This window comes from Pseudonocardia kunmingensis, assembly GCF_006716445.1.
Lineage (GTDB): Bacteria > Actinomycetota > Actinomycetes > Mycobacteriales > Pseudonocardiaceae > Pseudonocardia > Pseudonocardia kunmingensis.
In genome coordinates this window covers 1-57,671 of sequence record NZ_VFPA01000002.1, presented here as the reverse complement: position 1 = coordinate 57,671, position 57,671 = coordinate 1, and the positions used below count along the sequence as shown (strand labels likewise).

General features: G+C 74.6%; 48 protein-coding genes and 1 pseudogene (1 of these 49 running past the window's edge). 21 read left to right on the top strand and 28 right to left on the bottom strand.

Annotated features, from left to right (window positions below):
- Window positions 1–256: the 5' portion of a hypothetical protein gene (locus FB558_RS16100; RefSeq protein WP_142054365.1), read on the bottom strand. Its footprint begins 53 nt before the window's first position; the window shows 256 of its 309 coding nt (coding positions 1–256); its start codon is at window positions 254–256; its stop codon lies off the left edge, out of view.
- 179 nt (window positions 257–435) lie between these two features.
- Between FB558_RS16100 and FB558_RS16095 the strand changes: the two genes are divergently transcribed.
- Window positions 436–1,038, top strand: a complete 603-nt coding sequence (locus tag FB558_RS16095) for a class I SAM-dependent methyltransferase (protein WP_246106546.1) — start codon at window positions 436–438, stop codon at window positions 1,036–1,038.
- Between the two features lie 207 nt (window positions 1,039–1,245).
- On the opposite strand, the gene FB558_RS16090 is transcribed toward FB558_RS16095, so the two are convergent.
- From FB558_RS16090 to FB558_RS16055, 8 genes are read right to left on the bottom strand one after another with little or no spacing between them, the layout of a single operon-like run.
- On the bottom strand, window positions 1,246–2,151 hold the full coding sequence (locus FB558_RS16090) for a sugar phosphate isomerase/epimerase family protein (RefSeq protein ID WP_142054363.1): 906 nt from the start codon (window positions 2,149–2,151) through the stop codon (window positions 1,246–1,248).
- Window positions 2,148–3,317 (bottom strand): dihydrodipicolinate synthase family protein, encoded by a 1,170-nt coding sequence (locus FB558_RS16085; RefSeq protein WP_142054362.1) that lies wholly within the window; start codon window positions 3,315–3,317, stop codon window positions 2,148–2,150. Before FB558_RS16085 ends, FB558_RS16090 begins: the two co-directional genes overlap by 4 nt.
- A gap of 40 nt (window positions 3,318–3,357) precedes the next feature.
- Complete coding sequence (locus FB558_RS16080) at window positions 3,358–4,494, bottom strand: Gfo/Idh/MocA family protein (protein ID WP_246106545.1); 1,137 nt, start codon at window positions 4,492–4,494, stop codon at window positions 3,358–3,360.
- Between the two features lie 5 nt (window positions 4,495–4,499).
- The gene (locus tag FB558_RS16075; RefSeq protein ID WP_246106544.1) at window positions 4,500–5,252 is read right to left on the bottom strand and encodes an ABC transporter ATP-binding protein; all 753 of its coding nucleotides are present in this window, start codon (window positions 5,250–5,252) and stop codon (window positions 4,500–4,502) included.
- Complete coding sequence (locus tag FB558_RS16070) at window positions 5,245–5,994, bottom strand: ABC transporter ATP-binding protein (RefSeq protein ID WP_142054360.1); 750 nt, start codon at window positions 5,992–5,994, stop codon at window positions 5,245–5,247. Before FB558_RS16070 ends, FB558_RS16075 begins: the two co-directional genes overlap by 8 nt.
- Window positions 5,991–7,061 carry a branched-chain amino acid ABC transporter permease gene (locus tag FB558_RS16065; RefSeq protein WP_142054358.1) on the bottom strand — a complete coding sequence of 357 codons (1,071 nt, stop codon included), beginning with the start codon at window positions 7,059–7,061 and terminating at the stop codon, window positions 5,991–5,993. Before FB558_RS16065 ends, FB558_RS16070 begins: the two co-directional genes overlap by 4 nt.
- Entirely contained in the window at window positions 7,045–7,929 is an 885-nt protein-coding gene (locus FB558_RS16060) for a branched-chain amino acid ABC transporter permease (RefSeq protein WP_142054357.1), read from the bottom strand. The genes FB558_RS16065 and FB558_RS16060 overlap by 17 nt, the downstream gene beginning before the upstream one ends.
- Window positions 7,930–7,945: 16 nt before the next feature.
- The gene (locus FB558_RS16055; protein WP_142054355.1) at window positions 7,946–9,166 is read right to left on the bottom strand and encodes an amino acid ABC transporter substrate-binding protein; all 1,221 of its coding nucleotides are present in this window, start codon (window positions 9,164–9,166) and stop codon (window positions 7,946–7,948) included.
- 110 nt (window positions 9,167–9,276) lie between these two features.
- Here FB558_RS16055 and FB558_RS16050 point away from each other — a divergent pair, with 110 nt between their 5' ends.
- Together FB558_RS16050 and FB558_RS16045 are read left to right on the top strand one after the other, a co-directional pair.
- The gene (locus tag FB558_RS16050) at window positions 9,277–10,308 is read left to right on the top strand and encodes a LacI family DNA-binding transcriptional regulator (protein WP_142054352.1); all 1,032 of its coding nucleotides are present in this window, start codon (window positions 9,277–9,279) and stop codon (window positions 10,306–10,308) included.
- A gap of 129 nt (window positions 10,309–10,437) precedes the next feature.
- Window positions 10,438–10,788 carry a hypothetical protein gene (locus FB558_RS16045; protein WP_142054350.1) on the top strand — a complete coding sequence of 117 codons (351 nt, stop codon included), beginning with the start codon at window positions 10,438–10,440 and terminating at the stop codon, window positions 10,786–10,788.
- A 79-nt stretch (window positions 10,789–10,867) separates the two neighbouring features.
- Here FB558_RS16045 and FB558_RS44520 read toward each other — a convergent pair whose 3' ends face one another.
- Entirely contained in the window at window positions 10,868–11,038 is a 171-nt protein-coding gene (locus FB558_RS44520; protein ID WP_246106543.1) for an excalibur calcium-binding domain-containing protein, read from the bottom strand.
- A gap of 278 nt (window positions 11,039–11,316) precedes the next feature.
- On the opposite strand from FB558_RS44520, the gene FB558_RS16035 reads away from it, so the two are divergent.
- The 3 genes from FB558_RS16035 (at window position 11,317) to FB558_RS16025 (ending at window position 13,847) form a co-directional block, all read left to right on the top strand.
- Window positions 11,317–13,005: a hypothetical protein gene (locus tag FB558_RS16035; protein ID WP_142054347.1), complete on the top strand. Its 1,689-nt coding sequence runs from the start codon at window positions 11,317–11,319 to the stop codon at window positions 13,003–13,005.
- A 132-nt stretch (window positions 13,006–13,137) separates the two neighbouring features.
- Window positions 13,138–13,416 (top strand): hypothetical protein, encoded by a 279-nt coding sequence (locus FB558_RS16030; protein WP_142054345.1) that lies wholly within the window; start codon window positions 13,138–13,140, stop codon window positions 13,414–13,416.
- A gap of 98 nt (window positions 13,417–13,514) precedes the next feature.
- Window positions 13,515–13,847: a hypothetical protein gene (locus FB558_RS16025; RefSeq protein ID WP_142054343.1), complete on the top strand. Its 333-nt coding sequence runs from the start codon at window positions 13,515–13,517 to the stop codon at window positions 13,845–13,847.
- A 69-nt stretch (window positions 13,848–13,916) separates the two neighbouring features.
- On the opposite strand, the gene arfA is transcribed toward FB558_RS16025, so the two are convergent.
- The 4 genes from arfA to FB558_RS16005 all read right to left on the bottom strand — a co-directional run bounded on the left by arfA (window position 13,917) and on the right by FB558_RS16005 (window position 18,793).
- Complete coding sequence (gene arfA / locus FB558_RS16020) at window positions 13,917–15,440, bottom strand: arabinosylfuranosidase ArfA (RefSeq protein WP_142054341.1); 1,524 nt, start codon at window positions 15,438–15,440, stop codon at window positions 13,917–13,919.
- 178 nt (window positions 15,441–15,618) lie between these two features.
- Window positions 15,619–16,542, bottom strand: a complete 924-nt coding sequence (locus FB558_RS16015) for a carbohydrate ABC transporter permease (protein ID WP_211366634.1) — start codon at window positions 16,540–16,542, stop codon at window positions 15,619–15,621.
- Window positions 16,539–17,492, bottom strand: a complete 954-nt coding sequence (locus FB558_RS16010) for a carbohydrate ABC transporter permease (protein ID WP_211366633.1) — start codon at window positions 17,490–17,492, stop codon at window positions 16,539–16,541. The genes FB558_RS16015 and FB558_RS16010 overlap by 4 nt, the downstream gene beginning before the upstream one ends.
- Complete coding sequence (locus FB558_RS16005) at window positions 17,489–18,793, bottom strand: extracellular solute-binding protein (RefSeq protein ID WP_142054339.1); 1,305 nt, start codon at window positions 18,791–18,793, stop codon at window positions 17,489–17,491. The genes FB558_RS16010 and FB558_RS16005 overlap by 4 nt, the downstream gene beginning before the upstream one ends.
- 120 nt (window positions 18,794–18,913) lie before the next feature.
- Here FB558_RS16005 and FB558_RS16000 point away from each other — a divergent pair, with 120 nt between their 5' ends.
- Complete coding sequence (locus FB558_RS16000) at window positions 18,914–19,903, top strand: LacI family DNA-binding transcriptional regulator (RefSeq protein ID WP_142056473.1); 990 nt, start codon at window positions 18,914–18,916, stop codon at window positions 19,901–19,903.
- Window positions 19,904–20,001: 98 nt separating this feature from the next.
- Here FB558_RS16000 and FB558_RS15995 read toward each other — a convergent pair whose 3' ends face one another.
- Window positions 20,002–21,129, bottom strand: coding sequence for a M20/M25/M40 family metallo-hydrolase (locus tag FB558_RS15995; RefSeq protein ID WP_246106542.1), 1,128 nt, complete (start codon window positions 21,127–21,129; stop codon window positions 20,002–20,004).
- Window positions 21,130–21,240: 111 nt separating this feature from the next.
- Here FB558_RS15995 and FB558_RS15990 point away from each other — a divergent pair, with 111 nt between their 5' ends.
- Genes FB558_RS15990 through FB558_RS15960 form a run of 7 tightly spaced genes read left to right on the top strand, consistent with a single transcriptional unit; the run spans window position 21,241 to window position 29,042 of the window.
- Window positions 21,241–21,996 carry a GNAT family N-acetyltransferase gene (locus FB558_RS15990; RefSeq protein WP_142054337.1) on the top strand — a complete coding sequence of 252 codons (756 nt, stop codon included), beginning with the start codon at window positions 21,241–21,243 and terminating at the stop codon, window positions 21,994–21,996.
- A complete protein-coding gene (locus tag FB558_RS15985; protein ID WP_142054335.1) occupies window positions 21,993–22,640 on the top strand; it encodes a MurR/RpiR family transcriptional regulator in 648 nt (215 codons plus the stop codon). Before FB558_RS15990 ends, FB558_RS15985 begins: the two co-directional genes overlap by 4 nt.
- 1 nt (window position 22,641) lies before the next feature.
- Window positions 22,642–23,775, top strand: coding sequence for an o-succinylbenzoate synthase (menC, locus tag FB558_RS15980; RefSeq protein WP_142054333.1), 1,134 nt, complete (start codon window positions 22,642–22,644; stop codon window positions 23,773–23,775).
- Window positions 23,772–25,220, top strand: a complete 1,449-nt coding sequence (locus FB558_RS15975) for a Na+/H+ antiporter NhaC family protein (protein ID WP_142054330.1) — start codon at window positions 23,772–23,774, stop codon at window positions 25,218–25,220. Before menC ends, FB558_RS15975 begins: the two co-directional genes overlap by 4 nt.
- Complete coding sequence (locus tag FB558_RS15970; RefSeq protein WP_142054328.1) at window positions 25,217–26,785, top strand: N-acyl-D-amino-acid deacylase family protein; 1,569 nt, start codon at window positions 25,217–25,219, stop codon at window positions 26,783–26,785. Before FB558_RS15975 ends, FB558_RS15970 begins: the two co-directional genes overlap by 4 nt.
- A 41-nt stretch (window positions 26,786–26,826) precedes the next feature.
- A complete protein-coding gene (locus FB558_RS15965; RefSeq protein ID WP_142054326.1) occupies window positions 26,827–28,248 on the top strand; it encodes a Na+/H+ antiporter NhaC family protein in 1,422 nt (473 codons plus the stop codon).
- Window positions 28,245–29,042: a serine hydrolase gene (locus tag FB558_RS15960; protein ID WP_142054324.1), complete on the top strand. Its 798-nt coding sequence runs from the start codon at window positions 28,245–28,247 to the stop codon at window positions 29,040–29,042. Before FB558_RS15965 ends, FB558_RS15960 begins: the two co-directional genes overlap by 4 nt.
- Before the next feature lie 58 nt (window positions 29,043–29,100).
- Here FB558_RS15960 and FB558_RS15955 read toward each other — a convergent pair whose 3' ends face one another.
- The 5 genes from FB558_RS15955 to FB558_RS43265 form a co-directional block, all read right to left on the bottom strand.
- Window positions 29,101–29,736: a phosphotransferase gene (locus FB558_RS15955; RefSeq protein ID WP_281288629.1), complete on the bottom strand. Its 636-nt coding sequence runs from the start codon at window positions 29,734–29,736 to the stop codon at window positions 29,101–29,103.
- A 639-nt stretch (window positions 29,737–30,375) separates the two neighbouring features.
- The gene (pgm, locus tag FB558_RS15950; protein WP_142054322.1) at window positions 30,376–32,001 is read right to left on the bottom strand and encodes a phosphoglucomutase (alpha-D-glucose-1,6-bisphosphate-dependent); all 1,626 of its coding nucleotides are present in this window, start codon (window positions 31,999–32,001) and stop codon (window positions 30,376–30,378) included.
- Between the two features lie 1,192 nt (window positions 32,002–33,193).
- Window positions 33,194–33,325 (bottom strand): hypothetical protein, encoded by a 132-nt coding sequence (locus FB558_RS45205; RefSeq protein ID WP_281288628.1) that lies wholly within the window; start codon window positions 33,323–33,325, stop codon window positions 33,194–33,196.
- Between the two features lie 79 nt (window positions 33,326–33,404).
- Window positions 33,405–33,800 carry a hypothetical protein gene (locus FB558_RS15945; protein ID WP_142054320.1) on the bottom strand — a complete coding sequence of 132 codons (396 nt, stop codon included), beginning with the start codon at window positions 33,798–33,800 and terminating at the stop codon, window positions 33,405–33,407.
- A gap of 279 nt (window positions 33,801–34,079) precedes the next feature.
- The gene (locus tag FB558_RS43265; RefSeq protein WP_170231351.1) at window positions 34,080–34,229 is read right to left on the bottom strand and encodes a hypothetical protein; all 150 of its coding nucleotides are present in this window, start codon (window positions 34,227–34,229) and stop codon (window positions 34,080–34,082) included.
- 625 nt (window positions 34,230–34,854) lie between these two features.
- On the opposite strand from FB558_RS43265, the gene recC reads away from it, so the two are divergent.
- The 4 genes from recC to FB558_RS15925 are packed head-to-tail and all read left to right on the top strand — an operon-like array spanning window position 34,855 to window position 44,399.
- A complete protein-coding gene (gene recC, locus FB558_RS15940; protein WP_142054318.1) occupies window positions 34,855–38,226 on the top strand; it encodes an exodeoxyribonuclease V subunit gamma in 3,372 nt (1,123 codons plus the stop codon).
- Window positions 38,223–41,624, top strand: coding sequence for a UvrD-helicase domain-containing protein (locus tag FB558_RS15935; protein ID WP_246106541.1), 3,402 nt, complete (start codon window positions 38,223–38,225; stop codon window positions 41,622–41,624). The genes recC and FB558_RS15935 overlap by 4 nt, the downstream gene beginning before the upstream one ends.
- Window positions 41,621–43,453 (top strand): exodeoxyribonuclease V subunit alpha, encoded by a 1,833-nt coding sequence (gene recD / locus FB558_RS15930; protein WP_142054316.1) that lies wholly within the window; start codon window positions 41,621–41,623, stop codon window positions 43,451–43,453. Before FB558_RS15935 ends, recD begins: the two co-directional genes overlap by 4 nt.
- A gap of 4 nt (window positions 43,454–43,457) precedes the next feature.
- Window positions 43,458–44,399: an ornithine cyclodeaminase family protein gene (locus FB558_RS15925; protein WP_142054314.1), complete on the top strand. Its 942-nt coding sequence runs from the start codon at window positions 43,458–43,460 to the stop codon at window positions 44,397–44,399.
- 5 nt (window positions 44,400–44,404) lie between these two features.
- On the opposite strand, the gene FB558_RS15920 is transcribed toward FB558_RS15925, so the two are convergent.
- The 5 genes from FB558_RS15920 to FB558_RS15900 form a co-directional block, all read right to left on the bottom strand.
- Window positions 44,405–44,914 carry a bifunctional nuclease family protein gene (locus FB558_RS15920; RefSeq protein WP_142056470.1) on the bottom strand — a complete coding sequence of 170 codons (510 nt, stop codon included), beginning with the start codon at window positions 44,912–44,914 and terminating at the stop codon, window positions 44,405–44,407.
- A gap of 120 nt (window positions 44,915–45,034) precedes the next feature.
- On the bottom strand, window positions 45,035–45,988 hold the full coding sequence (locus FB558_RS15915) for a hypothetical protein (RefSeq protein WP_142054312.1): 954 nt from the start codon (window positions 45,986–45,988) through the stop codon (window positions 45,035–45,037).
- Window positions 45,985–49,329: an AAA family ATPase gene (locus FB558_RS15910; protein ID WP_142054310.1), complete on the bottom strand. Its 3,345-nt coding sequence runs from the start codon at window positions 49,327–49,329 to the stop codon at window positions 45,985–45,987. Before FB558_RS15910 ends, FB558_RS15915 begins: the two co-directional genes overlap by 4 nt.
- Window positions 49,329–50,486: a metallophosphoesterase family protein gene (locus FB558_RS15905; RefSeq protein ID WP_142054308.1), complete on the bottom strand. Its 1,158-nt coding sequence runs from the start codon at window positions 50,484–50,486 to the stop codon at window positions 49,329–49,331. The genes FB558_RS15910 and FB558_RS15905 overlap by 1 nt, the downstream gene beginning before the upstream one ends.
- Window positions 50,487–50,576: 90 nt before the next feature.
- Window positions 50,577–52,184, bottom strand: coding sequence for an ATP-binding SpoIIE family protein phosphatase (locus FB558_RS15900; RefSeq protein WP_142054306.1), 1,608 nt, complete (start codon window positions 52,182–52,184; stop codon window positions 50,577–50,579).
- Between the two features lie 137 nt (window positions 52,185–52,321).
- Between FB558_RS15900 and FB558_RS15895 the strand changes: the two genes are divergently transcribed.
- Window positions 52,322–52,699: a VOC family protein gene (locus FB558_RS15895; RefSeq protein ID WP_142054304.1), complete on the top strand. Its 378-nt coding sequence runs from the start codon at window positions 52,322–52,324 to the stop codon at window positions 52,697–52,699.
- A gap of 6 nt (window positions 52,700–52,705) precedes the next feature.
- Here the strand turns inward: FB558_RS15895 and FB558_RS15890 are convergent, their stop codons facing one another.
- Window positions 52,706–54,436: an ATP-binding protein gene (locus tag FB558_RS15890; protein WP_246106540.1), complete on the bottom strand. Its 1,731-nt coding sequence runs from the start codon at window positions 54,434–54,436 to the stop codon at window positions 52,706–52,708.
- A 326-nt stretch (window positions 54,437–54,762) separates the two neighbouring features.
- Between FB558_RS15890 and FB558_RS15885 the strand changes: the two genes are divergently transcribed.
- A complete protein-coding gene (locus tag FB558_RS15885) occupies window positions 54,763–55,380 on the top strand; it encodes a carboxymuconolactone decarboxylase family protein (RefSeq protein WP_142054300.1) in 618 nt (205 codons plus the stop codon).
- Window positions 55,381–55,392: 12 nt separating this feature from the next.
- On the opposite strand, the gene FB558_RS44515 is transcribed toward FB558_RS15885, so the two are convergent.
- A complete protein-coding gene (locus FB558_RS44515) occupies window positions 55,393–55,647 on the bottom strand; it encodes a transposase (RefSeq protein ID WP_281288659.1) in 255 nt (84 codons plus the stop codon).
- 147 nt (window positions 55,648–55,794) lie between these two features.
- Window positions 55,795–56,337: pseudogene (locus FB558_RS45510) on the bottom strand (TetR/AcrR family transcriptional regulator); the annotation flags it as partial.
- 125 nt (window positions 56,338–56,462) lie between these two features.
- Here FB558_RS45510 and FB558_RS15875 point away from each other — a divergent pair.
- Window positions 56,463–57,671: DHA2 family efflux MFS transporter permease subunit (locus FB558_RS15875; RefSeq protein WP_142054297.1), on the top strand; the 1,209-nt coding region annotated here is incomplete at its 3' end.

Here is a 57,671-nt window from a genome sequence, read left to right as displayed (position 1 = left end):
CGTCCACCAGGCCGCAGAGGCCCTTGTCCATGCGCTCCTGGACGCGTTCGAGGCCGTCCAGCTCGCGGGCGAGGTCGACGGCGCGGTCGGCGGTACCGGCGCCGTCGAGGGCCTCGTCCAGCTCCGCGCGCACGCGCTCGACCCGCACCCGGCAGCGGTCGGAGGCCTGGACGTGGGCGAGCAGCCGGGCGCGCTGGTCGGCGTCGATGTTGTCCGGCACGGTCGCCACGAGTTGCTGCAGTCGGTGCGGATGCACGGCGGTCCCCCTCACGTGACGGGCATCACCGCCGACGTTACGGGCGAACCCTCGGGCGGGGGAAGGCCCGGGTTCTTCGGGATCCCCGCCTGACGAACGGCACTTTCGTCGGCTAGGTGCCGACGAAAGTGCCGTTCGTCGCATGGTTTCGCGCGTCGGGGGCCCAGTAGGCTGCCCCCGTGACGGCGTGGGTGGACACCGGCCGGTTCGTCCGCGAGTTCGTGCGCGACCCCCTGCACACCGCGTCCGTGGCGCCCAGCTCCCCCGCCCTCGCCGCGGCGATGGTGCGGCCGCTGCCCGCCGGCGCGGCGCCGGTCGTGGTGGAGCTCGGCCCGGGCACGGGCGCGTTCACCCGCGCCATCCAGGAGCACACCGGCGGCCGGGCGCGGCACGTCGCCGTCGAGCTGAACGCCCGCTGGGCCGACCTGCTGGCCGAGCGGCACCCCGAGGTCGACGTCGTGCGGGCCGACGCCCGCGAGCTGCCGCGCCTGCTGGCCGACCACGGCATCCCGGCCGCGGACGCCGTGGTCAGCGGCCTGCCGTGGGTGGCATACTCCCCCGGCCCGGACGGCCGCGGGCTGCACACCGTGATCACGCAGGTGCTCGCGCCCGACGGCGTGTTCACGCAGTTCGGCTACACCTGGACGCGCTGGGCCCCGCCGGCGCGGCGCCAGCTGGCCGACCTGCGCGCCCACTTCGCCGAGGTGACGACCAGCCGCACGGTGTGGCGCAACCTGCCGCCCGCGATCGTCCACGAGGCCCGCGGCCCGCACCGGCCCTGACCCCGCCCACCGCATGTCCGTACGCGCAACTCGCCCGGCCCGAACGGGAGACTCGCCCGGGCTGAACGGGAGACTCGCGCTGGGTTCGGCGAGTCTCCCCTCTCGACAGCGCGAGTCTCCCCTCTCGACAGCGCGAGTCTCCCCTCTCGACAGCGCGAGTCTCCCGTTTCGGCGGCGTGAGTTGCGCGTTCGGGCCGGCGCCGTGGGTCAGAGGTGGGGCTGCACCAGCTCCACGTAGCGGCGGGCCATCGTCGCGACGACCTGCTCCCCCGGCGCCGCCCAGACGTCGGCGTGGAAGATCTCCACCTCGACGTCGCCGGTGTAGCCGGTGGCGGCGACGGCGCGGGTGAAGGCCGGGAAGTCGACGTGGCCGTCGCCCATCATGCCGCGGGCGAGCAGGGAGTCGGCCGGGAGCGGCGTGATCCAGTCGCACACCTGGTAGGAGACGATCCGCTCGCCCGCCCGGTCGATCTGGGCGTGCACGCCCGGCTCCCACCACAGGTGGAAGGTGTCCACGACGACGCCGACCTCGTGCGGGGCGAAGTCCTCGGCGATGTCGAGGGCCTGCGCGAGCGTGGACACGACGCCGCGGTCGGCGGCGTATATCGGGTTCATCGGCTCGATGCCCAGCGTGACGCCGCGCTCGACGGCGGCCGGCACGAGCGCGGCGATCGCCTCGGCGGCCCGGGTGCGGGCGCCGTCGAGGTCCTTGTCCCCCGCGGGCAGCCCGCCCGGGACGAGCACGAGCGCCCGCGAGCCGAGCCCGGCGGCCTCGTCGAGGGCGCGCAGGTTGTCCTCGTGCGCCCGCGCCCGCTCGGCGGGGTCGGAGGCGGTGAAGAAGCCGCCCCGGCACAGCGACGAGACGCGCAGACCGGCGTCGTCCACCATCTGTCGCGCCGTGGCCACGCCGACCTCGGCCACCGGCTCGCGCCACAGCCCGATCGCAGGCAGTCCCGCGGCGACGGCGCCGTCGACCGCCTCCCGCAGGTTCCAGTTCGCGGTGGTGCGCTGGTTGAGCGAGAGCCGGGCGAGCCGGGGATCACCCGGCGCGGGCGTCGCCACCCGCGCCGGGGAGCCACTGGGCACGTCGAGCGCGAGGTCCGCGACGGTCATCGCACGGCTCCGGCCACGGTGAGCAGGCCGCGCAGCTTCGCGGCGGCCGCCCCCGGGTCCGGCAGCAGGCGCGCCTCGTTGGCCAGCGCGAACACCTCGGACAGGTGCACCACCGACCGCGCCGACTGCAGCCCGCCGACCATCGTGAAGCCGGGCTGGCGCCCGGCCAGCCAGGACAGGAAGGCGATACCGGTCTTGTAGTAGAACGTCGGGGCGGCGAACACCTTCCGCGACAGCTCCAGCGTCGGCGCGAACTCGGCGTCGTAGCGATCGAGGTCGTCGTCGTCGAGGGCGGCGAGCGCGGCGGAGGCCGCCGGGGCGATCGCGGCGAACGCGCCGAGCAGCGCGTCGGAGTGGTGCGTGCCGTCGCCGCGGATCAGCTCCGGGTAGTGGAAGTCGTCGCCGGTGTAGAGCCGAACTCCCTCGGGCAGCTCGGCGCGCAGCCCGACCTCGTGCTCGGCCGAGAGGAGCGAGACCTTGACGCCGTCGACCTTCGCGGCGTGCGCCTCGACGAGCGACACGAACGTGGCCGTGGCGTCCGCGACGTCCGCCGAGCCCCAGTAGCCCGCGAGCTGCGGGTCGAACGCCTCCCCGAGCCAGTGCAGGATCACCGGCTCGCGCACCTGGCGCAGCAGCGCCTCGTAGACGCGCAGGTAGTCGTCGGGCCCGGCGGCGACGGCGGCGAGCTGCCGCGACGCCATGAGGATCACCTGGGCGCCGGTGCCCTCGACGAACTCGACCTGCTCGGAGTAGGCGGCGAGCACGTCGTCGACCGACGTCAGGTCGGTGCGGTGGTCGGTCCCCGCTCCGGCGGCGATCCGGGCACCGTGCTCGCGGGCCTGGTCGGCGCTGCGGCGCACCAGCTCCTGCACGGCCGGCCAGTCCAGCCCCATGTTGCGCTGCGCGGTGTCCATGGCCTCGGCGACGCCCAGGCCGTAGGAGAACAGGTGGCGGCGGAACGCCAGCGTCGAGTCCCAGTCGACCGCCGCAGGCGCGCCGGGCACGTTCTCGCCCCACGGGTCGGCGACGACGTGGGCGGCGGCGAACGCGACGCGGGTGCGGTAGGCCTGCGGGTGCGGCGTCCACTCCCGCGGGGCGTTCAGCGCGATGGTGCGCCAGCCGCCCCCGGCGGCGGGGACCTCGAGGGACGTGTCGACGGCGGTCATCGCGGACTCCTCACGGCGACCAACGGGGCCGGGGCGACGATCACGCCGCACCGCCCGGCAGCTCCACACGGATGCCCTCGGCGTTCGACCTCAGCGCCGCGTCCACCAGCTGCAGGCCCCGCACGCCGCTGGCGAAGTCGTAGGGGTGCGGCCGTCCGGCGTCGACGTCGAGCAGGAACTGCTCCCACTGGGCGCGGAACCCGTTGCCGAACTCCTGGTTGTCCGGCACCTGCTCCCACTGCCCGCGGAAGTCCTGGTCGGTGGGCAGGTCCGGGTTCCAGACGGGCATGGGCGTGCACACCCGCGGCTGGACGCGGCAGCCGAAGAGGCCCGCGACGGCCGAGCCGTGCGTGCCGTCCACCTGGAACTCCACGAGCTCCTTGCGGTCCACCCGCACGGCCCAGGACGAGTTGATCTGCGCGATGACGCCGTCGGCCAGCTCGAAGATGCCGTAGGCGGCGTCGTCGGCGGTGGCCTCGTAGGGCTCGCCCTTCTCGTCCCACCGCTGCGGGATGTGGGTGACGGCCTTGGTCATCACGCTGCGCACCCCGCCGAACAGGTGCTCGAGCACGTAGTTCCAGTGGCAGTACATGTCCAGGACGATGCCGCCGCCGTCCTCGGCCCGGTAGTTCCAGCTGGGGCGCTGGGCGGGCAGCATGTCGCCCTCGAAGACCCAGTAGCCGAACTCGCCGCGCACCGACAGGATCCGCCCGAAGAACCCGGAGTCGATCAGCCGCTTCAGCTTGACCAGCCCCGGCAGGTAGATCTTGTCGTGCACGACGCCGTTGATGATCCCGGCCGCGCGCGCGGCGTCGACCAGCTCCTGGCCCTCGGCCACCGACTCCGCGGTCGGCTTCTCGGTGTAGACGTGCTTGCCGGCGGCGATCGCCGCCAGGATCGTCTTCTTGCGCTCGCTCGTGACGAGCGAGTCGAAGTAGACGGGCGCGTCCTCGTCGGCCAGCGCGGTGTCGAGGTCGGTGTGCACGGTCTCGATGTCGTGCTTGCGGGCGATCTCCGTGAGCTTCTCCCGGTTGCGCCCGACGATCACCGGCTCGACCTGCAGCCGGGTGCCGTCGGGACGCAGGACACCGCCGTCGTCGCGGATCGCGAGGATGGACCGCACGAGGTGCTGGCGGTAGCCCATCCTCCCGGTCACGCCGTTCATGACGATGCGCATGCGAACTACCTGCTTTCCGAAGGGGTGGTCACGGACGGGCGCCCGCCGAGGTACAGCTCGCCGAGCTGCGGGTCGGCCAGGAGCTCCGGGGCGGGGCCGCTGATGTGCACGCGGCCGAGGTCGAGGACGCAGCCGAGGTCGGCGGTCTCCAGGGCGCGGCGGGCGTTCTGCTCGACGAGCAGGATCGCGAGGCCCGCCTCCCGCATGGCGACGACCTGCTCGAACACGACGGCGGTGGCCTTGGGGTCCAGCCCCATCGACGGCTCGTCGAGCAGCAGGACCTTGGGGTCGACCATCAGCGAGCGGGCGAACTCCACCTGCTTCTGCTGGCCGCCGGACAGCAGCCCGGCCAGGGACCGCCAGCGCTCGCGCACGACCGGGAACAGGTCCTGCACGAACGCGACGCGCTCGGCCACGCGGGCCTTGTCGGTCATCGTGTACGCGCCGAGCGTGACGTTCTCGGCCACGGTCATCTCCGGGAACACGCTGTGGCCCTGCAGCACGTGCGCGAGGCCTGCGCCGAGCAGGCGCTGCGACGACCAGCCCGTCACGTCCTGCCCGTCGACGTGGACGGTGCCCGAGCGCGGCGCGAGGATCCCGCTCGCGACCTTGAGGACGGTGGACTTGCCGGCGCCGTTCGGGCCGACCAGGCAGACGACCGAGCCGGCCGGGACGGTGACCGAGAGGCCGCGCAGCACCATGGCGGCGCGCCCGTAGCCGGCCTGGATGTCCCGGAGCTCGAGAAGGGGATCAGACACCGAGGTACGCCTCCAGCACGGCCGGGTCGGTCCGGACGGTGTCCGGCGGGCCCTCCGCGATCGGCCGCCCGCGGTCGAACACGACCACGTGGTCGGACAGGCTCATGACCAGCTCCATGTTGTGCTCGACGACGATGAAGGTGCGGCCCTCGGCGTTGAGCTCGCGCACGAGCGTGGCGATCCGGTCGATCAACGCGGGGTTCACCCCGCCCGCCGGCTCGTCCAGCATGATCGTTTCGGGCTCGGCCATCAGCACGCCGGCGAGCTCGAGCAGCTTCTGCTGCCCGTAGGACAGGTCGCGGGCCTCGACGTCCTCCAGGTGGTCGATGCCCACGCGGCGCAGCCACCCGCGGGCCCGCTCGACCTCGGCCGGGTCGTGCGCCGAGCGCAGCAGGCTCGCGAGCCCGCGCGGCCGGACCGCGGCGAGCACGTTCTCCCGCACCGTCATGCGCGGGAAGATCCGGCACAGCTGGAAGCTGCGCCCGATGCCCGCCGCCGCGATGCGGTGCGGGGCCCGGCCGGTGACGTCGTGACCCCGGTAGCGCACGGTGCCGGAGTCGGGGCGGATCATCCCGGTGACGCAGTTGAAGAACGTCGTCTTGCCCGAGCCGTTCGGCCCGATCACCGCGTTGATCTTCCCGTGCCGGAACTCGACGCTCGCGTGGTCGACGGCGCACACGCCCCCGAACGTCTTGGTCAGCTCGACGGTCGTCAGACCCTGCTCGGTCGCTGTGGTGGTCATCGCCGCACCTCCGCGCGGTCCTTCGGGGCCGGGGCGGGCTCGGCGTCGCCCCGGTCCCGTTCGAGCAGCTCGGCCGCCGTCATCTCGCGGATCGAGCCCTGCTGCGGCCGGAACCGGGTGAACAGCCCGGCGACCGCGGGGATCACGCCGTCGGGCATGAACAGCACGACCACGGCCAGCAGCAGCCCGGTGGCGATCAGGTGGAACTGGGTGTCGCCGTAGGAGACCTTGAAGTACTCGATCGCGATGCCGACGACGAACGCGCCCAGCACCGGCCCGAACAGGTTGCGGACGCCGCCCAGCAGCGCCATCAGCACCATGTAGGAGCCGATCAGGATGGAGAACTGGAAGATCGGGTCGAGGTCGCCGAACCAGAGCGCGTACATGCCGCCGCCGAGCGCGGTGAACGTGGCGGAGACGACGAAGGCCACCAGCTTGTAGGCGAACGTCGGCACGCCGAGCGACTGCGCCTTGTCCTCGTCCTCGCGGATGGCCTTGAGGCCCAGCCCGAAGCGGGAGCGGTCGATCGTCCACCAGGCCAGCAGCGCGACGGCCAGCAGCACGGCGAACAGGTAGAAGAACACCACGTGGTGCTCGGGGCGCAGCAGGTCCGGGAACGGCCGGGGCACCACGAGCCCGTCCGACCCGCCGGTGAACGACCGCCAGCTCTGGAACACCAGCAGCAGCACCAGCACCAGCGCGATCGACACGATCACGAACGACGCGCCGCGCACCCGCAGCGCCGCGATGCCGATCGGCACGGCGAGCACGGCCACGATGACGGCGGCGAGGCCGAGCGCGAGGAAGCTGGGCACGCCGGCCCGTGCGATCAGCAGGCCGGTGCCGTAGGCGCCAAGGCCGAACCAGGCCGCGTGGCCCAGCGACATGTAGCCGGTGAAGCCGCCGACGAAGTTCCACGACGTCGAGAGCACCGCGTAGGACAGCACCACCACGCCGGCGGAGGTGATGTAGGGGTTCGGGCTCCAGAGCGGGAACGACAGCAGGGCGACGGCGCCGATGAGGAGCGCAGCGAGCCTGGGAGCGCGCCCGTCAAAAACGTTGCGCAAGGCGACCTCCGAAGAACCCCTGCGGGCGCACCAGCAGGGTGGCGAACAGCGCGAGGTAGAACACGGTCTGCGCCCAGGTCGTGCCCAGTGGCAGCTGCAGCAGGCTCTGCACGACGCCGAGCACCATGGCGGCGATGGCCGCGCCCGGGATGCTGCCCAGCCCACCGACCACGATGATCGCCATCAGCGGGCCGATCCAGTGCCAGTGCAGCGACGGGTAGATCGTCGAGTCCAGCGACAGCGCCGTGCCGCCGATCGCGGCGGTGGCCAGCCCCAGCCCGAAGCCGTAGCCGGCCACGCGGTCGGTGTCGATCCCGATCAGCCGGGCCGCCTGCGGGTGCTGGATCGTGGCGCGCAGCGCCTGGCCGAACCGGCTGCGCGTGAGCAGCAGGTACAGCGCGAGCAGCGACACCGCCGCCAGCCCGAACGCGATCAGCTTGACGACCGCGACCTGCGCCCCGAACACTTCGATGCTCGCCGCGCTGTAGGACAGCTGCACGCGGCGCTGGGTGCCCGAGTAGAGGAACCCGAGCAGCCCCTCGATCACCAGGGCCACCGCGAACGTCAGCAGGACCGACATCATCGTGAGCGACGCCGGGCGCAGCCGGGAGATCAGGAGTCGCTGGAACCCGACGCCGAGGGCGAAGAACAGCGGCACGGTGACCACCAGCGACAGCAGCGGGTCGACCCCGAAGCGGTTGTTGACGTCCCAGGCGAGGTAGGCGGCGAGCACGAGGAACGCGGCGTGGGCGATCATGACCACCCGCATCACGCCGAAGTACAGCGTGAGCCCGGCGGCGAGCAGCGCGTACAGCCCGCCCAGCAGCACGCCGAGCACGAGGCTCTGGAAGAGCAGGGATCCGGTCATCGGGTCACCATCGCGATCACCACGGCGCCTTCGGGTAGACCAGTTCCGCCTCGGCGGTGTCCTGCGGCAGCACGATCCGGATCTCCCCGTCCACGTACTGCTGGATCAGGTGCGCGCTCTGCGGGCGGCCCTGGGCGTCCCAGGACAGCGGGCCGACGACCGTGTCGACGGTGTTGCCGCGCAGCCAGTCGATGAGCTGCTGCTGGCAGTCGCCCTGCTCGGCGCAGCCCACGGCCTGCACCGCGGCGGCCACGACCTGCCCGGTCGTGTAGGCGTTGGCCTCGTCCTCCGAGGGCGGGTTGCCGTGCTCGGCCGTGTAGCGCTGCACGAACTCCTGGTTGGACGGGTAGGGCGCCTCCGGGGTGTACCCGGTGGGCGAGAGGATGCCCTCGGTGCGGGCCCCGATCGCCGCCGAGAACTCCGGGTTGGTCGGCGCCGTGGAGAACGCCGCCAGCTTCGGCTGGTAGCCCAGCTGCTGCAACGACACGATCAGGTTCACCGCGTCCTGGTACTGCGTGCCGCCCACCACGATGTCGGCCTGCGAGTCGGCGATCTGCGCGGCGATGGAGGAGAAGTCGGTGGTGTTGGGCGGGTAGACCTCGTCGACCAGCGTCTCGATCCCGGCCGCCTCGAGCTTCGCCTTGAGCCCGTAGGCGGTGCCCTGGGCGAAGGGGTCGTCCATCGCGGCGTACGCGGCCGTCTGCGGGCGCTCCCCCTCCGGCATCGCGATGATCGCGTCGGCGAGGTGGTTGTAGTGGTCGTCGGCGATGGCGGGCGCGGCGTAGAAGAGGTTGTCGAAGCCCTGCTCGAACACCTCGGCCGCGGCACCCGCCGGCTCGACGAACAACATGCCGTACTCCTGGGCCACGCGGGCCGACGGCACCACCAGGCGGGTGGAGAACGGCCCGAAGACCAGGTCGACCTGGTCCTGCGCGATCAGCGACTCGTAGTCCGCCACCACCCGGTCGGAGTTGGACTGGTCGTCGAGGATGCGCAGCTCGACCTGACGGCCGAGCAGCCCCCCTGAGTCGTTCACCGCGGCGGCCCACGCCTCGTAGCCGCGCTGGACGCCCTTGCCGGGCTCGGAGAAGTCGCCGGTCAGCGGCAGGGAGATCCCGATCGTGATCGGGTCGGTCGCGGAGTCGCCACCGGACCCGGCCGCACCGCCGCAGGCGGTGAGGACGAGCGCCGAGGCGCAGGCGACGCAGGCCAGTCGGAAGGCGCTGCGGGCGTTCATCTGAGGGGTCCCCTCGTCGTCGAGGTACGTAAGCGCTTCCGTAAGCGCTTGCGTAGAATAGGGTCGGCGCTCGCGGCGTGCAAGGGCCGTGGAGCAGCGAGGAGGCATCGATGCCGAAGTCCCGGTCCGCACCGCGTCTCGCGGACGTCGCCGCGCGCGCAGGCGTGTCGATCGCCACGGCGTCCCGCTCGCTGGCCGGGCGCGAGGGGGTGAGCGAGTCCGTCGCGGCGCACGTGCGCGAGGTGGCGCTCGGGATGGGCTACGTCGCCAACGTCCACGCGCGCACGCTGGCCGGCGGCGCGACGTCCACCGTCGGGCTGATCGTCCACGAGATCGGCGACCCGTACTTCGCCGAGATCGCGAGCGGTGTCATCGAGGTGGCCGCGCAGCGCGGGCTCACCGTCCAGATCTGCCACTCCGCGCGCGACCCGCGCAACGAGCTGCACCAGATCCGCACGCTCATCGCCCACCGCACCGACGCGATCGTCGTCGCCGGTTCGGGCTACACCGAGCCGGATCTGCAGGCGGAGTCGAACGCCGTCCTCTCCGCCTTCCAGGAGACCGGGGGGCGGGTGGCCGTGATCGGGCGCCACCACCTGGCCGCGGACGCCGTGCGCCCGGACAACGAGGCCGCGGGCACCGCGATCGCGGAGCACCTGCTGGAGCTCGGCCACCGCCGGATCGGCGTGCTCGCCGGACCCGCGGTCCTCACGACCGTGGCCGACCGCATCACCGGTGTCGCCGCCGCGCTCGAGGCGCGCGGGATGACGCTCGACGACGTGCCCGTGCTGCACACCGACTTCACCCGCAACGGCGGCCGCGCGGGCACCGAGCGGCTGCTGGCCGAGCACCCCGACCTCACCGCGCTCATCGCGCTCAACGACGTGATGGCCATCGGCGTGCTGTCGGAGCTGCGCTCCCGCGGCGTGGCGGTGCCGGCGCGGATCTCGGTCGCGGGCGTGGACGACGTGGCGGTCGCGGCCGACCTGTCGCCCAGCCTCACCACGGTGCGGCTGCCGATGGCGGAGATGGGTGAGATGGCGCTGACGATGGCGCTCAAGCCGCCGTCGGCGCGCAGGCGGCGCAAGAACACCGGCCACGAGCTGATCGTCCGCGACTCCACGGGACCCGCGCCCGCCTGAGCGCGCCGCGGCCGAGGCCGGGAGCGGCTGACAGGCGGTACTGGGCGCGCGGACAGCTTCCTCCCAGGTGCCGTCGAGAAGGTCACCGCCGGCCGCGGCGAACGCCCGCGCCGGAGGAGGAGATGCGAGATGTTCGTTCCACGGACCGGCCGGAGGCGGTGGCTCCCCGTCGCGCTCGCCGCGGCCGGCCTGGTCGTGCTGACCGCCTGCGGTGGCGGCGGGGGCGAGGCGGCCCCGGCGTCCGGGACGCCGGGCGACGGCGCCTTCGCGGAGTGCATGACCGAGCACGGCGTACCCGCGCCGGAACGGGAGATGAAGGTCACCGGGCCGGGTGGGGGCACGCCGGGCGCGACAGCGGCACGCGGCACTCCGCCACCGCCGCCGGAGGGAGTCGATCCCGACGCGTGGACGGCCGCGCTGGAGGCCTGCGAGGGCCTGGGGCAGCGGCGGACGGTCGGACCTGCGGACGGGGGTTCCTGACCCGCCGCAGGGCGCCGCTGATCGCCGGGAGTGGTGTGCGGGGGTGAGGGGGGTCGCCTCCGCACACCACCCGCCGCGATCATTCGCAGCCGACCCCGTCGCCGTCGCGATCCAGGCGGGAGGCGTAGCCGGGATCGCCGCGACGGACCGGTGCCGCACCCGCGGAACGGGCGGCGCTGCAGTTCTTGAAGTAGACCGACGAGCCCCCGCCGTCCTCGTCGTCGTTCACCGCGACCGCTCGCTGGGGCACCGGCTCCGGTCGGGGCCGGGGCTTCGGCTTCGGAGCCGACGTGGTCGGCGGGGTCGGGGCCGGGGCGCCGGACACGGCGCTCCCTTGGTCGTCACCTCCGCAGTGGTCGGCGAGCGCGACGACGGCGACGCCGCCGAGTGAGCCGCAGCGACCGACCGGGGTTGCGCTGCCCATTTCGCTCGCTGCGAGCGCGGCGTCACGCGACGGCATCCCCCGCGCGAGCGATCTTCACCGCCCCCCTCGATCGGGAACCGGAGGCACCTGCCAAGGTGGGCCGAGTGCGACTCGTGTTCGGCCCCGACGATCTGGAGGAGTACTCCGCCGTCCGTGACCGCCTCCGGCTGCACATCGTCGCGTGGGCCCGCAGGCGCGGCATCGCGGTGGAGCCGTCACTGGTGGCGGCGGCGCTGGACCACAAGCACGGCGTCGACGGCCGGCTCGGGCACTGGACCCGCCGGCACGTCGCCGACGCGCTGGCCGTGTGGTTCCCCCGCACCGTGGCGCTCCTCGAGGACGACCGCGAGGCCGTGCCCACCGCGCTGCACGCGCTGATCGGGTTCCTCGACGACCACGAGTGGCTGGACTCGCGGTCCGCGCCCGCCGGGGAGCTGCACGCCCAGGTCCGCGACTCCACCCCGGCCCTGCACGACGCGCTGGACGACGAGCGCAACCACGACCTCGGCACCTTCTGGGCCGTGCAGATGCTGCGCCACGGCGTCCCCACCGCCGACCCCGCCGCGGTCGCCCGCTTCCTGCAGCAGGTGCACGCCGGCGAGCTCCAGATCGACCGCGCCGCGCTCGAGGAGATCCAGCGCAGGCACGCCGACGAGCCGCAGGAGCCGCCGCAGCCGGAACTGCCGCCCGTGCTGCTGCCGGGCGCCGCGCAGATGCTGGCGTCCGCGGACTCGTCGGTGGCGCTCGCCCGGCTGCGCGCGTTCACCCGGTGGGTGCGTGCCGGGCGCGCGCTCACGCGGGAGGGCAGGCTGCTGCTCTCCGACGCGCGTGCCGTCGCCGACGCACTCGACCTCGACCACTTCTCCCGCGACCGGGCCCGCACCAGCGACGACCTCCCCGAGATCAGCCTGCTGCTGGCGTGGGCGCGGCAGGCCCGGCTGGTCCGGGTCGTCCACGGGCGGCTCGTGCAGGTCCGCAGCGCCGCGCCGCTGCTGTCGCGGCCGATCGAGCTGTGGCGGCGCGCGTTCGAGGCCGTCGGCGGCATCGGCGAGCACTTCGGCGGCAGCAACGTGTTCGGCGCGCCGTCGCTGTTCGGGATGAGCCTGGGCGAGGCGTACCCGATCCTGCTGTACCAGCTCTACGCCGCGGGCGGGGACCCGATCCCGGTCGAGCGGTTCCACCGGGCCGTGCGGGAGAGCGTCAACGAGCGGATGGGCTGCGTCGTCGACGACCTGGCGGGCGACACCGAGCACCGGCTGTGGCGTCGCGACGTCACGGCCCTGCTGGACGCCCTGGAGCTGCTCGGCGCCGTGCACCTGTCGGAGAGCATCGGCGGCGAGGACGGCGAGGACATGTCCGAGCTGATCGAGCTGGCCGGACGCGACGACCCGGACCCCACCCTGGTGGCGCTCACCCCGATCGGGATCTGGGCGGTGCACGAGATGCTCGTCGAGCAGGGCGTGCACGCACCGCTGACCGGGGAGCTCGCCGACGAGGACATCGAGTACGTCTGCGTGCGCATGGCGGGCCTGCGCCGCGAGGTGGCCGAGGCCGAGCTGGAGGCATGGGTGCGTGCCCGGTCCGGGCGCGCGGCCAGCCACGAGATCATGCGCTACCTGCAGCGGGTCGAGGACTCCACCCATCGCGAGCTGGCGTTGTTCGCGCTGTCGCGCTGCGGGGCCCCGGGCCGGGAGATGTCGCGGTGGCGCGCGCGGGTGAGCGCCGCACTGCGGGCGCCCGCGACGGGCGTGCAGCCCCGCGTCGAGTGCGACGCCCGCCTCGCCCGCCCCTGACACCCGGCCGCGGCGCACTCGTTCGTGTGATACCGGTATCACCGGCGTGACATCGCGACTCGGGAGGACGAGTACGGATGCGTGCGGCAGTCGCTGCGCATCCTGCGTCCGCACCGAGAGTGAGGAGCCCTCGTGGCCACGCCCGACCCCTGCCACCACTGGTCCGGGGCCCCGAAGCACTGGGTGGACGTCCCGGCGCAGCGGCGCCGCCCGCCCTCACCCGAGCAGCTCGACGCCGCCGCGCGGCGGTGGCCGGGCTGGGTCGACGCGAGCTCGCGCGAGGAGTGGAGCGTCGCCGCCGTCGCGCTGGCGGTGGCGGTGGCCGCGTTCATCCTCGTCGGCACGGTCAGCGCGATCACCGAGCACGACACCCCTCCCCCGGTCCGCACGAACGGCACGTCCGTCCGGTAGGGCGGCCCCGTCCGTGTAACGGGAGCGCTACGCGCGCGATGGCCTGGGTGGGGCGGCGCTCGTCCGTCCCGGGGGAACCACCAACTGGGGGGTTGGTCGTGTTGCGCAAGATCGTTCTAATTCTCGCGGGCGTCGCCGCGATGTTCCTCGTCACGGGAGTGGCCGCTGCCGACCCGGGCACCTACGAGGTCAGCGACGAGTGGGCGCTCACCTACGTGGACGGGCGGCCGACGGTCGTGCCCCGCATGGAGGACGACACGGTGGAGGTCCGCTGCCACGGCGGTGACCAGATGGCCAACTGGAAGGCCAACGACGACGAGCTGGTCGGCGGCTCCTGGCCGCGCACCGACGGCACGGGGATCTTCGTCCAGCCGCGGTTCACCGGGGAGACCGAGATCCTGAGGATCACGGTGGCCTGCGAGCGGGGCTGAGCCCCACCACACGAACGAACGGCACTTTCTTCGCTACCTAGCCGACGAAAGTGCCGTTCGTTGCGGTGGTCAGGGGCGGGCGAGCTGCACCACGGCCCAGGACAGCGGCGGCAGCGTCAGCTGCGCGACGCCGTCGGCGACCGTCACGCCGTCCAGCGGCCGCAGGCGCACGCGGTCGGGGTGCTGCTCGTCGTTCGTCGTGTGGCGGTCCTGGCCCTCCGTCGCGGCGAGCACGGCCGCGTGCTGGACGCGCAGCTCCCCGAAGCCGCGGACGCCGACCTCCACCTGCGCCGCCTCGGCCTGGTCGCGGTTGGCGAGGAACAGCGAGACCACGCCGGCCTCGGCGTCCCAGGTGCCGGAGGCGTCGACGAGGTCGACGTCGCCGAAGCGCGGCGTCTCGTAGCGGTCGCTGCGGGTCTGCACGGCGAGGATCTCCCCCGTCGCCCGGCGGCGCACCTGCTCGAACGGGTGCGCGATCGACTGCTTCCACGCCGGGCCGCCCGCCTCGCTGCGCAGCAGGCCGATCACGTTCACCAGCTGGGCCTGGCAGGCGACCGTGACGCGGTCGCCGTGGCGCAGCAGCGAGTTGAGCAGGGTGCCGACGACCACGGCGTCGGTGATCGAGTACTCGTCCTCGATCACCCGCGGCGCCACCTCCCACTCGCTCTCGCCCTTGGCGATCGCCGACTCGTGGTGGCGCGACTGGTACCAGACGTTCCACTCGTCGAACGAGATGTCGATCTTCTTGCGGTGCTTGCCGCGGGCGCGCACGGCGTCGGCCGTGGCGACGACCGACTCGATGAAGTGGTCCATGTCGCGGGCAGCCGCCAGGAAGTCGCCCGCGTGGTCGTGCTCCTGGTAGTAGGCGTGCGCGGAGATGTAGTCGACCTGGTCGTAGGTCTCCTCCAGCACCACCCGCTCCCACTCGCCGAACGTCGGCATCCGGGAGTTGGAGCTGCCGCACGCGACCAGCTCGATGCCCGGGTCGACCAGGCGCATGGCGCGCGCCGTCTCGGCGGCCAGCCGGCCGTACTCGGCGGCGGTCTTGTGCCCGACCTGCCACGGGCCGTCCATCTCGTTGCCCAGGCACCACAGCTTGATGTCGAACGGCTCGGCGCTGCCGTGGGCGCGCCGCAGGTCCGAGTACTTCGTGCCGCCCGGGTGGTTGGCGTACTCCAGGATGTCGCACGCCTCCTGGATGCCGCGGGTGCCGAGGTTGACCGCCATCATCGCCTCGGTGCCCGCCGCCTTCGCCCAGCGGGCGAACTCGCCGAGGCCGAACTCGTTGGTCTCGATCGAGCGCCATGCCCGGTCCAGCCGGCGCGGCCGCTGCTCCTTCGGGCCGACGCCGTCCTCCCAGTAGTACCCGGAGACGAAGTTGCCGCCGGGGTAGCGCACGACGGTGGGGCCGAGCTCGCGCACCAGGTCCAGCACGTCGGTGCGCAGGCCGTCGGCGTCGGCCTTCGGGTGACCGGGCTCGTAGATGCCGGTGTAGACGCAGCGGCCCATGTGCTCGACGAACGAGCCGAACAGGCGCCGCGGGACGGGGGCGATCGTGAAGTCGGGGTCGACGGTCAGGCGTGCGCGGGGCAAGGGGTTCCTCTCTCTAGTGCCCCGGACCGGGAGTCCGGTGCATGGATCGGCGGATCCAGGTTTTCGCTGGGTGTGCCGGCGGGCCGGCCTCGTACCGGGCGTACTCGGCCGGTTCGCCGGTACAGCCAGCGGGAAGCTGGGCCGTCGAGGCATGTGGTGGGCTCCCGGTCCGGGGGGACTACGTTCCGCCGAGGCCGGTGGTGGCGACACCGCGGATGATCTGGCGCTGGAACAGCATGAACACGACGATCAGCGGAAGGCCCGCGAGGATCGCCGAGGCCATGACCTGCGCGTAGCGCACCCCGAAGCTGCTCTGCACCTGCACGAGCCCCACCGGGAGCGTCATCAGGCCGGGGTCGGAGGTGATGATGAACGGCCACAGGAAGTTGTTCCAGGCGTGGATGAACACGAAGATCGAGACGGCGGCGAGGATCGAGCGCGACAGCGGCAGCACGATCTGCAGGAAGATCCGCAACGAGCCGGCGCCGTCCACGCGGGCGGCCTCCTCCAACTCGTGCGGGATGCCGTCGAAGAACTTCTTGAGGATGAACACCATCGCCGGCAGCACCAGCTGCGGGAGGATGATCCCGAGGTAGGTGTCGGCGAGGCCCAGCGCCAGCATCTGCCGGTACAGCGGCACGATGAGGATCTGCGGCGGCACCATGATCCCGGCGATCGTCAGCGCGAACAGCGCGTTGCGGCCGCGGAAGCGGGTGCGGGAGAAGCCGTACGCCGCGGCCGCCGACAACGCCACCGTCAGCACGGTGACGACGATCGTGACGACGGTGCTGTTGACGAACCAGGTGACGAGGTCCCCGTTGGCCAGCACAGACGCGTAGGCCTGCAGCGTGAACCCCCGGTCGGGGACGACCTCGAGCGGCACCGTGGTGGTGTCGGCCTCGTGCTTGAGCGAGGTGAGCACCGCCCACACCAGGGGGGCCAGCCAGAGCACCGCCACCACCGCCAGCGCGGTGATGATCCCGGCGCGCGCGAGCGGCGGGTAGCGCCGCACGTCCGCGGCGCCGTCGTCGGTGCGGGAGCGGCGGGCCCGGGGCAGGACGGGGGTCGTGGCGGGGTTCGCGGTGTCGGGCGCGGTGGTCACGGTTCGCTCCTGCGGCTGAGCCGGGCCTGGACGAGGGCGATCAGGATGATCAGCACGAAGAACATGTAGGAGATCGCCGAGGCGTAGCCCAGGCGGTAGTCGGTGAACCCGGTCTCGTAGACGTACTGCAGGATCGGCGTGGCCACGCCGCCCGGACCGCCGCTGGCGTCGTAGAGGATGTACGCCTGGTCGAACAGCTTGAGCGAGGCCAGCACCTGCAGCACGATCACCAGCCCGGTGGTGCGGTTCAGCAGCGGCAACGTGATCGAGAACAGCCGGCGCCAGCCGCCGGCACCGTCGATCTCCGCGGCCTCGTAGAGCTGGGCGGGGATCGCCTGCAGGGCGGCGAGGTAGAGCAGGAAGTTGAAGCCGACCGTCCACCAGACCGTGAGGATCACGACCGACCACAGGCCGATCGACTGGCCGGTGAGCCAGCCCACCGGGGGCAGGCCCATTCCCGTCAGGATGCCGTTGAACAGGCCGAAGTCACCGGAGAACAGCCACTCCCAGATCAGGGCGACCGTGGCGACCGGCAGCAGGAACGGCGCGAAGTAGGTGAACCGCCAGAACCACTGCCCCCGCACGCCGGTCTGCACCAGCAGCGCCATCACCAGCGCGACCGCCACCAGCGGGATCGTGCTGGCGACGGTGAACAGGATCGTGACCCAGAGCGTGCGCCACACCTCGGGGTCGGAGAACAGGCGCACGTAGTTGTCGAGCCCGACGAACTGCGACTCGTCGCGCACGAGGCTGGTGTCGAAGAAGCTCATGCCCAGGCCGTAGACCAGCGGCCACAGCACGAACGCGGCGTAGACCAGCAGGAACGGCAGGACGAACCAGATCCCGCCGCGCCCGCCGACGAGGGTGGGCCCCCGGCGGGCCTGCGGGCGCGCCTCGGCGCGCTCCGGGGTGGCGGTGGTGGTGCTCGCAGCGGTGTTCGACGCGGTCACAGCGGGCTCCCGAAGGTGAGCTGGCTGTCCAGCCAGCCGATCAGGTCGTCGGCGCCCTGCTCCGGGGTTAGGGCCCCCGAGTTGACGCCCTGCAGGCTCTGCCCGGCCCGCGACATGAGCGTGGAGCCGGATCCGGAGAAGTAGGCCTCGGGGTCGAACTCCACCACCTGCGCCGCCCCCCGGTAGTTCGCGATCGGCTGCTGGGAGAGGTACTCGGGGCTCTCCGCCACCGCGGAGAGCGCCGGGATGTGCCCTCCGCCCGAGGCCCAGTCCAGGCTGTTGCGCAGCATCGACACCGCCATGTCGTAGGCCGCGCTGCGGGCCGCGGGATCGACATGGGCCTGCGACGGCAGCACGAAGCTGTGGCTGTCGGCGCGCACGTACGGGGTGTCCCCGAGAAGGGCCGGGAACTGGGTCATCGAGAACGGGATCTCGGCCGTGCGCGCCGTGGTGACCTCCCACGGTCCGATGAGCAGGAAGCCCGCCTGCTGGCTGGCGAACGCCGCCGGCGAGGCGTCCCCCTCCAGGGTCGGCGAGGAGATGGTGCCGTCGCACATGTCGTGCATGAGCGCCATCGCCTGCACCATCGCGTCGCGGTCCACCTCGGCGGGCCCACCGTCGGGCAGCCGCATCTCGCCGCCCGCCTGGCGGAACAGCGACCAGAACAGCATCCAGCTGGCGAGGTTGTCGGCCGCGCCGAACGCGATGCCGATGGAGCCGGTGACCTCGGCGGCGCGCCGGCCGGCGTCGAGCCACTGCTCGACGCCCCTGATCGGCGCCAGCGAGCCGTCCGGGGCGAGCAGGCCGGCCCGCTCGCAGATGTCGGTGTTGTAGTAAAGCACCAGCGGGTGCGTGTCGAGCGGCAGCGCCATCACCCGCCCGTCGACCGTCACCCGCTCCCGCACCGGCGCCGGGAACTCGTCCATCGACACGCCGCGCGCGGCGAGCTCGGCCGGGTCCCACTCGTCGAGCAGGTCGCTGCCGAACGTCGGCAGCCGCGACGCGTGCAGCGTGGCCAGGTCGGGGGCCCGGCCACCGGCGCAGGCCATGGCCAGCTTCGTGTAGTACGGCGGCCCCCACATGAGCGTGGTGTCCGTGACGCGGACGTCCGGCGCCTCCGCCCGGAAGCGGTCGACGAGGCCCACCATGAGCTCGCCGTCGCTGCCGGTGAAGAAGTTCCAGTACGCCAGGTCGACCGCACTGCCCGATCCTCGCGCGCACGAGGACAGGAGGGCGGCGCCGCCGGCTGCGGCCGTCGCGCGCAGCAGGGCGCGGCGCGACAGACGGTGTGAGGTCGTCATCGACCACTCCCTTTGCGGTTTACATCGTGGTAAACCCTGTCCGGAAGGCGCTTGCCTGTCAAGGGGGAGAATGCGGACGTGGGGACGCAGCGAGAACCAGCGACGAGACGGCCGGTGACGATGCGCGACGTCGCGCTCGCGGCCGGCGTGTCGCCCAAGACCGTGTCCAACGTCGTGAACGACTACGTCCACGTGCGGCCCGAGACCCGCGCACTGGTGCAGCGGCACGTCGAGGAGCTGGGTTACCGCCCGCAGGCCGTCGGCCGGCAGCTGCGACACGGCCGCACCGGGGCGATCGCGCTGGCCGTGCCGGGCGTCGACATGCCCTACTTCGCCGACCTCGCCGCCCTGCTGGTGCGGGCGGCCCGCGACCGCGGGCTCACCGTCGTCGTCGAGCAGACCGACGGTGACGTGGAACGCGAGCGCGCGGTCGCCGCAGGCTCCCCCGTCCGCTTCGCAGACGCGCTGATCTTCAGCCCGCTCTCGATGCCGCCCTCCGAGCTGGCCGCCCCCCGCCACGACACGCCGATGGTGCTGCTCGGCGAGCACGGCGCGGCGGCCACCGCCACCGACCGCGTCACCATCGCCAGCATCGACATCGGCGTCACCGCCACCACCCACCTCATCGCCGCGGGCAGGCGGAGCATCGCGATGGTCGGGCACAAGCGCGACCGGCCGAAGTCGGCGATGGAGCAGCGGGTCCGCGGCTACACGCGGGCGTTGCAGACCGCGGGCCTGCCCGCCGACCCCACGCTGATCCGCACCGTGCCCGAGTGGGACCGCCGCGACGGCGAGGAGGCGGTCGACGCGCTGCTCGCCGAGCGCCCGGGAGTCGACGCCGTCTTCGCCGCCAACGACGTGCTCGCCATCGGTGCCCTGCGCTCGCTGCACCGCCACGGCCGCCGCGTGCCCGACGACGTCGCCGTGGTGGGGGTCGACGACGTCCCGGAGTCCCGCTTCACCACCCCGACCCTCACGACGGTGGCGATCGACCGGGCCTTCGTGGCGGAGTACGCCCTCGAGCTGGCCACCTCACGCCTGTCCGAGCCCGACCTGCCGCCCCGCGAGGTCACGGCGCCGCACCGGCTGGTGGTGCGCGAGAGCGCCTGATCCCTGCGCGGGTCCGGCGGAGCAGGCTCCCACCGGACGAACGGCACTCTCGTCGGTACCTAGCCGACGAATGTGCCGTTCGTCGTGCGGACCCGGGCTCAGAGTGTCGCCAGCACGCTCGCCAGCAGCGCTCCCCTCGCCGCCAGGCTCGCCGTCTCGATCTGCTCGTGCGCGGCGTGGGCGCCGGCGCCCAGCGGGCCGAAGCCGTCCAGGGTGGGGATGCCGGCCGCGCCCGGGGTGTTGGTGTCCGCCGCGCCGGCCGCCGGTCGCCCCTCGACCCGCTGACCGACGTCCGCGCCGGCCGCGGCCACCCGCGCGAGCAGTGCGGTGTCCGGCTCGGACCAGGCCGGCCTGCTGGTCAGCGTCCGCACGGTGACCTCGGCGCCGGGACGCACGGGCGCGAGCGCGCGCAGCGCCGCCAGCACGCGCTCCTGGGTGGCGGCGTCGGCGAAGCGCAGCCCGATGTCGGCGGTGGCGCGGTCCGGCACCACGTTGGTGCGCCCGCCCCCGCCGATCGTGCCCACGTTGCACAGGACGGTGGGCTCGCCCGCGGTGATCGCGCGGACCGCGAGCAGCTGGTCCACCAGCTCGTCGACCGCGGACACGCCCGACTCCGGGTCGAGCGCCGCGTGCGCGGCCCGCCCGCCGACCTCGATCCGCACCCGCGTGCTGCCCAGGCGCGCCGACTTCAGCGCGCCGTCGGGGTGCGGCGACTCGCACCCGAGCACGGCGACCGCACCGGCCGTCTCCGCCTCGACCACCGCGCGGGCGGTCGGGCTGCCGACCTCCTCGTCCGCGGCGACGACGAGCCGCACCGGGCGCGCGGGCGCCGTCCCGCAGTGCTGCAGGACCGCCATCGCCAGCTCGACGACGACGAGCCCGCCCTTCATGTCGTAGACCCCCGGCCCGCGCAGGACCCCGTCCTCCTCGACGACCGGCATCGCCTCGCACGTGCCGCGCGGCCAGACGGTGTCGTGGTGACCGATCAGGAGCACGTGCGGCTCACCGAGGTCCCCCCAGCGCGCGACCAGGTGGTCCCCCGTGTCCCGTCCCACCCGTTCGACGTCGGCGCCCAGCTCCCGGTAGCGCCGTTCCAGGACGTCGGCGAGGGCGTTCAACGCCGCGGCGTCACCGGTCGGCGTCTCGTGCCGGGCGTAGGTGACGAGGCGGCGCAGCGCGTCGCCTGCGAGCGCCTCAGCGGCGCGGGACAACTCGGAAGAGGCCACGGATACGAACTATATCTTTGCCGTCTCGCTCGCTCCGAACCGTTGACAAGCAGCTCGTGCGAGCGTAGGACTACCCCACCTCGAAAACATACGTTCGCTATCTGGAGCAGCATGTCTTCGCCCGCCGGGATCACCACCCGGTCCTTGTCGACCACGGCCGAGCGGCTCGCCGCCGTGCGGCTCTACCGCGCCGTGTTCGGCCTGGCCGACGACGACCCCGCGTTCTCGCCGAAGCTGCTCTGCGCGCTGCAGCACAGCGGCGGCTCCGCCCTCGGCGCGTTCGACGAGGACGACCGGTTGGTCGGCTTCACCTACGGGTTCGTCGGCCTCGACGGCGGCACCCCGCACCACTACTCGCAGACGGCGGCGGTCGCGCCCGCGGTCCAGGGCCGGGGCGTGGGCCGGCAGCTCAAGCGGGCCCAGGCCGAGGTGGCGCGCCGCACGGGTGTGACGACGATGCGCTGGGCCTACGACCCGCTGCAGGCCCGCAACGCCCACTTCAACCTCGACGTCCTCGGCGCCACCGGCCGCTGGTTCCACCGCGACTACTACGGCATGCCCGACCACCACGGCCGCACCGACCGGGTCGTCGTCGAGTGGCCGCTGGACCGCCCCGCGCGTGCCGCGGTCCCGGCCCTGCCCGCCGACGTCCCGGAGTGGGGTGCCGCGCGCACCGACGGCGACGTCACCTGGCTCGCCGTGCCGGCCGCGGGCGACGCGCTGCGCCAGCTCGGGCCCGAGCGCGCCCTCGCGCTGCGCGACCGCGTGGCCGACGAGATCGACGCCCTGCTCGGTGCGGGGCGGGTGCTGCGGTCCTGCCTGCGGGCCGACGCGCGCACCGCCCTGTACTGCGCGGTGGCGGCGTGACGCCCGGGAACCGGCAGCTCACGACCCCCGACGAGCGCTACGGCGCCCGGCTGCAGCGCCGCTCCACGGCCACCGCGCTCGTGGCGCAGGTGGTCGCCCAGGAGACCGCGAACCTCGCCGCCACCCTCGAGCGCCTGCAGGCCGACGGCTCCCTCGAACAGGCCGCGCGCCGGATCGTCGCGGCGAAGCGGCGGTTCGTCGCCGGGGGCTCCAAGTCCTGGTCGTACGCGTCCCTGCTGGCCACGGACCTGTCGGCGTCGATGGCCAACGTCACCCTGATCGACGGCACCGTGGTGCGCGCGGTCGACGTGCTCTCCGACGTGCGGGCGGGCGACGTGCTCGTCGCGTTCTCGCTGCGCCGCTACGCGCGCTCCACGATCGTCATGGCCGAGGAGTTCGCGGCGGCCGGGGGCACGGTGATCGGCGTGACCGACGACGCGGACAGCGCGGTGGCCCGGGCGTCGGAGGTGGCCGTCGTCGTCAGCACCGACAGCGCCTCCTACGCCGACTCCCCCACGGCGGTCGCCGCCGTGGTGCACATCCTCGCCACGCTCGCCGCGGCCAGCGCCAAGGGCGCCCGGCGCAGGCTCGCGCGGCGCGACGCGCTCACCGCGCGTCTCGGCGTCTACGCGGAAGGGGACTGACGTGCGCGTCGATCGCGTCGAACTGCTGGCGGTGCGGCTGCCGCTGGTGCGGGAGTTCGAGACCAGCTCGCACCGCAAGTCCTACCTCGAGCACGTGCTCGTGCGGGTGCAGGACGCCGACGGCGCCGTCGGCTGGGGCGAGATCGCCTCGCCGTCCGGGCCGTTCTTCGCGGCCGAGACCGTGGAGACCTGCTGGGCGATCGCCAGCGCCCACCTGGTCCCGGCACTGCTGGGCGGCGAGTGGGAGCACCCCGCGCAGGCCGCCGCGCTGTGGTCGCGGGTGCGGGGCAACGAGTTCGCCAAGGCGGGGCTCGACATGGCCTGCTGGACGCTCTGGTCGCAGGCCACGGGCGTGCCGCTGGCCGGGGCGCTGGGCGGGGAGCGGCGCAGCGTCGTCGCCGGCGTGAGCCTGGGTATCGAGGCGAGCGTGGACGCGCTGGTCGAGCAGGTGGCGCGGCACGTCGAGGCCGGCTACCCGCGGGTCAAGCTCAAGATCGCCCCCGGGTGGGACACCGAGCCGGTCGCCGCCGTGCGCGCCGCGTTCCCCGACCTGTCGCTGCACGTCGACGCGAACGGTGCCTACACCGAGAGCGCCGACCACCTCGCCGCGCTGCGGGCGCTCGACGGCGCGGGCCTGCTGATGATCGAACAGCCCTTCGCACCCCGCGACCTGCTGGCCGCCGCCCGCCTCCAGGCGAGCATCGGGACCCCGGTCTGCCTGGACGAGTCGATCGTCGACGGGCACGACCTGGCCACCGCGCTGGCGCTGGGCTCGGGCCGGGTGCTGAACATCAAGGTCTCGCGCATGGGCGGGCTCACCGCCGCCGTGGCCGCGCACGACCTCGCCCGTGCCCACGACGTGCCGGTCTGGTGCGGCGGCATGCACGAGTTCGGGATCGGCCGCGCGGCCAACGTCGCGCTCTCCAGCCTGCCCGGGTTCACGCTCCCGTCCGACGTCTCCGGTTCCGACAAGTACTACGCGCGCGACGTGGTGACCCCGCCCATCCGCGCCGACCGCGGCACCGTCCGCGTGCCGTGGGAGACCCCCGGCCTCGGACACGCCGTCGACGAGGAGTTCCTGCGGGCGCACGCAACCCGCACCGCCGTGTTCGCCGAGCAAGAAGGATCATCATGACCGACCAGCCGCCGTCAGCGACGACGGCGCCGCAGGACCGCGCCAACGCCTACGAGCTCGAGCAGGGACGCGGTCGCCGCATCGCCACGACCGCCATCGCCGTCGCGGGCCTGGTGGTGTGCGCCGTCGCCGGGACCGTCGCCGAGGCACCGACGCTCTGGGGCATCCTGCCGATCGCGATGTACGCGGTGCTGTGCCTGCTCGGCATGGACCTGGTGATCGCCACCGTTGTCAGCCTCGTGGGAGGCGTGCTCATCGCGCGCCAGACGCCCGCCGAGTTCGGGGCGCTGCTCGGCGAGTCGATGGGCGACCTCGTCACCACGATCGGCGTCATCATCATGCTCGGCGCAGGCGTCGGGGAGGTCCTGCGCGTCACCGGCGTCGCCCACACGATCGTCCACCGGGTGATGAGGATGGCGGGCGACCGCAGCAGGCGGGCCGTGCTGCTCGGCGTCATGCTGTCCTGCCTGGTGCTCGTCACCAGCCTGGGCACGCTCGCCGGCGCGCTCGCGATCGCCGCCCCGATCCTGCTCCCGGTGGCCGCGCGCGTCGGCTTCACCCGCGCGGCCACGGCCGCGATGATGTTCGTGGGCGGGTGCGCCGGCCTCGCGCTCGCGCCGTTCGCCGGCTCGAACGTCGCGATCATGGAAGCGGCGGACGTCGGCTACCTGACCTACCTGCAGTACGGCGCGGCGCCGATCGCGGTGCTGTCGATCCTGATGGCCATGTTCATCGTGCCGTGGATCCAGCGGCGCACCGCCCTGCGCGGCGACTTCTACACCGACGCCGACCTCGAGACCGGGACCGAGCAGGCCGACGTGCCGCCGTACGCCGGGCGCGCCACCGCGGTGTTCCTGGTGCTGCTCGTGGCCACCGTCGCCTACGCGACGATCACGGCGGCGGGCACCGCGTTCCCGCTGCTCGCGCTCCCGCTGCTCGGCATCGGCACCGGTGTGGCCGCGCGCCTGCCCGCCACCGAGATCGCCGGTCACCTCTACCGCGGTGCGGCCCGGCTGGTGAGCATCTTCCTGCTGTTCTGGCTGCTCGCGGCGCTGTTCCTGGTGATCGACGGCCTGCAGCCCTACGACGTCGTGCTCGAGATGTTCGGGCCGCAGCTGCAGAACTCGTCCGGGCTGGGCTTCGCGGCCGCGATCGCGCTCCTGGGCTGGGTGGGCGTCCCGGGCGCCACGGCCGCCCAGGTGGTGCTGCTGGACGAGGTGTTCGGCGGGATCGCGAGCACGGTCGGGCTCGGCGCGGGCGCGTGGGTGATCGTGCTGCTGTGGGCGTCGAAGGCCGACACCTACGGGCCGTTCCCGAACGCCAACATGATCGGCGCGATGGGCCTGGCCCGCTCCACGGACCTGCGGTCCCTGCTGTTCACCGGCTGGTTGGTGCTCATCCCGGCCTGCCTGCTCTACGTTGCGATCCTGGCGGTGCTGACGTGAGCGACCTGGTCATCACCGGTGGCACGGTCCTCGACGGAACCGGTGCCCCGCCCCGGACCGGCGACGTCGGCATCACGGCGGGCCGGATCGACGCGGTCGCCTCCCCGGACGGCGCCACGCGGATCGACGCGCGCGGGATGGTGGTCTGCCCCGGGTTCATCGACCTGCACTCGCACGCCGACTTCAGCATCGCAGGCCATCCCGGCGCCGACACCGCCGTCACCCAGGGCGTCACCACGCTCGTCACGGGCAACTGCGGCTGGTCTCCCTTCCCGGTCGGCGACCTCGCCGCGCTGCGGGCGGCGTCGGCGTTCCTGGCGCCCGAGCTGGACTGGTCGTGGACCGACGCCGCCGGGTACGCGGACGCGGTCGACGCCACCCGACCCGCGGTGAACCTCGCGCTGCAGGTGGGGCACTCCGCACTGCGGCTCGCCGTGCTGGGCGGGGCGGAGCGCGCACCGGAGCCCGCCGAGCTCGCGGAGATGGGCGCGCTGCTGGCCGCAGCGGCCGGGCAGGGGGTGTGGGGCTTCTCCACCGGGCTGATCTACGCCCCCGGCGCCTACGCCGACACGGGCGAGGTCACGGCGCTGGCGCGGGTCGCCGCGGCACACGGGCTGCTCTACTCCACGCACATGCGCAACGAGGCCGACACCCTGCTCGACGCCGTGCGCGAGGCCCTCGCGACGGCCCGCGACACCGGCGTGCGGCTGGAGATCTCCCACCTCAAGGCGATGGGCCGCAGCAACCACGGCGCGGTCACCGAGGCGCTGCGCATCCTCGACGAGGCGCGCGCCGACGGCGTCGACGTCACCTGCGACGTCTACCCCTACACGGCGTCGTCCACGACGCTGACCTCCCGGCTGCCGGCCTGGGCGCTCGACGGCGGCGTGGCCCGGCTGCTGGAGCGCCTCGCCGACGGCCCCACCCGCGAGCGGGTGGCGAGCGGGCTGCGCGACCGCATGACCCGCGACGTCGACCCGGAGGGCGTGGTGATCGCGGAGCTGCCACCGGGCCCGTTCACCGCGGCGCGCGGGCGCAGCATCGCCGACGTCGCGCGCGAGCTCGGCACCGACCCCGCCGAGGCGGCGCTGCAGGTGCTCGCCGCGCACGAGGGCGCGGTGTCGGTGGTGAACCACGCCATGGCCGCCGACGACGTGCGCACCGTGCTGCAGCACCCCGCGACCAGCGTCGCCTCCGACGGCTGGGTCCTGCGCCCCGAGGGCCGGGGCCGCCCGCACCCGCGCAGCTTCGGCACGTTCACCCGCGTCCTCGGCCCGTACGTGCGCGATGGCGACCTGCCGCTCACGGCCGCCGTGCACAAGATGACCGGGCTGCCCGCCGCGCGACTCGGGATGGCCGACCGCGGCGTGCTGCGTCCCGGCGCGGTGGCCGACGTCGCCGTCCTCGACCCGGCGACGGTGACCGACCGGTCCACCTACGACGAACCGTGGCAGCTCTCGACCGGCGTGCAGCACGTCCTGGTCGCGGGCGAGCCGGTGCTCGCCGACGGCGCGCTCACCGGCGCCCGCCCGGGCCGGGTGCTGCGCCGCGCCCCGCGTCCGTGAAGCCACCCGCCGACGCTCCCGCCGCTCCCCCGGAGGCTCCCGTGTCCTCGTCCACCACCGTGTCGGACGCCAACATCTACACGCTCGACATGTCGCGGCGGCAGCAGATCGCCGCGGCCGCGCTCTACGCCGTGGCGCTGGTCGCCAGCGTCGTCGTCGCGGTCCGCACCGACCAGCCGGGGCTGTGGGGCCTCGTCCCGATCGTCGTCTACGCGGGGCTCGCGCTGCTCGGCGTGGACATGGTGCTGGCCACGCTCGGTGCGGTCGTCTCCGCGGTGGTGCTCACCCGCTCCACGCCCGCGGACCTCGGACCGGTCCTGATCGAGTCGATGGGCACGCTGATCGCCCTGCTCGGCGTGATCATCCTGCTCGGCGCGGGGCTCGGGGAGGTGCTGCGGCGCACCGGCGTGGCCGAGTTCCTCGTGATCGGCGTGGTGCGCCGGGTCGGGCTGACCACGCAGCTGCGCGCCCAGTTCGGCGTGATGCTGGCCTGCACGATCCTGGCCGGGGCGTTGGGCACGCTCGCGGGGTCGGTCGCCATCGTCGCGCCGATCGTCATCCCGCTGCTCGCCGCGCTCGGGTTCTCCAGCCCCGCCACGGCCGCGATGTTCTTCTTCAGCGGGCTGGCCGGCCTCACCCTCAGCCCGTTCGCCCCCATCACCGCGAGCATCTACGGCGCCGCGCAGGTCAGCTGGATCAGCTACGTCCTCACCGCGGGCCTGCCGACCGCGCTCGTGATGTTCGGCGTCGGCTTCCTCGTGGTGCGCTGGAACCAGCGGCGCACCGCGACCGCCTTCCCCTACCCGCCCGAGCGGGCGGTGGACCTGGACGCGCTGCAGGAGCCCGCGCCGGGCGCCGGGCGCGCGACGCTCGCGTTCCTGCTCGCGTTCCTCGCGCTCGTCGTCTACAGCGGGCTGACCGCGGCGGGCGCCACGTTCGTCCCGGTGGCGCTGGTGGTGCTCATCGCGGTCACCGGGCTCGCGGCGCGGCTGCCGGTCGGCGCCCTGATGGGCGCCGTGTACGCCGGGGCGAGCCGGCTGCTCGGGATCTTCTTCCTGTTCTTCCTGCTCGCCGTGCTGTTCACCCTCGTCGACTCGATGGGCGCCTACGACGGCGTGGCCGAGCGGTTCGCCCTCTCCGAGCTGGGGCCCTACCTGTTCTGCCTGGTCGTCATCCTGATCGGCTGGGTCGGCATCGCCGGCGCCGCCGCCGCGCAGGTGGTCCTGGTGAACCAGGTCTTCGGGCCGCTCGCCGTGGCGCTCGGCGTCCCGCCCGCCGCGTGGACGGTCGTGCTGCTCGCCGCCTCCCAGACCGACGGGCTCGGCCCCTTCCCCAACCCGGACATGATCGGGCAGATGGGCCTGGCCGAGTCGCGCTCGCTGCGCTGGCAGCTGCTCTCGTCCTACCTGGTCCTGATCCCGGTCGTCGCGCTGTACGCCGTGCTGCTCGGGATCTACGCGTGAGCGCCGTCGACGCGCTGGCCGGCGTCCCCGACTTCGCGTCCGCGCAGGTCGCGGGCGAGGTGCTGGGCACCCCCCAGTACGGAGGGCCTCCGCTGCGAGCCACGGCCGCGCGCCGCGGGGCCGTCCGGCTGCGCTGCGCGTCGGTGCTCAAGCCGCTGTTCGCCTGGGCCGCCGGGGCTGCACCCGCCGATGGCGAGCCCGCGGTCCGGCATTCCGACAACGCCGCCACGAACCGGATCTGGCACGGCGGCCCGCCGCAGCGGATCCTCGACCGCCTCGCCGACCCGACCGGCGTGCGCTGGCACCCCCTGGGCGCGGACCCGACCTGGTTCGGCGGCATCGAGGTGAGCGCGGCCGAGGTCGTCACCGCCTACGGAGCCCTCGCCCGCGCGGCGGCGGGAGACCCGGCCGCCGCGCAGATCCTGGGCTGGATGCGGGCCGTGGCCCCGGACCAGGCCTTCGGCATCCCGGACACGGTGGCCGACGCGCTCGGCGTCGACGCGGCCGCGGTCGCGGTGAAGGCCGGGTGGTTCGGCCACGTCGACGAGACCGTCCTGCGCACGCACGTCGTCGCCGTCGTGGAGCGGAAGGGCGAGACCGTGGTCGTGGCCGCCCTGACCGCCCTCCCGGTGCCCGAGCCGGAGCGCGACCGCTACCGCGACGACGTGCACGCCGGCCGTCCGGTCCTCGACGTGCACGAGCGGCTGGCCGGCCCGCTGCTGCGCGAGCTGTTCGCGGCGACCTGCCGCGACCTGGCCCGCCTCGGCGATCGCCGGTGGCCCCCGCCCTCATGATCAATAGTTCGGCGCGTTCGCGCCGAACTATTGATCATGGTGCACCCGTCCGCTCCAGCTACGGGTTCAGGTCGTTGCGGTCCACCGCTGCGCGGATCTGGTCGAGCCACTCCGCGCCCAGCCGGCGCCCGTTCGGGAGCTGGTCGCCCCGATCCCAGCGCCACGTCGTGATCATCGCCAGCACGAGGACCCGGCACTCGCGCAGCAGGTCCCGATCGACGCCCGGGTAGAACGCGCCGACGCCGGCGGGCGCGTGGGCGAGGTCGAACTCGACGGGCCCACGGCAACACGTCTCGAGGTCGACGAACAGCAGCCCGTTCCCCGTCGTGAGCACGTTGCCCGGGTGCGGCTCGCCGTGCAGCAACTGCCCGGCGCCGCCGCGCTCGCCGATCGCTCGCCCCAGGCGTCGTAACGTGTCGCCGAGCAGCTCCCGGTCCGCATCGGCGAGCGCCGGAGTGTGCTCGCGGTTCGCCACGAGTCGTTGCGCGTGCTCTACCCGATCCGTGAACAGCGGCGTCGGGACCTCGAGCTCGCGCATGCCGGCATGCAGCCGTTGCAGCGCATCGGCGTAGTCGGCCGGTGGGACCTCTCGAGGAGTCGCGGGTTCGTAGTAGGTCCACAACGTGACCACGAAGCCGTCACGCTCTGCACCGTCTCCTGGCCCCTTCCCCAAGATCCGAAGTATCGGGTGCACATGGTCGTGGCGACAGCAATGGACAACCGATACCCCGGATCATGAGACCACAGCGTGCGGCGAGGAGCGTTCGGGCAAACCCGACCGGCACCTCGATCCGTTCTCCGGTCATGACGCTCACGCGACTTTCGCTGTCCGGTGTCACCTGCCTCGCCGCGCTCCTGCTCGCCGGTGTCGGTATCGCTCACGCCGGGCCGGGTGCGCTTCCCCCACCACGGACGCGGACCTCGTCGGCAGCTGGTCGCCCGCCGACGCCAGGCGGGCGGCCGGGCCTTCGTCACGTTGGCGGCCGACGGGCGCTGGACCGGTTCCGACGGCTGCAACAACACGAAGGGCACCTGGCGGATCGGGCCCGCGGCGAACTCACCGCGACGTCCGGCCCGAGCACCATGATCGGCTGCGAGAACGTCCCGATCGCCACCTGGCTCACCGACGCCACCCGCGCCGAGTTCGACGGCGACACCCTGGTTCTGCGGGACGCGACCGGCGCCGAGACAGGCCGCCTGGTCCCACGAGCAGCCCCTCGCTGCCGCACACACCCGGTCGAGGCCGCACACACCGTCCGCGGTGTGTGCCGACTCCACCGGATGTGTGCCGCCGCGGCGGCGCGCACGAGCGGCGGCAACACTTCGGGAGCCGCTACGCCAGCGCCGCTTTCACCACCTCCTGCGCCTCCTCCTGGATCCGGGCCAGGTGCTCGGGGCCGTGGAAGCTCTCGGCGTACACCTTGTAGACGTCCTCGGTGCCCGACGGGCGCGCGGCGAACCACCCGCCACCGGTGACGACCTTGAGCCCGCCGAGCGCCGCCCCGTTGCCCGGGGCCGTGGTCAGCCGGTCGGTGATCTTCTCGCCCGCCAGCTCGGTGGCGCGCACGTCGTCGGCGGCCAGCTTGCCGAGCTTCGCCTTGTCCTCCGGGCTGCACGCCACGTCGGTGCGGGCGTAGGCGGGCTCCCCGAAGCGCGCGGTGAGCTCCCGGTAGCGCTCGCTGGGCGTCGCCCGGGTCACCGCCGTGATCTCGGACGCGAGCAGCGCGAGGATGATCCCGTCCTTGTCGGTGGTCCACACCCCGCCGTCGGTGCGCAGGAACGAGGCGCCCGCGCTCTCCTCGCCGCCGAAGCCGATCGCGCCGTCGAGCAGGCCAGGGACGAACCACTTGAACCCGACGGGCGTCTCCACCAACTGCCGGCCCAGGTCGGCGGTGACCCGGTCGATCATCGACGAGCTGACGGCCGTCTTGCCGACCCCGGCGTCCGGTGACCAGCCGGGCCGGTGGGCGAAGAGGTAGCCGATCGCGACCGCGAGGAAGTGGTTGGGGTTCATCAGGCCGTCGGCCGTGACGATGCCGTGCCGGTCGGAGTCGGCGTCGTTGCCCGTGGCGATCCGGAACTCGTCGCGCCGCGCCACGAGCGAGGCCATGGCGTGCGGTGACGAGCAGTCCATCCGGATCTTGCCGTCCCCGTCGAGGGTCATGAACCCGAACTGCGGGTCGACCTCGGGGTTCACCACGGTGAGGTCCAGCCCGTAGCGCTCGGCGATCGCTCCCCAGTAGGCGACGCTCGCGCCGCCGAGCGGGTCGGCGCCGATGCGCACGCCCGCCGACCTGATCGCCTCGAGGTCCACGACCGAGGGCAGGTCGGCGACGTACGCACCGAGGAAGTCGTGGCGGTGCAGCCCGGCGCGGTGCAGCGGTGCACGCCGCACCCCGGCGAGCCGGTCGGCCAGCAGCGCGTTGGCCCGGTCGGCGATCCAAGAGGTGGCGTCGGTGTCGGCCGGGCCGCCGTTCGGCGGGTTGTACTTGAACCCCCCGTCCGACGGCGGGTTGTGCGACGGCGTGACGACCACCCCGTCGGCCAGCCCGCCCGTCCGGCCGCGGTTGTGGGTGAGGATCGCGTGCGAGACGGCCGGTGTGGGGGTGAACGCGTCGTCCCCGTCCGCGAGCACGTGCACGCCGTTGGCCTGGAACACCTCGACGGCCGTGACCCACGCCGGCTCGGACAGCGCGTGCGTGTCCCGCCCGATGAACAGCGGCCCGTCGGTGCCCTGGCTCGCGCGGTACTCGCAGATCGCCTGGCTGGTGGCCGCGATGTGGTCGTCGTTGAACGTGGTGCGCAGCGACGAGCCGCGGTGCCCGGACGTCCCGAACGCCACCCGCTGGGCCGGGTCGCCCGCGTCCGGGTGCCGGTCGTGGTAGGCGGCGAGGAGCGCGCCGACGTCGACGAGGTCCTCGGCCTGCGCGGGCGTTCCGGCGCGGGGGTGGGTCGGCATGCGCGCTCCCGGGGTGCGGCGGGCGGGACGCCGAACACCTTGCCACCGCGACGCCACCGCCGCCCGGTGCCCATCGAGCGCCGTGATCGTTGCGAGGTCGACGGTTCCGCCCTGACGAGGGCGCTCAGCTCGATGTCGGAGCGATCAGGTGCGGTCCGCGGAGGGCTGGGCGCGGGCGCGCCGTACCCGGCTCGAGGCGAACCGCCCCGCCCATGGCCCGGGCCTCCCCCGCAGTTCGGCCCGGTCCCCTGCCCGACCTCCATGCGCGCGGGTGGGGCCGGTTGCCGTGCGCGCGCCGTACCCGGCTCGAAGCGAACTGCCCCACCGTGGCCCGGGCCTCCCCCGCAGTTCGGCCCGGTCCCCTGCCCGACCTCCGTGCCCGGGGTGGACCGGTTGGCGCAACTACCGGGTGACGTGGTCGCGTGGGCAGCCGTCCCCGGCTTCCCGGCACGCCCGTCCACGACGAGACCGTCCCTGCCGGGTGCCACGCAACCGGCTGTGGTGCTGTTCTGGACCTCTGCGACGGCCATGATCAGCAAATCCGGGACATGACCTGCACCGGTGCAGCGCATGTCCCGTTCCCGCTGATCACGGGCCGGATGTGGCCTCGGACCGGCCGGATGATCACAGGTCAGGGGTTGGGACGGGACCACCGCAAGATGCGCGGGCACCCGACAGGGACGGTCTCGTCGCGAACGGGCGTGCCCGGAAGTCGGGGACGGCCGCCCACCCGACCACGTCACCCGGCAGTTACCCCAACCCGACCACCCGCCCACGAAAGGGGCGACGGGGACCGGGGGGATCGCGCCGAAGACCCCGGGCCCGGACGCGCGGCAGCGGTCTCGAGCCGGGAACGGCGCGCCCACCGGAGGTTTCATGGTCACATCGACACCAGCGCTGCCGGATCGCCCGAAAACAGCGCTGAGGCCGACCTGATCATGCAACGGGCGCGTTCCGCGGAACCCGACCCGGCCATGATCAGCAGAAGTGGTGTCGGAGCGGCAGATCTGCCGCTCTCAGACCACTCCTGGCGATCACCCCGCGGAGCCGAGGCGCGAGAAGTACACGAGCGCGGCCGCGACGACCCGGACGTGCGACTCGGACCGATCACGCAGCACCCAGCACGATCCACCGCTCCGGGAACCCCAGCTGCAGCAGAACCCGCAGGACCCGCAGCGAGTGGGCAGATGTGTCAGAAGTAGTGGCCCGCGAGGCGGTAGCGCCGGCGCACCGTCACCGAGCCCATCCCGGCCCGGCCGTGCACCACGAAGTGCGGCGCGCCGGGCCGGCGGACCGACGGCACACTGCTCTTGACCGTGCCCATGCTCGCGACGACGTCGTCGACGTTCGCGGTGGCGTCGTCGGGAACGAGGAGCTTCGCCGACCCCGCGCCGAGGTCGACCTCAGGCGCTCAGCGGGCTGCGCTGCTGGGGGATGCGCAGGTGCAGGGGGAGGTGGCCGGTGCGGGCGGCCGTGTCGGTGGTGAGGTGGAAGTGGCCGCCGCGGGAGCGGCCGCAGAGGTAGGAGCGCAGCGGGCGGGCGCCGAGCGACTCCAGCTCGCGGGCCGCGGCCTCGGCGTCCTCGCGCGTCGAGTAGATGACCTTGCCGTCGGTGCCCGCGCCCTGGCGCGGCAGCACCCGGCCCTCGATCTCCGCGCGGCTGGGCCGGCAGAAGATGGGGCGGCCGCTCTTCATGAGGCGGGCGTGGCGGATCAGGACCTCGGCGCGGGCCTCGTCGCGTACGCCCCGCTGCTCCGGAACCACCGGTCCCGTGGTCGCGTCGCTCCTGTCCGCGCTCAATGTGACCCCTCCTCCGCGTCCTGTAACCGGTGATCGCGCAGACCCCACCTTGCCGTTAACCGATCGCCGACGGGATACCACCATCGTGTCGTTTTCTCGGGTCGGTGACTCTGGGTAAAGGGGTGGGGATGAGGCGCGTCGAGCCCGTGGAAGGCGTCGGCACCCTGTGCTACGGGGCGGGTTCTCCCAGCGGTCCACGGTAGCCCTCCGACCAGCGGATCCGCGCCTGCAGCTCGTCGACGTTCCAGATGTCGAGCCGGTCGCGCCGGGGCCGGGCCGCTACTCGGCCGGGCTGCGGACGTGGGCGACGATCCGCAACCGGCGGGAGATCACCACCCCCACGAGCCCGTCGGAGCCGGCGAGCCCGCACGCCGCGGCGAGCACGGCGAGGCGGCGCCGCGGTCCGGGCGGTCGGCCGAACCGCGCCACCGGATGGCGTGGACGTCGCCGTGGAGCGGGGAGGGCGTGATCTCGGGTGTCGGCGTGGGCGACGTCCTCCCGCGCCTGACCGGGATGCGCGAGACCCCGAGCGCGCAGGCCGACCGCGGTGTCGCCGTCCCACGCCGCATCCCACGGCTCCGGGTCCCGTGGCAGATCGCGTCGGCGGCGAACCGTGGTGGGAGCGCCCACACCGCGGCCGCGGGCGGGACGGAGGTGCGCGTGGCCGCGTGCAACCGGCGGCGGCGGCCCGCCGCGCGGCGGAGCCCGTGTCCGACGCACGCCGCGGCCGGCAGCTGCTCCGGGCCGCCCCAGCAGGACACCGCAGCCGCTCGACCTCCCCCTCGACGCCCAGCGGCTCCGGCACCTCCCGTGGCCGCGGCGGCGCGCAGGCGCCGCAGCAGGGCGTGCACCGTCGGCGTCCAGGGGGTGACCGGACGCCGCGCGACGCCGTCCTCGACGATCATCCGCGGGCCCGGCGCGTCGCTCACCGGTGCGGTGCGCGACCGGCGACACTGGTCACGCTTCGTGATTTGTGGACAACTGCCCGCCCGCGTCCGGGACCGTCGGCGCTTCGTCCTAGCGTGTGTCGCACACCGCGGAAAGGGGGACGGCCATGTGGCACCTGCACCGGGCCGAGCGTGCCGACGCGCTGGTCCACGCGCTCGGCGAACTGCTCGCCGATCCCTTGGACGACCCGTTCGCGAGCGAGGTCGTGGCGGTCCCGGCGCGGGGCGTGGAGCGGTGGCTGGCCCAGCAGCTGTCGCACCGGCTGGGCGCGGCGGGCGGCCGCGCCGACGGCGTGTGCGCCGGGGTGGCGTTCCCCTCCCCCGCGGCGTTGGTCTCCGGCGTCGTCGCGGCGGCGGGTGGGATCGGCGCCGACGACGACCCGTGGCTGCCGGAGCGGGCGGTGTGGCCGCTGGTCGAGGTGATCGACGAGAGCGTCGGGGAGCCGTGGTGCGCCCCGCTCGGCGCCCACCTCGAGCCCCGGGCCGACGACACCGGGCGGGGCGACACCGGGCGGGGCCGGCGCTACGCCGTGGCGCGCCACCTGGCCGACCTCTTCGGCGCCTACGCCGCCCACCGGCCCGCCATGCTCTCGGCATGGCTCGGCGGCGGCACCGTCGGCGCGGCGGCCGCCGACCTGGCCTGGCAGCCGGAGCTGTACCGGCGGCTGCGGGAGCGCATCGGCGTGCCCGGCCCCGCCGAGCGGCTGGAGGCGGCCTGCGTCGCGCTGCGGGCCGACCCCGCGCTCGCGTCGCTGCCCGCGCGGCTGTCGGTCTTCGGCCCCACCCGGCTGCCTGCCGAGCACCTCGCCGTGCTCGCGGCGCTCGCCGAGCACCGCGACGTGCACCTGTGGCTGCCGCACCCCTCCCCCGCCCTCTGGTCGGCGTTGCGGCCACCGCAGGCCGTCCCGCACCGGCGCACCGACCCCACCGCGGCGACGCCCCGCCACCCCCTGCTGGGGTCGCTGGGGCGCGACGCGCGCGAGCTCCAGCTGCGCCTCGCGGCCGCGGCGCCGCAACGCGTCGACGTCCACCACCCGGTGCCCGAGCGGCCCGCTGCCACGCTGTTGGAACAGCTGCAGGCCGACCTGCGCCACGACCGCGCACCCGACGGCCGGTTCGCGCTGCGCCCGGAGGACCGCTCCGTGCAGGTGCACTCCTGCCACGGGCCCGACCGGCAGGTGGAGGTCCTGCGGGAGGTGGTGCTCGGCCTGCTGCAGTCCGACCCCACCCTGGAGCCGCGCGACGTGCTGGTGATGTGTCCCGACGTCGAGACGTTCGCGCCGCTGGTGTCGGCCTGCTTCGGGCTCGCGGACGGGCCCGACGCCCACCCGGGCCAGCACCTGCAGGTCCGCCTGGCCGACCGTGCGCTGCGCCAGGTCAACCCGCTGCTCGACACCGTCGCGCAGCTGCTGGAACTCGCCGACGCCCGGGTCACGGCGTCGCAGCTGCTGGACATGCTGGCCACCCCGCCCGTGCGTCGGCGCTTCGACCTCGACGAGGCCGACCTCGACCGGCTCCGCGAGCTGGTGCACCGCGCCGGCGTGCGGTGGGGTCTGGACGCCGCCCACCGCGCTCCGTTCCAGCTCGACGGCTTCCCGCAGAACACCTGGTCGGCCGGGCTCGACCGGCTGCTGCTGGGCGTGGCGATGTCGGGCGCGGAACACGACTGGCTCGGCACCGCCCTGCCGATGGACGAGGTCGAGTCCGGCGACGTGGCGCGCGTCGGTCGGCTGGCCGAGTTCGTCGACCGCCTCGCCGACGTCCTCGCCGGGCTCACCGGTGCGCAACCGCTGGAGCGCTGGATCGCGCTGCTGGTGCACGGCCTGGACGTGCTCACGCTGGCCGCCGGCGCCGACGAGTGGCAGGGCTCGCAGGCCCGGGCCGAGCTCGCGGCGGCGGGGCGTGCGGCGGGCCCGCACGCGGCCACCGTCGCGCTCGGGCTCGCCGACGTCCGCGGTCTGCTCGCGGAGCGCCTGCGCGGGCGTCCCACCCGGGCCAACTTCCGCACCGGCACGCTCACGGTCGCCACGTTGGTGCCGATGCGCTCCGTGCCGCACCGCGTGATCTGCCTGCTCGGCATGGACGACGGCGTGTTCCCGCGCGCCGGCGTGCCCGACGGCGACGACGTACTGGCCCGTGAGCCGCTCGTGGGTGAGCGCGACCCGCGCAGCGAGGACCGACAGCTGCTGCTCGACGCGGTCTGCGCGGCCACCGAGCACCTCGTGGTCGTGCACTCCGGCGCCGACGAGCGCAGCGGCGCGCGGCGTCCGCCCGCCGTGCCGCTCGGCGAGCTCCTGGACACGGTGTCGGCCACGGCCGGTCGCCGCGCGCTGGACCAGGTGGTGGTGCGTCACCCCCTGCAGCCGTTCGACCCGCGCAACTTCCGCGCGGACCCGGCGCCGTTCAGCTTCGACCGCGCCGAGCTGGCCGGCGCCCGCGCCGCGGCCGGCAGCAAGTCCCCGCCCGCGCCGTTCCTCGCGGATCCGCTCCCGCCGCCCGAAGACTCCGGTGTGGTCACGCTCGACGAGCTCGTCGCGTTCGTCGAGCACCCCACGAAGGAGTTCCTGCGCCAGCGCGTGGGCCTCTCGCTGTTCACCGTCGAGGAGCAGCAGACCGACGCGCTGCCCGTCGACCTCGACGGGCTCGCCACCTGGGCCGTCGGCGACCGGTTGCTGCGCGACCGGCTGGCCGGCCACCCCCTCGACCGCTGCCGGCAGGCCGAGTGGCGCCGCGGCGAGCTGCCGCCCGGCGCCCTGGGTGAGCGGGTGCTGGCCGGCGTGCTCGACGACGTGGAGCCGCTCGTCAGCGCCGCGCTCCCGCACCGCGTGGGAGAGCCTGCCGACCGCGACGTCGACGTGGCGCTGCCCGACGGCACCCGTGTCGTGGGCACCATCGGCGGGTTGCACGGCCGTGACATGCACAGCGGTGACATGCACAGCGGTGACACCCACGGCAGCGGCACGCCGGGCAGCGTCCTGCTGCGGGTGGAGTTCTCCCGCCTGGCCGCGAAGCAGCGGGTGCGGGCCTGGGTGCGGCTGCTCGCGCTCACCGCGGCCACCCGCGAGCCGTGGCGGGCGGTCACGATCGGTCGCGGCACGCGGTTCGGGCTCTCGATGGCCACCGCGGGCCCGCTCGACCCCGAACGCGCCGCGGCCGTGCTCGCCGAGCTCGTCGCGCTGCGGCGCGCCGGGCTGCGGGAGCCGCTGCCCCTGCCCACCGTGGCCGGGCACACCTACGCCACGGTCCGCCGCGGCGGCGCCGACGCGGGAGCCGCCCTCGAGGAGGCGCTGCGCAAGTGGAGCAACGGCGCCGGAGCCGAGCGCAACGACGCCGCCCACGTGCGCGTGTGGGGGCCCGCTGCCGGGCCCGAGGTGCTCACGGCACCCGGCGGGTCCGGTGGCGAGCCCACCCGGTTCGGGTCGCTCGCGATGCAGGTGTGGAACCCGCTGCTCGGCGCCGAGGACGTGGTGCGACTGTGACCGTCATCCCCTTCCCCACCCGCAGCCGCGCGCGCTCGGCATCGGTGCTCGCCCCCGCCCCGTTCGACGTGTGCGGCCCGCTGCCCACCGCCACCACCGTGCTCGAGGCCAGTGCCGGCACCGGCAAGACGTTCACGATCGCCGCGCTCGCCACCCGCTACGTCGCCGAGGGCCACGCCACGCTGCCCGAGCTGATGCTCGTCACGTTCGGCCGGGAGGCCACCCAGGAGCTGCGGGAACGGGTCCGGGAGCGGCTGGTGTCGGCCGAGCGCGGGCTCGCCGCACCCGAGGCGGCCCGCCGCGGTGCCGACGACGTCCTCCGGCTGCTCGCCGACGCGCCCGACGCCGAGGTCGCGGCCCGGCGCGCGCGCCTCGCCCGGGCCCTCACCCAGTTCGACGCGGCCACGATCGCCACCACCCACCAGTTCTGCCAGCAGATGCTCGCCGGCCTGGGGGTGGCGGGCGACGCCGACCGCGACGCGGTGTTCGTCGAGTCCATCGAGGACGTCATCACCGAGGTGGTCGACGACTTCTACGTCCGCAAGTACGGCGCGCGCAGCGCCGGTCCCCCGGCGTTCAGCCGGGCCGAGGCCCTCGCGCTGGCCCGCAGGGCGGTGCACGACGGGCAGGCCCGGCTGGAGCCGCGCCACGCGGAGCCGGGGAGCACCGCGCAGGTGCGCCACCGGTTCGCGGCGGCGGTGCGTGCGGAGGTGGCGCGCCGCAAGCGGGTGCGTCGGATCTACACCTACGACGACATGCTCACCCGCCTCGCCGACGCGCTGGCCGACCCGGCGCGGGGCCCGGCTGCAGCCGCCCGGCTGCGCGCGCGGTTCCGGGTGGTGCTCGTCGACGAGTTCCAGGACACCGACCCGGTGCAGTGGCAGATCCTGCGCGAGGCGTTCCACGGCAGCACCACCCTGGTGCTGATCGGCGACCCCAAGCAGGCCATCTACGCCTTCCGCGGCGCCGACGTCGTCAGCTACCTCGAGGCCACCGAGGCCGCCGACCACCACGCCACGCTGGGGCGCAACTGGCGCAGCGACGCGCCGCTGCTCGCCGCCCTCGACACCGTGTTCAGCGGCGCCGCGCTCGGGGATCCGCGGATCACCGTCCACGCCGTGGAGTCCGCCCACCCGGGCAGCAGGCTGCGCGGCGCCCCGGTCGACACCCCGTTCCGGCTGCGGGTGGCCGCCCGCGCCGGGCTCCCCCGCGCCCCGCGGCGCGACCTCGCCGTCGTCGGGCCCGCGCGCGAGCTAGTCGCCCGCGACACGGCGGCGGACATCGCGGAGCTGCTGGCGAGCCCGGCCACCATCGACAGGCGGCCGATCGCTCCCGGTGACGTCGCGGTGCTGGTGCGCACCAACGACCAGGGCGCGATGATCCGCAACGCGCTCGCCGCCCTGGGCGTCCCCGCGGTGCTGTCCGGCACGGCCAGCGTGTTCGGCACCCCGGTCGCGGGCGAGTGGCTCACGCTGCTGGAGGCGTGCGAACAGCCGCGGGCGTTCCGGGTGCGGGCGGCGGCGCTCACCTGCTTCCTCGGCCGCACGGTCGCCGAGCTGTGCGGGCCCGCCGCGGACGTGCTGCTCGACGAGCTCGCGGCCACGCTGCGGGGGTGGGCGGTGGTGCTGCGCGAACGCGGGGTCGCCGCCCTGCTCGAGGCGATCACCACGGGCACCGGCCTGCCGGGGCGGGTGCTCGCGAGCACCGACGGCGAGCGGCTGCTCACCGACCTGCGGCACGTGGCCCAGGCGCTGCACGCCGCCGCGGTGGCCGAGCACCTCGGGCCGGCCGCCCTGGTCGACTGGCTGCGCCACCGCATCGCCGACGCCGCCCAGGACGTCGTGGTCGAGCGCAGCAGGCGGCTGGAGTCCGACGCCGCGGCCGTCCAGATCATCACGATCCACCGCAGCAAGGGCCTCGAGTACCCGGTGGTCCACGTGCCGTTCGCCTGGGACCGCAACGTGCGCGACCCGGACGTCCCGCTGCTGCACGACGAGTCGGGCGTCCGGGTGCTCGACGTGGGCGGCGAGACCGGTGACGGGTGGAAGGAACGGGTCGCCACCCACCGCGCCGAGGAGGCCGGGGAGGACCTGCGGCTGCTCTACGTCGCCCTCACGCGCGCGCAGTGCCAGGTGGTCACGTGGTGGGTGCCGGCCACCACCACCGCCACCTCCCCGCTGCACCGGCTGCTCGTCGGGCGACCCGCGCCGGGCACCGATCCGGCCGAGGCCTACCGGGTGCCGGCCGACGCGGCGGCCATGGCCGGGCTGCGGGAGCTGGCCGGCGCGCACATCTCCGTGGAGGAGGTCGGGCCGCGGGACGCGCCGGCGTTCGCCGGTGCCACCAGGCCCGGGGGCGCCCTGCGGGCCGCGGAGTTCTCCCGTCGCCTCGACACCGCGTGGCGCCGCACCTCCTACAGCGCGCTCACCGCCGCCGCGCACGACGCGGGTCCGGGAAGCCGCCCGGGCGTCGGCAGCGAGCCCGAGGAGCCGGGGGTCGACGACGAGGTGGCGGTCGAGCTGACGGACGCCGCCGGGGCGCGGGAGGGCGACGAGCGGCATCCGAGCGCCGTGGCCTCGCCGATGGCCGAGCAGCCGCTCGGGGCCGGGTTCGGCACGCTCGTCCACGCGATCTTCGAGGCCGCCGACCTCACCGCGCCCGACCTGCACGGCGAGCTCGCGGCACACGCACGGGAGCAGCTGGAGCGCCACCCGGCCCCCGGGGTGGAGGCCGAGGCGCTCGCGGCGGCGCTGGTGCCGGCCGCGTGTACCCCCCTCGGCCCGCTGGCGGGCGGGCTGCGCCTGGCCGACATCGCCCCGCGCGACCGGCTCGCCGAGCTGGACTTCGAGCTCCCCCTCGCCGGTGGTGACACCCCGGGGGCGCCGGCGGCCCTCGCCGCGCTGGAGCCGCTGCTGCGCCACCACCTGCCGGCCGACGACCCGCTGCACGGCTACCCGGACGCGCTCGCCGAGCTCGCCGAGCAGCAGCTGCGGGGCTACCTCACCGGCAGCATCGACGCGGTGCTGCGCTTGCCCGGCTCACGGTTCGCGGTGGTGGACTACAAGACCAACTGGCTCGGCCCGGTCGGCCCGGAGGGCCGCGAGCCCCTGACATCGGCCCACTACACGCCGGCCCGGCTCGCCGAGGCGATGATCGGCGCGCACTACCCGCTGCAGGCCCTGCTCTACTCGGTGGCCCTGCACCGATACCTGCGCTGGCGGCTGCCCGGCTACGCGCCCGAGCAGCACCTCGGAGGCACGTTGTACCTGTTCGTGCGGGGCATGTGCGGGCCGGAGACGCCGATCGTCGACGGCATGCCGTGCGGGGTGTTCGGGTGGTCCCCGCCTGCGGCGCTCGTGGCGGAGCTGTCGGACCTGCTGGACGGGGGCGCGGCATGACCGTCGATCTCGGTGACGTCCGGCTGGCGCGCTCCGCCGGCGGCCTGCTCGGCGCGTTCAACGCCGCGGGTGTGCTCGAGCCGGCCGACGTGCACGTCGCCACCCGCGTGGGGCGCCTCGGCGGGGAGACCGACGAGGAGGTCCTGCTCGCGGCGGCGCTGGCCGTGCGCGCGGTGCGGCTGGGGTCGGTCTGCGTCGACCTGACGGCCGTGAGCCACACGGTGCTCGGCGAGGGCGACGAGCTCGTCGACGTCTCGGCGCTGCCGTGGCCGGACCCGCCGCGGTGGCTCGCGGCCTGCGCGGCGAGCGGCCTCGTGGCGCGGGGGCCCGACGCCGCGGGCGGGCGGCCCCTGCGGCTGGTCGACGAGCTGCTCTACCTCGAGCGCTACTGGGGCGAGGAGGAGCTGGTGCGCCGCTCGCTGACCGAACGCGCGGCCGTCGCCCCGCCCCAGGTGGACCTGCCTCGGCTGCGCGACGGCCTGCAGCGGTACTTCTCGGCGCCGGGGTCGGAACGCCAGCGGCTGGCCGCCGCGGTGAGCGTGCTCCGCCGGGTCACGGTGCTCGCGGGCGGCCCCGGCACCGGCAAGACCACCACCGTCGCGCGGCTGCTCGCCCTGCTGCACGAGCAGCCGGGTCCGCCGCCGCGGGTCGCGCTCGCCGCGCCCACCGGCAAGGCGGCCGCGCGGCTGCAGGAGGCCGTCGCCGCCGAGCTGCCCGCGGAGCTTCGCTCCCGCACGCCGGACGCCGCCACCCTGCACCGGCTGCTCGGCTGGCGGCCGGGCGGTCGCTTCCGCTACGGACGCGCGCAGCGGCTCCCGTTCGACGTCGTGGTGGTCGACGAGACCTCGATGGTGTCGCTGACGATGATGGCGCGCCTGTTGGACGCCGTGCGCCCGCAGGCCCGGCTGGTGCTGGTGGGCGACCCCGACCAGTTGGCCTCGGTCGAGGCCGGCGCCGTGCTCGGCGACCTGGCCCGGGCGTCCGGGCGCCCGGAGCCGGAGCTGGACACCGCCCTGTCCGCGGCCGGGGTGGTCGGCGGGCTCGTCGGCGGCTCGGTGATCAACGGCGTCGTCACGCTGCAGCACGTCTGGCGCTTCGGCGGCGCCATCGCGGAGTTCGCCCGCGCCGTGCAGGCCGGTGACGCCGACGCGGCGGTCGCGCTGCTCCGCGCCGGGCACGACGACCTCGGGTTCGTCGACACCGCCGGCACCGGCGGCGCCGACCCGGGGGCGGGCGGGGTGCGCGCCGACGTGGTGGCCGCCGGGCGGGAGCTCACCGGGGCGGCGATGCGCGGCGACGCGCCCGCCGCCCTCGCCGCCCTCGAACGCCACCGGGTGCTGTGCGCCCACCGCCGCGGGCCCTTCGGCGTCACGCGGTGGAGCGCGGAGATCGAGCGCTGGCTGCGGGCCGCGCTGCCCGAGGCGCCCTCGGGCCCGTGGTACCCGGGCCGTCCGGTGCTCGTCACCGCCAACGACTACGACATCGGGCTCTTCAACGGCGACACCGGAGTGGTCGTGGCCCTCCCGGAGGGGTTGCGGGTCGCGTTCGCCCGCGACGGCGTGCCCACGCTGCACCCACCCGCGCGGCTGTCCGAGGTGGCCACGGTGCACGCGATGACCGTGCACCGGGGGCAGGGCAGCCAGTTCCGGCGGGTCACGGTCGTGCTGCCGCCCGCCGAGTCGCCGCTGCTCACCCGCGAGCTGCTCTACACGGCCGTCACCCGCGCCGCCGAGTTCGTCCGGGTCGTCGGCACGGAGGAGGCCGTCCGCACCGCCGTCCAGCGCCCGATCAGCCGCGCGAGCGGCCTGCGCCACCGCCTCGGGAGGTAGCGGGATGCGCAGCGACCCGCGCCTCCGGTTCTACGGCGCGCAGGAGGTGCGGGAGCGGGTGCCTCCCCGCCGCGCCCGTGAGCTCGTCGAGGCCGCGCTGGCAGGCGGCTTCGACCCCGCCACCGACCCGGCCCGGGTGCACACGCCCGCCGGCGCCGGCCACCTGCTGCTCATGCCCTCCACCCTGGGCGGGTGGTGCGGGGTGAAGGTGGCCTCGGTCGCCCCCGGCAACCCGGCTGCCGGGTTGCCGCGCATCCAGGCCACGTACGTGCTGATGGACGCCGCCACCCTGACGCCCCGCGCGATCCTCGACGGCGCGAGCCTCACCGCGCTGCGCACGCCCGCCGTCTCGGCCGTCGCGGCCGACCGGCTGGCTCCGCCGGGCGCCGCCGAGCTGCTGGTCTTCGGCACCGGTCCGCAGGCCGTCGAGCACGTCGTGGCGCTGGCCGACATCCGCCGGTTCGCGCGGGTGCGGGTCGTGGGCCGGTCGGCGGCCAGGGTCTCCGACGTGCTCGCGCAGGTGGCCGCGCGCGGTGTCCCCGCCGAGGCCGGGTCGGTGGAGCACGTGGCGGGCGCCGACGTCGTGGCGTGCGCCACCGCGGCGGGCGAGCCGCTCTTCGACGGCGCGCGGGTGCGCGACGGCGCGTGCGTGGTGGCGATCGGCTCCCACGAGCCCGACCGCCGCGAGCTCGACGCCGGGCTGATGGGCCGCGCGCTGGTCGTCGTCGAGGATCCGGGCACCGCCCTGCGCGAGGCGGGCGACGTCGTGCGGGCCGTCGCGGAGGGCACGCTGGCCGCGGACGGGCTCGTCGGGCTCGGCGCGCTGGTGCGGGGCGAGGTCGCCCGGCGCGAGGACCGGCCGAACGTCTTCAAGGGCACCGGGATGGCGTGGCAGGACCTCGCGGTGGCCGCGGGCGTCGTCGCGGACGACGCGGACGGGACCTGACGCCGTCAGCTCGGGTCGAAGTCCTCCGGCGAGGCGGAGTCGAGGAAGCGGCGGAACCGCTCGACCTCCTCGCTCTCCTCGGGCGCGTCCTCGTCGGCGTCCTCGTCCGCGATCGCGTCGGCGAGGCCGGCGACCTCGGCCACCGCGGCCTCGTCGAGCACGGCGTCCTCGGCCTCGATCGGCACGTCCACGTGCAGCGCCACGGCCACGGCGTCGCTCACCCGGGCCGACACGCGCGTCTCGGCGTCGAACACCAGCTCGGCGTGGAAGATGCTGTCGCGCAGCATCGTGATGCGCACCAGCTCCAGGCGCCGGTCGAAGGCCTGCACGATCTGGAGGAGGAGCTGGTGGGTCTGGGGCCGTGGCAGCTCGACGCGGCGGCGGGCCAGCTCGATGGCCGTGGCCTCGGGCACGCCCACCCACACCGGCAGCACTCTGCGGCGCCCGCCCGTCTCCTGCAGCAGCAGGACGGGCTGCACCGCCATCGGGTCCCTGCCGAGCGCGACCACCCGCATCAGCTGCACAGTGTCCTTCGCCTCCGCTTCGCTTCGGCGGGCTCGCGGGCCCTCCAGGCGCCGTCCCGCTCGCTCCACGGTTCTCCGCCGGGCACGTCGCGTCAACCGGAACCGGCCGAATTACGCGGCCGCAGCCCGCCGCAGCGCCCGGTAGAGCAGGTTCGGCTCACCCAGCCGCCGGCGCAGCTCGCGTTCGAGACCGGCGATCGGGTAGAGGTTCTGCGGCGCGCGGGAGTCCTTGTACTCCGTGGAGGCGAACCTCGGCAGCGTGACCTGGCTGCGGGCGGCGAGCGCCACCGCGTCGGCGGCGGCGAGCTCGGCGCTGCACTCCACCCGGACGATCCCGGCCCACGGGGCGCCGGGCCGGCACGGCAGCCGCAGGTACCAGGTGTGGCGCTCCCACGAGCTGCCGAGCCGGAACACCGGGGTGCGCTCCCCCGTCCGCAGCTCGGCGACCACCCCGCCGAGCGGGGGCGGGAGGTAGTCGCTGCGGTGGGTCTTGACGAACCCGATGGCCCGGGGCAGGTGCTGGCGCCCGCGCAGCGGACCGTCGACCACGAGCAGGTCGTCCTCGCCGCCGTGGCCGGTGCGCGCGGCCGCCGCGGCGGCGAGCTCCGTGTCGTTCAGCTCCCGCTGCACGGCCAGGCTCAGTACCTGGGCCGGGGCGATGTCCGGGCGGCCCGCGGTGCGGGTGGCGCGGTAGGTGCCGGCGCCGGTGACGACGTCGGCGGGCGATTCCGCGGTCGTGAACAGGCCCCGCCGGACCTCGGAGGTGAGCAGGTGCGCCCCGGAGTCGCGGCAGCAGCAGACCACGCCCGCGGCGTAGGAGGCGCACAGGGCGGGCGACGCCTCCGCGGCGGCGCCGTCCTCCACCCAGACCTGCGCGTCGACGCGGCGCACACCGTCGACGAACAACACGGCCGCCGGCGCGACCGCGGCGGGGTCCGGCTCGATCGGCATCCACTCCGACCCCGGGATCTCGACGTCGAGCGCGACCTGGGCGGCCGACTCGCCCAGCTCGGCGTCGAGGTTGGTGCCGTAGGACGGGCTCCAGGGGTCGACCGCGAACCTCACAGCGCTTCCCGGACGACGGAGGAGGTGCGCTGGTCACGGTTGACCACGAACCGCACCGGCACGCGCTCGGCGAGCGCAGGCACGTGGGTGATCACGCCGACCATCCGGTCGCCGCGGGTGGCGAGGTTCTCCAGCGTGCTCGCGACGACGTCGAGGTTGCTCTCGTCGAGCGTGCCGAACCCCTCGTCGAGGAAGATCGACTCCAGCCGTGCGGCGCCCTGCGCGGCCAGCCCCGACATCTGGGCCGACAGCGCCAACGCGAGCGCGAGGCTGGCCTGGAACGTCTCGCCGCCCGACAGCGTCTTGACCGGGCGCCGGGCGTCGGCGTCGGCGTGATCGACCACGAGGAACTCGCCGCCCTCGTGCGTGAGGGCGTACTGGCCGCCCGAGAGCTCGGCGAGGCTCTCCGACGCGTCCGCCACCAGCGCGTCCAGCGCGGAGGCCACCAGCCAGCGCGGGAAGCCGTCGGAGCGCAGGAGGTTGCCGAGCAGCTTCGCGACCTGCTGGGCGGACTCCGCCTCGTCCCGGTCCGCGCGGATCCGCTCCGCGGCGGCGCGGCGCTCGGCCACCCGTTCCTGGGCCGAACGCGCCCGCGCCAGTGCCCCGGCGACCGCGGCGGGCGCGGACTCCGCGATCGGCGGGCGCGCCGGCACGTCGTGGGCCGCGAGGTCGTCGGCGAGGCGCTGTTCGATCCGGTCTCTGGCCTGCCGCGCCTCCGTGGCCGCGTCGGCCGCCGCGCCCAGCCGCGCGACGCGCGACTGCGCCTCCTGGCGCGCCCAGCCGGCGAGCTCCTCCCACGCGGCGAGCAGCGCATCGCCGGTGAGGGCCGGTGCGCCGAGCGGCACGAGCGGGTCGCGGGCGGCGCGCAGCGCGGCCCACCCGGCGGCGACCTCGCGCTCGACCTCGCCCACGGTCTGCTCCGCCGCCCGCAGCGCCGCCCGCGCCGAGCGCAGCTGCGCGTCGGCCGTCCGCACGGCGGTCTCCAGCGTGTCGAGCCGTTCCAGCGCGGCCGCGGCCTCCGCGTCGGGCGGGGCGTCCTGCAGCACGGCGCGCAGCTGCTCGACGCGCCGCTCCGCGGTCTCGACCGCGGAGCGGGCCTCCTGCTCGACGCGCGCGGCCGCCGTCTCGTCGCGGCGGCGCTCGGCGGCGGCCCGCTCGGCGGTGCGCCAGGCCTGCTCGGCGGTGTCCCGCTCGCGTTCGGCCTCGGTGAAGGCCACCCGTGCGGCGGGGAGGTCGCGCTCGCGGGCGGCGGCCTCGGCCCGGGCCCACTCCACGAGCGCGTTCCAGCCGGCGAGGACGTCGGCACCGGCGGGCGCGGGTGCGCCGAAGGGGACGAGCGGGTCGCGTGCGGCGCGCAGCCCGGCGGCGGCCGTCTCGAGCTCGGCGCGCAGCGCCTCGACGGCGGCGGCGGCCGTGTCGCGGGCGCGCCGGGCGTCCCGCACGGCAGCGGCGGCCTCCTCGGCCTCCCGGGCGAGCCGGTCGAGGCCGGCGAGCGCCGCCTCGAGGTCGGCGGCGGTGGGCGGCTCGGCGTCCGGCGGCGCGCCGGGCAGCACGCCCGCCAGCGCGGACCGGAGCCGCGCCAGGGCGGCGTCCACCCGCTCGACGTCGGCTCGGGCCCGCTCCCGGGCCGAGGCGGCGGTGCTCTCCGCCCGCTGCGCCTCGTCGTGGGCCCGCGTGGCCGCGGCGACCTCCCGCTCCACGGCGGCGAGGCCGTCGTCGGCACCGCCGGGCAGCGGCGGCGGCAGCGTGGCCACCGCCTGCGCGCACACCGGGCACGGCTCCCCGGCGGTGAGCGCGGGACGCAGGGACGCGGCGAGGTCGGCGCGCAGGGCGCGGCCGTGGTGTTCCCTGGCGTGGTCGAGCCGGTGCCGCGCCTCGGCCACGGTGGCGGCGGCGGCCTGCACGGCGCGCTCCGCCTCCGCGGCGCGCACGGCCGCCGTGGCCCGCTCGGCCTCGGTGCGGGTGAGCTCGTGGCGGTCGCGCAGGGCCTGCTCGAGCGGGCCGCGCGCCTGCGCCGCGGCGAGGGCGGTGCGTGCGGCGGTGTCGGCGGACTCGGCGGCCTCGAGCGCGGCCACGGCGCCGGTCAGGGCGGTGTCGGCCGCGGCCCGGCGCTGCGCCACGGCGTCGAGCCCGGCGGGCGGGGTGATCGCGGTGAGCGCGTCGCGTTCGGCCGCGAGGCGGCGGCCGTGCTCCTCGCGCTCGGCGAGCCGTGCCGCGGCGGCGTCGCGGACGGCCCTGGCCTCCTCGACCCCGGCGTGCGCGTCGGCGGCGTCGCCCGCCGCGGTGGTGTAGGCGGCCGCGGCCTTCTCGTGCCGCTCCCGGGCGCCCGGCAGCTCGGCGGTGAGGGTCGCCAGCTCGGCGTGGTGGCGCCGGGCCTGCTCCAACGGACCACGGGCGGGCGAGGCGGCGAGGCGCTCCCGGGCGGCGGTGTCGGCGGACTCGGCCGCGTCCGCGTTCTCCGCCGCGGCGGCGCGCCGATCAGCGGCCTCGCGGTGCCGCGCGTCCAGGGCGGCGGGCCCGTCCGGCACGCGGACGGCGTCGAGCCGCTCCCGCTCGGTGCGCAGCTGCGCCGCGGTGGCCTCGGCGCCCTCGAGCGCTGCCGCGGCGGCAGCCAGCTCCGGCACCGCCGCACCGACCCGGTCGGCGAGCGCGGCCAGCAGGTCGACGCGGGCGGCGGCGTCCCGCTCGGCCTCCTCGGTGGCGTCGGCGTAGGCGCCGAGCTGCTCGCCGAGCACCTCGGCGCGCTGGCGCTGGGCGGCGGCCTCGCTGTTGGCCTCCCGCGCGATGACGTCGTAGACGCCGAGCCCGAGGATGCGCACCAGCTTCTCCTGGCGCTTGCGCGGCTCGGTGTGCAGGAACTCGGCGAACTCGCCCTGCGGGAGCACCACGCAGGTGCAGAAGTCGCCGAACGGGAGCCCGAGCAGCTCCTCGACGGCCTTCGTGACGGGGCCCGCGCCGTCGGCGAGGGGCTCGCTCTCCTCGTCGGCGCCCCCGGTGCCTGCCGGGTCGCGCAGCCGCTCCAGGCGCGCCCCGCGCACGGAGACGCCGCCGCCGGCCGAGCGCCGCAGCTCCCGCGCGACGACGTGGCGGGCGCCGCCGACGTCGAACACCAGCTTCACGGTGCCGCGGCTGACGGTGGGTGCGAGGGCCAGCGCGACCGTGCGGGCGTTGTCCCAGCGCGGCACCGAGCCGTACAGCGCGAACGTCATCGCGTCGATCACCGTGGACTTGCCGGCGCCGGTGGGGCCGACGAAGGCGAAGTAGTCGGCACCGGTGAAGTCCACCGTCGTGGGCTCGCGGAACGAGCCGAAGCCCGCCATCTCCAGCAGGACCGGACGCATCAGCCACCTCCCGTCACGCGGTCGTGCAGGCGCGCGAACAGCTGCTCGACGCGGGGATCGGCCACGTTGCGGGTGCCCAGGTACTCGCGGAACAGCTCGGAGGGGGTGCGCTCGGGCCCTGCGGACGGGCGGGACGCGGCGACGGGCGCGGCGAACTCGGGGTCGATCCGCACCTCGAGGGCGTTCGGCAGCAGCGCCACCACCTCCTCGCGCAGGCCCGCGCGGGCCGGCTCGCGCACCCAGACGCGCAGGAAGTCCTCGCCCGCCTGCTCGGCGAGCGCCGCCAGCTCGGCGACGGTGCCGCGGACCGTGCGCAGCCTGCGCCCGGACGTGATGGGGATGTCGGTGACCTTCGCGGGGGTGCCCGGCGAGGCCTCCACGAGGCAGACGACGGAGGTGTTGTCCTGCTCGCCGAAGTCGATGGCCAGCGGGGCCCCGCAGTAGTGCACCGGGCAGGGGGCGTCGATGCGCTGGCGGCGGTGCAGGTGCCCGAGCGCGACGTAGTGCGACTCGACCGGGAACACCGTGGCGGGCACGGCGTACTCGAAGATCGACTGCGCCGCGCGCTCGCCGCCGCCGAACACCCCGTTCAGCACGGTGAGGTGGGCCATCACCAGGTTGACCGCGTCGTCGCGGAAGCCCGCGGTGAGGGCGCCGAGGATGTCGCGCAGCTGCTGGTCGTAGGCGCCGGTGTTCTCCGCGGGGGTGTTGGCGACGAGCTCGGCGGCGCGCACGGCGTAGCGCTGGGACAGGAACGGCAGCACGGCCACGGTGGCCCGCTCCCCCGTCGACCGCGCCGTGAACTCGACGACGCCGCCCCGCGCGGCCGTGCGCACGGTGCCGACGAGCGTGATGCCCGCGGCCCCGGCGAGCGGGCGGTAGGCGTCGATCGCGGCGGGGTGGTCGTGGTTGCCGGCGATCGCGATGACCTGCGTGCCGCCCTTGGCCAGCCCCATCAGCGTGCGGACCACCAGCTGCTGGGCCTGCGCCGAGGGCGCGGCGGTGTCGTAGAGGTCGCCCGCCACGAGCACGGCGTCGACCTCGTGCTCGCGCGCGATGCCGACGATCTCGCGGAGCACCTGCTCCTGCTCGTCGAGCCGCGAACGGCCCTTCAGCGTCTTGCCGACGTGCCAGTCGGACGTGTGCAGCAGTCGCATCAGGCGGCAATCCTAGGCACGGGCCACGACACGATCCGGGACGCGCGCCGTGGAGCGCCCCCCTCCCGCGACGAACGGCACTCTCGTCGGCTAGGTACCGACGAGCGTGCCGTTCGTCGCGGGAGGAACGGGCACGGACTTCCGCAGCGTCACCCGGGTACCGTCCCCCAGTCGCTCGAGGACCACCTCGTCCACCAGCTCGCGCAGCAGTGCGCCGCGCCGCCCGCGGAGGACACGCCGCCTGCCGTGGTCGCGGACCACGGCCACGATCGCCCCGGGTTCGGCGACCAGCCGGACGACGAGCTCGCCACCGCCCGGGCCGTACGCGTGCTCGACGACGTGCGCGCTCGCCTCGCCGACGGCGGCGACGACCTCCTGCGCCGGACCGGGCGCGGCACCGACGTCGGAGAGCCACCGCCGCACCGCCGACCGCACCTGCTCGAGCGCCGCCGGTGCCGCGGGCAGGCGCAGGAGGAGCGGTTCGGTCCCGTGCGCCACCAGCCGCGACAGCATCAGGACGGCGACGTCGTCGGCGGCGCGGTCGGCGCCGAGCAGCTCGAACATCACCTTGCCGCACACCGCGTCCGCGGGTCCGGGGCGCAGGGCCCAGCACAGCCGGTCGAGCCCGACGTCGAGCGAGAGGCCGCGCCGCTCGATGAGCCCGTCGGTGTAGAGGAACAGGCCGTGGCCGGGTGGCAGCGGCAGCTCCGTGCTGCGGCGCGCGCGGCCCGCGTCGACGCCGATCGGCAGGTCGGGCGGCAGGTCCACGACCTCGGCCGGCGCGTCGGGCGAGGTGGACACCGGCGGCGGGTGACCCGCGGTGGACACCACCGCGCGGTCGTGCGACGGCGAGAGGACGACGCACAGCACCGTGGCCATCGCGCCGCCCTCGAAGTGCCGGACGTGCACGTCGAGGCGCTGGAGCAGCTCGGCGGGGTTCTCGGTCTGCAGGGCGTGGGCGCGCAGGACCGCGCGGAAGCGGCCCATCGTGGCGGCCGCGGCGAGGCCCCGGCCGGCCACGTCCCCGACGACGACGCAGACGCCTCCGGAGGGGAGCTCGAAGACGTCGTACCAGTCGCCGCCGACCTCGCCCCCGCCACCGGGCACGTAGCGGGTCGCGATCTCGAGGCCCGGCACGGCCGGCAACGCGGCGGGCAGCAGGCTGCGCTGGAGCGCACCGGCGGCCGCGCGCGACACCTGCACCTGGCGGCTCCGCACCGCGAGCGCCACGCGGTCGGCGGCCATGCCGAGCAGCTCCGTCTCCTCCTGCGTGAACCGGCGCGTCGACAGGCTCCCGACGTGCAGGACGCCGAGCGCCTCCCCGCCGGACATCAGCGGGACCCCGAGGAGCGAGCGGATCCCCTTCTCGCGCAGGATCGGGTTGAGGACGTTGGAGTGGTCGACGTGCTCGAGGGTCACCGGCCGCTTCTGCGCGGCGATCCGGCCGGCGAAACCGCCGCCGAGCGGGATCCGGACGCCTTGGCGCACCTCCTCCTCGATGCCGCGCGCCGCCGTCGCCACGAGGTACTGCCCCGACGCTTCCAGCAGGAGCACGGCTGCGGTGTCGACCGCGAGGAGCTCGCGCACCCGGTCGAGCAGCTCGGCGAGCAGCTCCTCGACGCCGAGGTGGCCGAGCGCGGCGTCCGTGACGGCCTCGATGCGGCGCAACCTGTCGCCCACGGGTCCGTCCGCCGTCATGGCCGGAGCCTAGTCAGCCGTCCTCAGGAGCGCTCCTGGACGAACGGCTGGTGGGGTGAAGGGGTGACACCCCTGGTCGGCGTGGCGCATCGGGAGTAGAAATCGGCCTCCTCAGCGGAGTCCGGAAGGAGCGCAGGATGCGGGGCGTCGTGCATTTCGAGATCCCGGCCGACGACGTCGGGCGGGCGAAGGAGTTCTACGGCTCGGTGTTCGGCTGGCAGCTGGAGGACCTGCCGGGCATGGACTACACGGCCGTCCACACCACCGAGGTCGACGAGCAGACGCGGATGCCGACCACCCCCGGGGTGATCAACGGCGGTCTGGTGCCCCGCAGCGCGGACACCCCGGCACCCGTGCTCACCGTGGACGTCGAGTCGATCGACGGGGCGCTGAAGCAGGTCGAGGCCGCCGGTGGCCGGACCGTGCGGCCGCGGACCGAGATCCCCGGGATGGGTGCGTACGCCTACTTCACCGACCCCGAGGGCAACACGGTCGGCCTGTGGGAGAACCTCTGACGGGCCTCAGAACGGCGCGTCGTCGTCCTCGTCGGACGAGCCCACCGGTAGCCGGGCGAACGGGTCGCGGGGCGCGTGCCCGTTCGCCGCACCGTTCGGGCCGTTCGGGCTCCCCGCCGACGCGGGCGGGCCTGCCGACTCCGAGAGCCTCGTGGCCCAGGCCGGGAACGGGAACTCGACGGCGAGCGGCACCGGGATCTCCGGCTGCGAGACGAACATCGTGCCCGGCTTGGCGAGGGTCGCCCGCTGGCGCTGCGACGGCGGGAGGAAGCCGTACTCCGGGCGCCCGGCCTCGGCCGGGTCCAGGCGTCCGACGACCTTCACCGACGAGTTGGAGACGATGCGCCGCTCGACCTCGCTCGCCGTCTGCTGCGCACCGATGAGGATGATCCCCAGCGACCGGCCGCGCTCGGCGATGTCGAGCAGGACCTCCTTGATCGGGCTCGAGCCCTCCCGCGGGGCGTACTTGTTCAGCTCGTCGATCATGGTGAACAGCAGCCCTCCCGGCCCGGCGGCCTCCTTCTTGCGGGTCTCGGACGCCAGCACCACGCCGACGACGAAGCGCTGCGCGCGCTCGGGGAGGTTGTGCAGGTCGACGACGGTGACCTGGTGGGCGTCGGTGCTGACGCGCCGCCCCGGGGAGTCGGTGAGGTCGCCGCGCACGATCGAGCGCAACGGCCGCAGGCTGGAGCGCAGCCGCCGTAGGAACGCGTTGATCGTGCCGGTGCCGGTGACGGGTCCCGCCCAGTCGCGGCGCTCGTCCTCGTCGGTGAGCCGGTCGGACACGAACTCCACCAGGTCGTCGTAGGTGCGCAGCACCTGACCGGCGACGGCGATCGCGCCGTCCCCCACCGGCGTGGCCTCGCGCTTCAGCCGCGCGGCGACCTGGTGGATCACCATCGTGTACTGGTTGCGCTCGTCCTCGGCGTCGGCGAAGACGTAGGGCAGCAGCTCCTCGGCGCAGAACTCCGCGAGGGTCCACCAGAAGGCGCTGACGCCGCTGGTGCGCCCGGTGACGTGCGGGCGCCCGGACAGGTCGTCCGGCGTCGGCGGCGCGAAGAACCCGGCCGACGGGAACGGCCCGGCGGGCAGCCCGACGGTCCCGTAGGCCGAGACCAGGTCGTCGTTCAGCCTGGTGTTGGCGTGGTCGAGGAACAGCAGGTCCTCGCCCTTCACGCTGAACACCAGCGCCTTCGCGTTCACCGACCGGCGCCCGAGCACCCCGCTGCGGAAGATGGAGTAGAGCAGGAACAGCGCGAAGCTGGTCTTCGTGGCGACGCCGGAGATCCCACTGATCGAGACGTGCCCGCCGCGCGTGCCGTCCAGGAACTCCAGGTTGACGTAGATCGGGTCGCCGTCGCGGCCCAGTCCGACCGGCACCTTCAGGTCCATCTGGTCGAAGTACAGCGCCCGCGCGCGCTCCTCGCCGGTGGCGCGCGTGGCGACCGAGCCGGGCGTCGGCGGCACGTAGCACTCCGGCTCGACCCGGGTGGTCGTGATCTCGGCGATCTCCTGCACCTGCGCGGGCAGCACGCCGTCGGCGATCAGGAAGACGTCCGAGCCAAACGTCGCGCCCTCGTGGCGGGCCCGCACCTCGGTGACGACGCCGGCCGTCATCACCGGCCCGAACCCCGGCACCGGCCGCACGGTGACCACGACGTCGTCGAGCTGCAGGTACTGCTCGGGCGCGAGCGCCACGCTGAACTGCAGCGGGGTGGAGTCCTCCGTGCCGACCACGCGGCCGACGGCGGGAGCGGTTGTGTCGGACAGGGCTCCTCCTCGGGCGACGGGCGCCTTGGGCGGCGGCGGGCCCGACGATAGCGACCGGCCGCTCGACGACGACGCAGGCCGCCCGGCGCGGCACCCCCGGCGTCACCCGGTTCATCACCCGTTCGTCGCAGGCGCGACCGCACTCGTCGAGCCCGCCGACGCGGACCCGGACCCCGACCGGGCACCGCCACGGTGATCACCGCAGGTCAGCGGTGGCGGATGACCATGGAGGACCTCTACCTCCGGGCCCTCCTGCCCGGTAATCTCGTGGTCACCAATCGTGAGGAGTGCGGATGTCGCAGGACGGGCTCGCGGGGCTCGTCACCCGGATGCTGGAGTCCATGTGCCGGGTGCTGTGGGGTTTCGCCCCTCGGATGATCCCGCACATCGTCGCGCGCCTGGGTCCGGTCCGCGCCGTGCTGTGGTTCGCCGTGAACATGCCGCGGCTGCTGCGCACCATGCACGTCCTCGGCCCGCTGCGCACCCATCTCGCCGCGGTGGCCATCTCGCTGCACAACAACTGCACCTACTGCGCCTACGGCCACGCCTTCGCCCTCGAGCTGATCTACCTGCGCGAGCACGACCGGCTGTTCCCGGTCGACGCCCGCACGATCGCCGAGTGGCGCGACCTCGGCCCCCGCGAGCTCGGCCACCGGCTGCGCAGCGTCCTGCAGGAGGCCGGGCTGCACGTCGAGGCCCTCTGGGTCGACCGCACGCTCGCCCTCGCCGCGGGCGGCCACCGGCCCGTGGACGCGGACGAGGCCCGCATCGTCCACATGGTCGGCATGATCGGGCGGATGAACCGGATCGCCGTCGAGGCGGGCGTCGAGCCGGACGAGGCGCAGAACCCGATCAACAAGGACACCGCGCTCAAGGCACGCTACGCCGAGCTGCGCGCCGCCGCCACCTGAGCCCGAACCCCCTCAGCTCTCCACCAGGCGCTCGAGGACCCGCCGGTAGACACCCTCCTCCACCCAGCGACGATGCCGCTTCCACTGGGTCTGCCACGACCCGAACTCGGCCGGCAGGTCGCGCCAGGAACAGCCCGTCCGGTAGCGCCAGAGGATGGCCTCCAGGGTCTGGCGGCGATCCCGCCGCGGGCGTCCCCGCTGCCCCGCGGGTGGCGGGAGCTCCGGCTCGATGAGCTCCCAGAGCTCGTCGCTGATCACCCCGTGCACGGGGTCGGGTGCGCGGTCGGGTCGGCGGTCGGCCTCGCGGTGGACGGGACCGTGCGGCGCGGCCTGCAACCGCTCGCCGATCGCGACGAACTGCTCGAAGGTCATCGCGGCGGCGGGGAGCGGGGAGCCCGCGCGCGGGCGGAGCCCGTCGAGGGCGATGGCCAGGTGCCGCCGCCACGCGTCCGGCGCGACCTCCGCGGCGGCGGGGATCACCCGCTGCAGGGAGCACACGACGACCAGCACGTCGGTCAGCTCGACGTCGGAGCGGACGGCGCCCGCGCGCTGCGCGCGGTCGAGCAGGGTCTCCGCCAGCCGGATGCCCTGGACGCACACCTCGTTGAGCGCGGGCGAGCGCGGCATCCCGTGGGTGATCAGGTCGGCGAAGGCCCGGTCGTCGGCGAAGGCGGCGCAGGTCTCCTCGAGCCAGGCCACCAGCGCGTCCCAGGGATCCGGGACCCGCAGGACCCGCTCCCGGATCCGCTCGAGATCGCTGCCGTACTCGGCGAAGACCGCCTCGCAGAGCGCCTCGCGGGTCGGGAAGTGCCGGTAGAGGGTGGCGTTTCCCACGCGGGCCCGGCGCGCGATCTCGCCCAGCGAGGCCTCCAACCCGTGCTCGCGCATGACCTCCCGGGCGGCCTCGAGCAACCGTCGCCGGTTGCGCCGGGCGTCACTGCGCAGCCGGGGGCTCACGACGGGGACGGACACGGGGCGTGATTGTATCTACAAAGCGAGGAGGGCCCCCCGGATAGCCGGTGGACCCGGTCCCTCAGGCGCAGCGTCGCGCTCCATCGCCGCCCGGTGTCGAAGGGGAGCTCATGACCAAGTCGCTGGACCGTGATCCTCCGCGCGGGGACACGGCCGAGCGCCCCCCGCGGCCCCGCCACCGGGCGGCACCGCCTCCCCCTCCCGCCCCCGCGGCGACGGGGTGGGGTCTCCCCCTCGCCGTGCTGATCACCGGCATGTTCATGTCCGTCCTGGACCTCAGCATCGTGAACGTCGCGATCCCCTCGATCCGCAGGGACCTGGGCGCCAGCATCGACAGCGTCCAGTGGATCAGCACCGCCTACAGCCTCACCGAGGGCGTCATGGTGCCGGCCAGCGCGTGGCTGGGCGCGCGGTTCGGGCTCAAGCGCCTCTACGTCGCGCTGATCGTTCTCTTCACGATCGCGTCGCTCCTGTGCGCCCTGTCCACCGGGCTGAGCGGGCTGATCGGGTTCCGGATCCTGCAGGCGATCCCCGGCGGCGTACTCCCGGTCACCTGCATGACGATCCTGTTCCGCATCGTGCCCAGGGAGAAGCTCGGCGCCGCCATGGGCATGTACGGGCTGGGCATCGTCGTGGCGCCCGGCATCGGCCCCACGCTGGGCGGCTACCTGGTGGAGCACACGAACTGGCGCGTGATCTTCCTGATCAACGTGCCGGTCGGCATCCTCGGCGCGATCGCGGCCGCCATCTGGTTGACGAAGTTCCCGGCCGAGAAGAGCAAGCCGTTCGACTACATCGGGTTCGGTTGCATCGCCACCAGCCTGTTCTCCCTCCTGCTCGCGCTCGAGGAGGGCGACCACTGGGGCTGGAGCGACTACCGCACCGTGATGCTGTTCCTGGCCGCGGCCGTGTTCATGGCGCTGTTCATCGTGGTCGAACTGCACGTCGAACACCCCGTCCTCGACATCCGGGTGTTCAAGTACTGGCCCTACGTCAACTCGCTCCTGCTGATCAGCGCGATGTCGATCGGCCTGTTCGCGGTGCTGTTCTACATCCCGTCGTTCCTGCAGGACGCGCAGGGCTGGACGCCGTTGAACACCGGCCTGACCCTGCTGCCGCAGGCCGTCGCGATGGCGCTGCTCATGCCGTTCGCGGGCCTGCTCTACGACAAGATCGGCGCCCGGTGGCCCGCCGCCATCGGCCTGGCGCTGGTCGGGAGCGGGATCCTGCTGCTGTCCCGGATCAACGTCGACATCACCCGCGGGGAGCTCATCCTCGGCATGGTCGTCATGGCCACCGGGATGGCCCTGGGCATGATG

Excerpts from the sequence above, each read along its gene's own strand:
- FB558_RS16090 (WP_142054363.1), bottom strand. The coding sequence starts at position 2,151 with ATGACCGTCGCGGACCTCGCGCTCGACGTGCCCAGTGGCTCCCCGGCG.
- FB558_RS16085 (WP_142054362.1), bottom strand. The coding sequence starts at position 3,317 with ATGACCGCCGTCGACACGTCCCTCGAGGTCCCCGCCGCCGGGGGCGGC.
- FB558_RS16080 (WP_246106545.1), bottom strand. The coding sequence starts at position 4,494 with ATGCGCATCGTCATGAACGGCGTGACCGGGAGGATGGGCTACCGCCAG.
- FB558_RS16070 (WP_142054360.1), bottom strand. The coding sequence starts at position 5,994 with ATGACCACCACAGCGACCGAGCAGGGTCTGACGACCGTCGAGCTGACC.
- FB558_RS16060 (WP_142054357.1), bottom strand. The coding sequence starts at position 7,929 with ATGACCGGATCCCTGCTCTTCCAGAGCCTCGTGCTCGGCGTGCTGCTG.
- FB558_RS16055 (WP_142054355.1), bottom strand. The coding sequence starts at position 9,166 with ATGAACGCCCGCAGCGCCTTCCGACTGGCCTGCGTCGCCTGCGCCTCG.
- FB558_RS16050 (WP_142054352.1), top strand. The coding sequence starts at position 9,277 with ATGCCGAAGTCCCGGTCCGCACCGCGTCTCGCGGACGTCGCCGCGCGC.
- FB558_RS16045 (WP_142054350.1), top strand. The coding sequence starts at position 10,438 with ATGTTCGTTCCACGGACCGGCCGGAGGCGGTGGCTCCCCGTCGCGCTC.
- FB558_RS16005 (WP_142054339.1), bottom strand. The coding sequence starts at position 18,793 with ATGACGACCTCACACCGTCTGTCGCGCCGCGCCCTGCTGCGCGCGACG.
- FB558_RS16000 (WP_142056473.1), top strand. The coding sequence starts at position 18,914 with ATGCGCGACGTCGCGCTCGCGGCCGGCGTGTCGCCCAAGACCGTGTCC.
- FB558_RS15990 (WP_142054337.1), top strand. The coding sequence starts at position 21,241 with ATGTCTTCGCCCGCCGGGATCACCACCCGGTCCTTGTCGACCACGGCC.
- FB558_RS15975 (WP_142054330.1), top strand. The coding sequence starts at position 23,772 with ATGACCGACCAGCCGCCGTCAGCGACGACGGCGCCGCAGGACCGCGCC.
- pgm (WP_142054322.1), bottom strand. The coding sequence starts at position 32,001 with ATGCCGACCCACCCCCGCGCCGGAACGCCCGCGCAGGCCGAGGACCTC.
- FB558_RS45205 (WP_281288628.1), bottom strand. The coding sequence starts at position 33,325 with ATGGGCACGGTCAAGAGCAGTGTGCCGTCGGTCCGCCGGCCCGGCGCG.
- recC (WP_142054318.1), top strand. The coding sequence starts at position 34,855 with ATGTGGCACCTGCACCGGGCCGAGCGTGCCGACGCGCTGGTCCACGCG.
- recD (WP_142054316.1), top strand. The coding sequence starts at position 41,621 with ATGACCGTCGATCTCGGTGACGTCCGGCTGGCGCGCTCCGCCGGCGGC.
- FB558_RS15925 (WP_142054314.1), top strand. The coding sequence starts at position 43,458 with ATGCGCAGCGACCCGCGCCTCCGGTTCTACGGCGCGCAGGAGGTGCGG.
- FB558_RS15920 (WP_142056470.1), bottom strand. The coding sequence starts at position 44,914 with ATGCGGGTGGTCGCGCTCGGCAGGGACCCGATGGCGGTGCAGCCCGTC.
- FB558_RS15910 (WP_142054310.1), bottom strand. The coding sequence starts at position 49,329 with ATGCGTCCGGTCCTGCTGGAGATGGCGGGCTTCGGCTCGTTCCGCGAG.
- FB558_RS15905 (WP_142054308.1), bottom strand. The coding sequence starts at position 50,486 with ATGCGACTGCTGCACACGTCCGACTGGCACGTCGGCAAGACGCTGAAG.
- FB558_RS15900 (WP_142054306.1), bottom strand. The coding sequence starts at position 52,184 with ATGACGGCGGACGGACCCGTGGGCGACAGGTTGCGCCGCATCGAGGCC.
- FB558_RS15895 (WP_142054304.1), top strand. The coding sequence starts at position 52,322 with ATGCGGGGCGTCGTGCATTTCGAGATCCCGGCCGACGACGTCGGGCGG.
- FB558_RS15885 (WP_142054300.1), top strand. The coding sequence starts at position 54,763 with ATGTCGCAGGACGGGCTCGCGGGGCTCGTCACCCGGATGCTGGAGTCC.